The 57,201-nt window shown below is 69.8% G+C and carries 47 protein-coding genes, 1 tRNA gene and 3 pseudogenes (1 of these 51 only partly in view); 32 read left to right on the top strand and 19 right to left on the bottom strand.

The window, feature by feature from the left end; genetic code table 11:
* The 13 genes from rplF to ACFQ4O_RS00775 all read left to right on the top strand — a co-directional run.
* Positions 1-363: the 3' portion of a 50S ribosomal protein L6 gene (rplF, locus tag ACFQ4O_RS00835; protein ID WP_378773698.1), read on the top strand. It extends 171 nt beyond the left edge of the window; the window shows 363 of its 534 coding nt (coding positions 172-534); its start codon lies off the left edge, out of view; its stop codon occupies positions 361-363.
* Positions 364-375: 12 nt separating this feature from the next.
* Positions 376-735, top strand: a complete 360-nt coding sequence (gene rplR / locus ACFQ4O_RS00830; protein ID WP_378773697.1) for a 50S ribosomal protein L18 — start codon at positions 376-378, stop codon at positions 733-735.
* A gap of 27 nt (positions 736-762) precedes the next feature.
* Positions 763-1,332, top strand: coding sequence for a 30S ribosomal protein S5 (gene rpsE, locus ACFQ4O_RS00825; RefSeq protein WP_271204115.1), 570 nt, complete (start codon positions 763-765; stop codon positions 1,330-1,332).
* Between the two features lie 23 nt (positions 1,333-1,355).
* A complete protein-coding gene (gene rpmD, locus ACFQ4O_RS00820) occupies positions 1,356-1,574 on the top strand; it encodes a 50S ribosomal protein L30 (RefSeq protein WP_271204116.1) in 219 nt (72 codons plus the stop codon).
* Positions 1,574-2,059: a 50S ribosomal protein L15 gene (rplO, locus tag ACFQ4O_RS00815; protein ID WP_378773695.1), complete on the top strand. Its 486-nt coding sequence runs from the start codon at positions 1,574-1,576 to the stop codon at positions 2,057-2,059. Before rpmD ends, rplO begins: the two co-directional genes overlap by 1 nt.
* Before the next feature lie 105 nt (positions 2,060-2,164).
* Positions 2,165-3,502, top strand: coding sequence for a preprotein translocase subunit SecY (gene secY, locus ACFQ4O_RS00810; protein WP_378773693.1), 1,338 nt, complete (start codon positions 2,165-2,167; stop codon positions 3,500-3,502).
* Positions 3,499-4,098 (top strand): adenylate kinase, encoded by a 600-nt coding sequence (locus ACFQ4O_RS00805; protein ID WP_378773692.1) that lies wholly within the window; start codon positions 3,499-3,501, stop codon positions 4,096-4,098. Before secY ends, ACFQ4O_RS00805 begins: the two co-directional genes overlap by 4 nt.
* Before the next feature lie 202 nt (positions 4,099-4,300).
* Positions 4,301-4,669, top strand: coding sequence for a 30S ribosomal protein S13 (gene rpsM, locus ACFQ4O_RS00800; protein ID WP_378773691.1), 369 nt, complete (start codon positions 4,301-4,303; stop codon positions 4,667-4,669).
* Positions 4,670-4,859: 190 nt separating this feature from the next.
* Entirely contained in the window at positions 4,860-5,249 is a 390-nt protein-coding gene (gene rpsK / locus ACFQ4O_RS00795) for a 30S ribosomal protein S11 (RefSeq protein WP_020178186.1), read from the top strand.
* A gap of 63 nt (positions 5,250-5,312) precedes the next feature.
* Positions 5,313-6,386: a DNA-directed RNA polymerase subunit alpha gene (locus ACFQ4O_RS00790; RefSeq protein ID WP_378773689.1), complete on the top strand. Its 1,074-nt coding sequence runs from the start codon at positions 5,313-5,315 to the stop codon at positions 6,384-6,386.
* Between the two features lie 51 nt (positions 6,387-6,437).
* On the top strand, positions 6,438-6,860 hold the full coding sequence (gene rplQ / locus ACFQ4O_RS00785; RefSeq protein WP_378773688.1) for a 50S ribosomal protein L17: 423 nt from the start codon (positions 6,438-6,440) through the stop codon (positions 6,858-6,860).
* Between the two features lie 131 nt (positions 6,861-6,991).
* Positions 6,992-8,401, top strand: a complete 1,410-nt coding sequence (locus ACFQ4O_RS00780) for a DegQ family serine endoprotease (RefSeq protein ID WP_378773687.1) — start codon at positions 6,992-6,994, stop codon at positions 8,399-8,401.
* A gap of 178 nt (positions 8,402-8,579) precedes the next feature.
* Positions 8,580-9,893 (top strand): replication-associated recombination protein A, encoded by a 1,314-nt coding sequence (locus tag ACFQ4O_RS00775; RefSeq protein ID WP_378773686.1) that lies wholly within the window; start codon positions 8,580-8,582, stop codon positions 9,891-9,893.
* Positions 9,894-10,063: 170 nt separating this feature from the next.
* Here the strand turns inward: ACFQ4O_RS00775 and ACFQ4O_RS00770 are convergent, their stop codons facing one another.
* The 8 genes from ACFQ4O_RS00770 to ACFQ4O_RS00735 all read right to left on the bottom strand — a co-directional run bounded on the left by ACFQ4O_RS00770 (position 10,064) and on the right by ACFQ4O_RS00735 (position 26,845).
* Positions 10,064-10,300: a hypothetical protein gene (locus tag ACFQ4O_RS00770; protein ID WP_378773684.1), complete on the bottom strand. Its 237-nt coding sequence runs from the start codon at positions 10,298-10,300 to the stop codon at positions 10,064-10,066.
* Between the two features lie 173 nt (positions 10,301-10,473).
* On the bottom strand, positions 10,474-13,110 hold the full coding sequence (treY, locus tag ACFQ4O_RS00765; protein ID WP_378773683.1) for a malto-oligosyltrehalose synthase: 2,637 nt from the start codon (positions 13,108-13,110) through the stop codon (positions 10,474-10,476).
* Positions 13,107-15,188, bottom strand: coding sequence for a 4-alpha-glucanotransferase (gene malQ, locus ACFQ4O_RS00760; protein ID WP_378773681.1), 2,082 nt, complete (start codon positions 15,186-15,188; stop codon positions 13,107-13,109). Before malQ ends, treY begins: the two co-directional genes overlap by 4 nt.
* A gap of 1 nt (position 15,189) precedes the next feature.
* The gene (treZ, locus tag ACFQ4O_RS00755; RefSeq protein ID WP_378773680.1) at positions 15,190-16,941 is read right to left on the bottom strand and encodes a malto-oligosyltrehalose trehalohydrolase; all 1,752 of its coding nucleotides are present in this window, start codon (positions 16,939-16,941) and stop codon (positions 15,190-15,192) included.
* A gap of 4 nt (positions 16,942-16,945) precedes the next feature.
* The gene (gene glgX / locus ACFQ4O_RS00750; protein ID WP_378773679.1) at positions 16,946-19,084 is read right to left on the bottom strand and encodes a glycogen debranching protein GlgX; all 2,139 of its coding nucleotides are present in this window, start codon (positions 19,082-19,084) and stop codon (positions 16,946-16,948) included.
* Between the two features lie 266 nt (positions 19,085-19,350).
* Complete coding sequence (glgB, locus tag ACFQ4O_RS00745) at positions 19,351-21,537, bottom strand: 1,4-alpha-glucan branching protein GlgB (RefSeq protein ID WP_378773677.1); 2,187 nt, start codon at positions 21,535-21,537, stop codon at positions 19,351-19,353.
* Complete coding sequence (gene treS, locus ACFQ4O_RS00740) at positions 21,534-24,845, bottom strand: maltose alpha-D-glucosyltransferase (RefSeq protein WP_378773676.1); 3,312 nt, start codon at positions 24,843-24,845, stop codon at positions 21,534-21,536. The genes glgB and treS overlap by 4 nt, the downstream gene beginning before the upstream one ends.
* Positions 24,845-26,845, bottom strand: coding sequence for an alpha-1,4-glucan--maltose-1-phosphate maltosyltransferase (locus ACFQ4O_RS00735; protein WP_378773674.1), 2,001 nt, complete (start codon positions 26,843-26,845; stop codon positions 24,845-24,847). The genes treS and ACFQ4O_RS00735 overlap by 1 nt, the downstream gene beginning before the upstream one ends.
* Before the next feature lie 139 nt (positions 26,846-26,984).
* On the opposite strand from ACFQ4O_RS00735, the gene ACFQ4O_RS00730 reads away from it, so the two are divergent.
* The 6 genes from ACFQ4O_RS00730 to ACFQ4O_RS00705 all read left to right on the top strand — a co-directional run bounded on the left by ACFQ4O_RS00730 (position 26,985) and on the right by ACFQ4O_RS00705 (position 34,233).
* Positions 26,985-27,278, top strand: coding sequence for a DUF2934 domain-containing protein (locus tag ACFQ4O_RS00730; protein ID WP_378773672.1), 294 nt, complete (start codon positions 26,985-26,987; stop codon positions 27,276-27,278).
* 143 nt (positions 27,279-27,421) lie between these two features.
* Entirely contained in the window at positions 27,422-29,482 is a 2,061-nt protein-coding gene (glgX, locus tag ACFQ4O_RS00725; protein ID WP_378773671.1) for a glycogen debranching protein GlgX, read from the top strand.
* Between the two features lie 113 nt (positions 29,483-29,595).
* Positions 29,596-30,486, top strand: a complete 891-nt coding sequence (locus ACFQ4O_RS00720; protein WP_378773670.1) for a metallophosphoesterase — start codon at positions 29,596-29,598, stop codon at positions 30,484-30,486.
* A 175-nt stretch (positions 30,487-30,661) separates the two neighbouring features.
* Positions 30,662-31,873: an NAD(P)/FAD-dependent oxidoreductase gene (locus ACFQ4O_RS00715; protein WP_378773668.1), complete on the top strand. Its 1,212-nt coding sequence runs from the start codon at positions 30,662-30,664 to the stop codon at positions 31,871-31,873.
* Positions 31,874-32,084: 211 nt separating this feature from the next.
* Complete coding sequence (locus tag ACFQ4O_RS00710) at positions 32,085-32,843, top strand: hypothetical protein (RefSeq protein WP_378773667.1); 759 nt, start codon at positions 32,085-32,087, stop codon at positions 32,841-32,843.
* 994 nt (positions 32,844-33,837) lie between these two features.
* Positions 33,838-34,233: a hypothetical protein gene (locus ACFQ4O_RS00705; RefSeq protein ID WP_378773665.1), complete on the top strand. Its 396-nt coding sequence runs from the start codon at positions 33,838-33,840 to the stop codon at positions 34,231-34,233.
* A gap of 88 nt (positions 34,234-34,321) precedes the next feature.
* On the opposite strand, the gene ACFQ4O_RS00700 is transcribed toward ACFQ4O_RS00705, so the two are convergent.
* Together ACFQ4O_RS00700 and ACFQ4O_RS00695 are read right to left on the bottom strand one after the other, a co-directional pair.
* A tRNA-Gln gene (locus tag ACFQ4O_RS00700) sits at positions 34,322-34,395 on the bottom strand.
* A gap of 357 nt (positions 34,396-34,752) precedes the next feature.
* Positions 34,753-36,420, bottom strand: a complete 1,668-nt coding sequence (locus ACFQ4O_RS00695; RefSeq protein WP_378773664.1) for an L-lactate permease — start codon at positions 36,418-36,420, stop codon at positions 34,753-34,755.
* Positions 36,421-36,581: 161 nt separating this feature from the next.
* Between ACFQ4O_RS00695 and ACFQ4O_RS00690 the strand changes: the two genes are divergently transcribed.
* Genes ACFQ4O_RS00690 through ACFQ4O_RS00680 form a run of 3 tightly spaced genes read left to right on the top strand, consistent with a single transcriptional unit; the run spans position 36,582 to position 38,771 of the window.
* Positions 36,582-37,685, top strand: coding sequence for a Ppx/GppA phosphatase family protein (locus tag ACFQ4O_RS00690; protein ID WP_378773663.1), 1,104 nt, complete (start codon positions 36,582-36,584; stop codon positions 37,683-37,685).
* The gene (locus tag ACFQ4O_RS00685; RefSeq protein WP_378773662.1) at positions 37,682-38,449 is read left to right on the top strand and encodes an RlmE family RNA methyltransferase; all 768 of its coding nucleotides are present in this window, start codon (positions 37,682-37,684) and stop codon (positions 38,447-38,449) included. Before ACFQ4O_RS00690 ends, ACFQ4O_RS00685 begins: the two co-directional genes overlap by 4 nt.
* A gap of 58 nt (positions 38,450-38,507) precedes the next feature.
* Complete coding sequence (locus ACFQ4O_RS00680) at positions 38,508-38,771, top strand: hypothetical protein (protein ID WP_378773661.1); 264 nt, start codon at positions 38,508-38,510, stop codon at positions 38,769-38,771.
* 164 nt (positions 38,772-38,935) lie between these two features.
* Here ACFQ4O_RS00680 and ACFQ4O_RS00675 read toward each other — a convergent pair whose 3' ends face one another.
* The 5 genes and pseudogenes from ACFQ4O_RS00675 to ACFQ4O_RS00655 form a co-directional block, all read right to left on the bottom strand.
* Positions 38,936-39,796: a tetratricopeptide repeat protein gene (locus ACFQ4O_RS00675; RefSeq protein ID WP_378773659.1), complete on the bottom strand. Its 861-nt coding sequence runs from the start codon at positions 39,794-39,796 to the stop codon at positions 38,936-38,938.
* A 220-nt stretch (positions 39,797-40,016) separates the two neighbouring features.
* Positions 40,017-40,235 (bottom strand): annotated as a pseudogene (gene rpsU / locus ACFQ4O_RS00670) (30S ribosomal protein S21); the annotation flags it as partial.
* A 179-nt stretch (positions 40,236-40,414) separates the two neighbouring features.
* A complete protein-coding gene (locus ACFQ4O_RS00665; protein ID WP_378773657.1) occupies positions 40,415-41,491 on the bottom strand; it encodes a 5-(carboxyamino)imidazole ribonucleotide synthase in 1,077 nt (358 codons plus the stop codon).
* A 2-nt stretch (positions 41,492-41,493) separates the two neighbouring features.
* Positions 41,494-42,003 (bottom strand): 5-(carboxyamino)imidazole ribonucleotide mutase, encoded by a 510-nt coding sequence (gene purE, locus ACFQ4O_RS00660; RefSeq protein WP_378773655.1) that lies wholly within the window; start codon positions 42,001-42,003, stop codon positions 41,494-41,496.
* Positions 42,004-42,132: 129 nt separating this feature from the next.
* Positions 42,133-42,357 (bottom strand): YdcH family protein, encoded by a 225-nt coding sequence (locus ACFQ4O_RS00655; RefSeq protein WP_378773654.1) that lies wholly within the window; start codon positions 42,355-42,357, stop codon positions 42,133-42,135.
* A gap of 184 nt (positions 42,358-42,541) precedes the next feature.
* Here ACFQ4O_RS00655 and ACFQ4O_RS00650 point away from each other — a divergent pair, with 184 nt between their 5' ends.
* Together ACFQ4O_RS00650 and ACFQ4O_RS00645 are read left to right on the top strand one after the other, a co-directional pair.
* Complete coding sequence (locus tag ACFQ4O_RS00650; RefSeq protein ID WP_378773653.1) at positions 42,542-42,724, top strand: YdcH family protein; 183 nt, start codon at positions 42,542-42,544, stop codon at positions 42,722-42,724.
* 387 nt (positions 42,725-43,111) lie between these two features.
* Entirely contained in the window at positions 43,112-44,920 is a 1,809-nt protein-coding gene (locus tag ACFQ4O_RS00645) for an ABC transporter ATP-binding protein (protein ID WP_378773652.1), read from the top strand.
* Between the two features lie 449 nt (positions 44,921-45,369).
* Here ACFQ4O_RS00645 and ACFQ4O_RS00640 read toward each other — a convergent pair whose 3' ends face one another.
* Both ACFQ4O_RS00640 and ACFQ4O_RS00635 read right to left on the bottom strand, forming a co-directional pair.
* Positions 45,370-46,422, bottom strand: coding sequence for a DUF2218 domain-containing protein (locus tag ACFQ4O_RS00640; RefSeq protein ID WP_378773651.1), 1,053 nt, complete (start codon positions 46,420-46,422; stop codon positions 45,370-45,372).
* Positions 46,423-46,569: 147 nt separating this feature from the next.
* Positions 46,570-47,499: a polyprenyl synthetase family protein gene (locus ACFQ4O_RS00635; RefSeq protein WP_378773650.1), complete on the bottom strand. Its 930-nt coding sequence runs from the start codon at positions 47,497-47,499 to the stop codon at positions 46,570-46,572.
* 143 nt (positions 47,500-47,642) lie between these two features.
* Between ACFQ4O_RS00635 and mtgA the strand changes: the two genes are divergently transcribed.
* The 7 genes and pseudogenes from mtgA to ACFQ4O_RS00600 form a co-directional block, all read left to right on the top strand.
* The gene (mtgA, locus tag ACFQ4O_RS00630; protein WP_378773736.1) at positions 47,643-48,353 is read left to right on the top strand and encodes a monofunctional biosynthetic peptidoglycan transglycosylase; all 711 of its coding nucleotides are present in this window, start codon (positions 47,643-47,645) and stop codon (positions 48,351-48,353) included.
* A gap of 134 nt (positions 48,354-48,487) precedes the next feature.
* A complete protein-coding gene (rpmF, locus tag ACFQ4O_RS00625) occupies positions 48,488-48,670 on the top strand; it encodes a 50S ribosomal protein L32 (RefSeq protein WP_020186752.1) in 183 nt (60 codons plus the stop codon).
* Between the two features lie 268 nt (positions 48,671-48,938).
* Positions 48,939-49,538 (top strand): peptidoglycan-binding protein, encoded by a 600-nt coding sequence (locus ACFQ4O_RS00620; RefSeq protein WP_378773649.1) that lies wholly within the window; start codon positions 48,939-48,941, stop codon positions 49,536-49,538.
* A gap of 38 nt (positions 49,539-49,576) precedes the next feature.
* Entirely contained in the window at positions 49,577-51,367 is a 1,791-nt protein-coding gene (locus tag ACFQ4O_RS00615; protein WP_378773648.1) for a hypothetical protein, read from the top strand.
* 152 nt (positions 51,368-51,519) lie between these two features.
* Entirely contained in the window at positions 51,520-51,936 is a 417-nt protein-coding gene (locus tag ACFQ4O_RS00610) for a hypothetical protein (RefSeq protein WP_378773646.1), read from the top strand.
* Between the two features lie 118 nt (positions 51,937-52,054).
* Positions 52,055-53,522 (top strand): annotated as a pseudogene (locus ACFQ4O_RS00605) (acetyl-CoA carboxylase biotin carboxylase subunit); the annotation flags it as partial.
* 152 nt (positions 53,523-53,674) lie between these two features.
* Positions 53,675-54,073: pseudogene (locus tag ACFQ4O_RS00600) on the top strand (DUF2118 domain-containing protein); the annotation flags it as partial.
* 464 nt (positions 54,074-54,537) lie between these two features.
* Here the strand turns inward: ACFQ4O_RS00600 and ldtR are convergent.
* Complete coding sequence (gene ldtR / locus ACFQ4O_RS00595) at positions 54,538-55,050, bottom strand: transcriptional regulator LdtR (RefSeq protein WP_378773645.1); 513 nt, start codon at positions 55,048-55,050, stop codon at positions 54,538-54,540.
* 290 nt (positions 55,051-55,340) lie between these two features.
* On the bottom strand, positions 55,341-55,769 hold the full coding sequence (locus tag ACFQ4O_RS00590; protein WP_378773644.1) for a DUF6163 family protein: 429 nt from the start codon (positions 55,767-55,769) through the stop codon (positions 55,341-55,343).
* A 255-nt stretch (positions 55,770-56,024) separates the two neighbouring features.
* On the opposite strand from ACFQ4O_RS00590, the gene hemB reads away from it, so the two are divergent.
* Positions 56,025-57,071, top strand: a complete 1,047-nt coding sequence (gene hemB, locus ACFQ4O_RS00585) for a porphobilinogen synthase (protein ID WP_378773642.1) — start codon at positions 56,025-56,027, stop codon at positions 57,069-57,071.
* Positions 57,072-57,201: the final 130 nt, after the last annotated feature.

Genomic DNA, 57,201 nt, shown 5'->3' with positions numbered 1-57,201 from the left:
AGCAAGGGCGCCCGCTCCAAGTGGGGCATGTCGCGCACCATGGTGTCGAACCTCGTCGAGGGCGTCACCAAGGGCTTCGAGAAGAAGCTTGAGATCAGCGGCGTGGGTTACCGCGCGGCGGTGCAGGGCAAGGACCTGGTCCTCGCCCTCGGCTACAGCCACGACGTGAAGTACCCGATCCCCGAGGGGATCGAGATCAAGTGCGCCAAGCCGACCGAGATCCTGGTCTCGGGCATCGACAAGCAGCGCGTGGGTCAGGTCGCGGCCGAGATCCGCGAGTTCCGCGGCCCCGAGCCCTACAAGGGCAAGGGCGTCAAGTACGCCAACGAGTTCATCTTCCGCAAGGAAGGGAAGAAGAAGTAAGGGCCCGGAACCATGGCGAAAAATCTCGCGTCTGAAGCGCGCCGCAAGGCGCGTGTCCGCCGGAGCCTTCTCGCGGCCGCCAACGGTCGTCCGCGTCTGTCGGTGTTCCGGTCCTCCAAGCACATCTACGCCCAGATCATCGACGACGCCAAGGGCGTCACGCTGGCTGCGGCGTCGACCCTCGACAAGGGCCTGCGCGGCGAGCGCACCGGCGCCGACGTTGAGGCCGCGACCGCGGTCGGCAAGCTGGTGGCCGAGCGCGCCACGGCGGCCGGCGTCAAGGACGTCGTGTTCGACCGCGGCGCCTACATCTATCACGGTCGGGTCAAGGCCCTGGCCGAGGCCGCCCGCGAGGGCGGGCTCAACTTCTGACGCCCGCTCGGCTGGAGGATATTCGATATGGCTCGTGAGCCCCGAGACAACCGCAGGAACGATCGCGAGGAACGCGACAGCGAGTTCGTCGACAAGCTCGTTCACATCAACCGCGTCGCCAAGGTGGTGAAGGGCGGCCGTCGTTTCGGCTTCGCCGCTCTCGTCGTCGTGGGCGACCAGAAGGGCCGCGTCGGTTACGGTCACGGCAAGGCCCGTGAAGTGCCGGAGGCGATCCGCAAGGCCACCGAGTCGGCGAAGCGCGGTCTGATCCGCGTTCCGCTGCGCGAGGGCCGCACCCTGCATCACGACGTCGACGGCCGCCACGGCGCCGGCCGCGTCGTGCTGCGCGCCGCCCCGGCGGGCACCGGCATCATCGCCGGCGGCCCGATGCGCGCGGTGTTCGAGACGCTCGGCGTGCATGACGTGGTCGCCAAGTCGCTCGGCTCGTCGAACCCCTACAACATGGTTCGCGCCACCTTCGACGCCCTGAAGCACGAGGACAGCCCGCGTTCGGTCGCGGCGCGCCGCGGCCTCAAGGTCTCCACGCTGCAGTCCCGCCGTCGCGACGTCGACGCGGACGCCGTGGCCGAAGGCTGACGGCAGGACAGAGGAGCTCTACCATGGCAGACGCCGCTCAGAAGACATCCGGCAGCGTGACGGTGGTGCAGACCGGCTCGTCCACCCGCCGTCCGGCGGACCAGCACGCCACGCTGGTCGGCCTCGGGCTTGGCCGCATCGGCAAGCGCCGCACGCTGGAGGACACCGCCTCCGTTCGTGGCATGATCGCGAAGGTCGCGCATCTCGTGCGCGTCGAAGACGCCTCCGCGGGAGGGAAGTGATGGTCAAGCTTAACGATCTCCGGGACAATCCCGGCGCCACCAAGGACCGGATCCGCGTCGGACGCGGCATCGGCTCCGGCAAGGGCAAGACCGGCGGACGCGGCGTGAAGGGTCAGAAGTCCCGCACCGGCGTCGCGATCAAGGCGTTCGAGGGCGGCCAGATGCCGCTCTACCGTCGCCTGCCCAAGCGCGGCTTCCACAATCTGTTCTCGACCAACCTCAACGAGGTCAACCTCGGCCGCCTGCAGCAGGCGGTGGAGGCGGGCAAGCTCGACGCCGGCAAGCCGGTGACCGAGCAGGCCCTGATCGAGGCCGGCGTGCTGTCCAAGAAGAAGGACGGCGTGAAGGTTCTCGGCCGCGGCGAGCTCACCACCAAGCTCGACCTGGAGGTCTACGCGGTCTCCAAGTCGGTCGCGGACGTGATCGAGAAGCTCGGCGGCAAGGTGACGCTGCTCGCTCCCAAGGCGGATGCGGACGCGGCCTGACATCCTTATCTGAGGATTGCTCCCCCGCGCGGACGGGCCCTACTATCGTGGGGCGCCGTCCGCGCGGGTCTTGGCGTATAGCCAGACCAACAGACGAGGCGATCGATGGCGTCGGCGGCCGAGCAGCTTGCTGCGAACCTTAATTTCTCCGCCTTTTCGAAGGCGGACGAGCTCAAGAAGCGCATCTGGTTCACGCTCGGCGCGCTGCTGATCTACCGGCTCGGAACCTACATCCCGCTGCCGGGCATCAACCCTGCGGCGCTGGCCCAGGTGTTCCAGCAGCAGCAGACCGGCATCATCGGCCTGTTCAACATGTTCTCGGGCGGCGCGGTCGGCCGCATGGCGATCTTCGCGCTCGCCATCATGCCCTACATCTCGGCCTCCATCATCGTGCAGCTGATGACCACGGTCTCGCCGCACCTTGAGGCCCTCAAGAAGGAGGGCGAGCAGGGCCGCAAGATCATCAACCAGTACACCCGCTACGGCACGGTGCTGCTGGCGGTGGTGCAGGCCTACGGCATCGCGGTCGGCCTCGAAGGCCAGGCCAACGTCGTGGTCGATCCGGGCCTGTTCTTCCGCATCGCCACGGTGATCACGCTGACCGGCGGCACCATGTTCCTGATGTGGCTGGGCGAGCAGATCACCGCCCGCGGCATCGGCAACGGCATCTCGCTGATCATCTTCGCCGGCATCGTGGCGGAGCTTCCCGCCGCCGTCGCCGGCACGCTGGAGCTGAGCCGCACCGGCGCGCTCTCCAGCGCCATCATCCTCGGCGTCGCCGTGATGGCCGTCGCGGTCATCGCCTTCATCGTCTACATGGAGCGCGCCCAGCGCCGGCTGCTGATCCAGTATCCGAAGCGCCAAGTGTCCCAGAACCGCATGACGGGCGGCGAGAGCTCCCATCTGCCGCTGAAGCTGAACACCGCCGGCGTGATCCCGCCGATCTTCGCCTCGTCGCTGCTGCTGCTGCCGACCACGATCGCCAACTTCTCCGCGCAGGGCGCGGGGGCCGGCTGGCTGTCCGCGATCACCACGCACCTGGCCCATGGCCGGCCGCTGTACATGGTGCTCTATGTGGCGCTGATCGTGTTCTTCTGCTTCTTCTACACCGCGATCGTGTTCAATCCGACCGAGACCGCGGACAACCTGAAGAAGTACGGCGGCTTCATCCCCGGCATCCGCCCGGGCGAGCGCACCGCGGAATACATCGATTACGTGCTGACCCGCATCACGGTGGTCGGCGCGGCCTACATGGCGCTGGTCTGTCTCCTGCCCGAAATCCTGATCTCCTACGCGGCCGTGCCGTTCTACTTCGGCGGCACCTCGCTTCTGATCGTGGTTTCGGTCACCATGGACACGGTCGCGCAGGTTCAGGGGCACCTCTACGCCGCGCAGTATGAGGGCCTCATCAAGAAGGCCAAGCTCAGGGGGAAGCGTCGATGAGACTGATCCTGCTCGGACCGCCCGGCGCCGGAAAAGGTACCCAGTCGGAGCGTCTGGTGGAGGCGCATGGCATCGTCCAGCTCTCGACGGGCGACATGCTCCGGGCGGCGGTCGCCGCTGGCACGCCGGTCGGCCTCAAGGCCAAGGATCTGATGGCGCGCGGCGAGCTGGTGCCGGACGCGGTGGTGGTCCAGATCGTGGCCGACCGCATCGAAGAGCCGGACGCCCGCAGCGGCTTCATCCTCGACGGGTTCCCGCGCACGCTGGCCCAGGCCGAAGCGCTTGAGGCGATGCTGGAGCAGAAGGGCCTCAAGCTCGATTCGGTGATCGAGCTTTCGGTTGACGAGAACGCTCTGGTGGAGCGCGTGGAGCGTCGGGCCCGCGAGGCCGCGGCCGCCGGCAAGCCGACCCGCAGCGACGACGCCCCGGACGTGGTGCGCAAGCGCATCGCCGACTACAAGGCGGTGACCGCGCAGCTCAAGCCGTTCTACTCCGAGCGCGGCCTGTTCGCGGTCGTGGACGGCATGGCCCCGATCGAGCAGGTCACCGGCGCGATCGACGATATTCTGTCCCGTGTCGGCGCCCAGGCGGCCTGACCGGTCCGGATCGATCGCTAAAAAACACTTGACGCGTTGCGCCCCGCGCGCTACGCGCAACCCCTCACTGAGAACGAGCCGCGGAGCGAGGCGTTTTCACGCCCGCTCCGCGTGTCTGTTTCGATCCCCGCGCAAGGGCCGGCCTCCACTGGACGCGCGCTGACCTCTCTCCGGCATTGTCCGGACATATGGAGACATGAACGTGGCCCGTATCGCCGGCGTAAACATTCCGACCAACAAGCGCGTCGTCATCGCGCTTCAGTACATTCACGGCATCGGCGCCAAGAAGGCCGAGGAGATCTGCACCAAGGTGTCGATCCCGGCCGAGCGTCGCGTCAACCAGCTGACCGACGCCGAGGTGATCCAGATCCGCGAGACCATCGACCGCGACTATCTGGTCGAAGGCGATCTGCGCCGCGACGTGGCGATGAACATCAAGCGCCTGATGGACCTCGGCTGCTACCGCGGCCTGCGCCATCGCCGCGGCCTGCCGGTCCACGGCCAGCGCACGCACACCAACGCGCGCACCCGCAAGGGCAAGCCGAAGGCGATCGCCGGCAAGAAGAAGTGATTTTGAGCCGGGCCCCTTCGGGCGGCCCGGCGTCCGCTCTCGCTCGAGGGCGGTTCTGACTATCGCCCGGACCCTGGCGTCCGGGCGTGACGGTTTCGCAGGTATCCCGGTCTGGCGTCGCGCCGGCCGGGATGACGAATATCTCCCGAGCGCCTGGCAGAACGGGCGCGCCTGAAGGATGCAAAGCCACATGGCCAAGGAAGCCCAGCGCATTCGCCGTCGCGAACGCAAGAACATCGCGTCCGGCGTCGCGCATGTGAACGCCACGTTCAACAACACCATGATCACCATCACCGACGCGCAGGGCAACACCGTGTCCTGGTCGTCGGCCGGCGCGCAGGGCTTCAAGGGCTCGCGCAAGTCGACCCCCTACGCCGCGCAGGTCGCCGCCGAAGACGCCGCCAAGAAGGCCGCCGAGCACGGCATGCGCACCCTCGAGGTCGAAGTGCGCGGCCCCGGTTCGGGTCGTGAGTCGGCGCTGCGCGCGCTGCAGGCCGCCGGTTTCATGGTGACCTCGATCCGCGACGTGACGCCGATCCCGCACAACGGCTGCCGGCCGCGGAAGCGCCGGCGCGTCTGACGCGTTCTCGTCGCCTGCGCCCCGGCATCGTCGGGGCGCATGTTCGTTTCGGGCCGCGCCTCGATGGCGCGCCCCCGCGGGGAGAGCGGACCCCGCGGCAGACTGACGAAGGGTGCAGTCGTGATCCAGAAGAACTGGCAAGATCTGATCAAGCCGAACAAGCTTGAGGTCGCCGCGAGCGGCGACGGAAAGCGCATCGCGACCATGGTCGCCGAGCCGCTGGAGCGCGGCTTCGGTCTGACGCTCGGCAACGCGCTGCGCCGCATTCTGCTGTCCTCGCTCCAGGGCGCGGCCGTGACCTCGGTGCACATCGACGGCGTGCTGCACGAGTTCTCGTCCATCCCGGGCGTGCGTGAGGACGTGACCGACATCGTCCTCAACATCAAGGACGTCGCCATCAAGATGCAGGGCGAAGGCCCGAAGCGGATGGTGCTGCGCAAGCAGGGCCCCGGCCAGGTGGTCGCGGGCGACATCCAGGTGGTGGGCGACGTTCAGGTGCTGAACCCCGAACTGGCGCTCTGCACCCTCGACGAGGGCGCGGAGATCCGCATGGAGTTCACCGTCGACACCGGCAAGGGCTACGTCCCGGCGGACCGCAACCGCCCCGAGGACGCGCCGATCGGGCTCATCCCGGTCGACAGCCTGTATTCGCCGGTCAAGAAGGTCTCCTACCGGGTCGAGAACACCCGTGAGGGCCAGATCCTCGACTACGACAAGCTGACGCTGACCGTCGAGACCAACGGCTCGATCACGCCGGACGACGCGGTGGCCTACGCCGCCCGCATCCTGCAGGATCAGCTCGAGGTGTTCGTCAACTTCGAGGAGCCGAAGAAGGAGACCGCCCAGGCCGCCATCCCGGAGCTCGCCTTCAACCCGGCGCTGCTCAAGAAGGTGGACGAGCTGGAGCTGTCCGTCCGTTCGGCCAACTGCCTGAAGAACGACAACATCGTCTACATCGGCGACCTGATCCAGAAGACCGAGGCGGAGATGCTGCGCACGCCGAACTTTGGTCGCAAGTCGCTGAACGAGATCAAGGAGGTCCTCGCGCAGATGGGCCTTCACCTCGGGATGGAAGTCGGCGGCTGGCCGCCGGACAACATCGACGAGCTCGCCAAGCGTTTCGAAGAACACTACTGAGGGTTCGGCCTCGTCCGCCTTTCGGGGCGCGGGCCTGAAGGAGACTAAACCATGTCCATGCACGGCAAGCGGGGACGCCGCTTCAACCGGCTGCAGAGCCACCGCAAGGCGATGTTCGCCAATCTCGCGATCTCGCTCATCGAGCACGAGCAGATCGTCACCACCCTGCCCAAGGCCAAGGACCTGCGTCCTGTGGTCGAGAAGCTGGTGACTCTCGCCAAGCGCGGCGACCTGCACGCCCGCCGCCAGGCCATCGCCGAGCTGCGCCACGTCCCGACGGTGCAGAAGCTGTTCAGCGCCATCGGCCCGCGTTACGCGGAGCGCAACGGCGGCTACCTGCGCATTCTGAAGGCCGGCTTCCGCCACGGCGATAACGCCCCGGTCGCGGTCATCGAGTTCGTGGACCGCGACGTCAGCGCCAAGGGTGCCGGCGACCGCGCCCGCGCCGACGCCGAGGAGAGCGCCGCGGCCTGATCCGCGCGCGCGTCTGATAGCACTGAGGAAAGCGGCCGGCGACGGCCGCTTTTTTCGTTTCGCGCCGTCCTTCCGCCGCGCGCGGCGCGCTATGTCTTGGGCGATTCGTCGCCTTGAGACGGGAGTTCGCCATGAAGCCTGGCCGCGTCGCCGCAGCCGTCGCACTGACCATCGCCCTGATCGCGCCGCTGGGGCCTTCGCGCGCCGAGGAGCGACGGCCGCCGGACAGCGCCGCGGAAATGAAGCTGTCCTTCGCGCCCGTGGTGCGGCGGGTGACGCCGGCGGTGGTGAACATCTACGCCACCCGCACCGAGCGCCGCCGCTCGGCCTTTCTGGACGACCCGTTCTTCCGGCAGTTTTTCGGCGAGGGCAGGGGGCCGGGCCGCGAGCGGGTGCAGCGCTCGCTCGGCTCCGGCGCCATCGTCGGCGAGGATGGGCTCGTCGTCACCAACAACCACGTCATTGAGGGCATGACGGAGGTGAAGGTGGCGCTCTCCGACAAGCGGGAGTTCGAGGCGAAAATCCTGATCAAGGATCCGCGCACCGATCTCGCCGTGCTCAAGATCGGCGACGGGGCCGAGAAGTTCCCGACGCTCGGCTTCGCGGACTCGGATGCGCTGATGGTGGGCGATCTGGTGCTCGCGGTCGGCAACCCGTTCGGCGTCGGCCAGACGGTGACGTCGGGCATCGTGTCGGCGGTCGCGCGCACGCAGGTCGGCGTCAGCGACTACCAGTCCTTCATCCAGACCGACGCGGCCATCAATCCCGGCAACTCCGGCGGCGCGCTGGTGGACCTCGACGGCAGGCTTGTCGGCATCAACACGGCGATCTTCTCCCAGTCCGGCGGGTCGGTCGGCATCGGCTTCGCGATTCCCGCCAACATGGTGCGCGTGGTGCTGGCCTCGGCCCGCTCGGGCGCCAAGGCGGTGACGCGGCCGTGGTTCGGCGCTTCGCTGCAGCCGGTGACGCCGGAGATCGCCGACAGCCTCGGCCTGAAGCATCCCGGCGGCGCGTTGATCGCCAATGTCTCGGAGGGCTCGCCGGCGGCGGCCGCGGGGCTGAAGGCCGGCGACCTGATCGTGGCGGTCGACGGCCGGCCGGTCGACGACGTGGAGAGTTTTCACTACCGCTTCGCCACACGGCCGCTCGGCGGTCTGGCGGAGGTGACGGCCGCCCGCGACGGACGGGAGCGCGTTGTGAAAGTTGCGCTGCAGGCGGCGCCCGAGACGCCCGCGCGTGACGTGCGCCGCATCGCGGGCTACTCGCCCTTCGGCGGCGCATCGGTCGCCAACCTGTCGCCGGCGCTGGCGGAGGAACTGTCCATGGACGGCGCGGCGCGGGGCGTCGTGGTGCTGGAGGCCGAGGACGGATCGCCCGCCCAGCAGCTCGGCTTCCAGAAGGGCGACGTGGTGCGCGAGGTGAACGACGCCAAGGTTGCAAACTCGGCCGATCTCGCCCGGGTCGCCCGCGCCAGCCCGCGCTACTGGAAGGTGACGATCGAACGGGGCGGACGCACCTTCACCACCGTGTTCGGGGGTTGAGGCCCGTTCGGTCGCCGTCTGGGTCGTGGACGGGTGGACGCGCTCGCTGGTGTTCGAACCGCTAAAAATCGTGGATGCCCGTGCGCCGCTCGGGCATGACGGGTGTTTGGACCGCGCATTTTCCCAGACACCAGACGGGGTGTAAGACACCGGTTCGCGGACGGAGATCGCAAGCGTCATGACCAATCTGTTCGAGGCGGCGGGGCTCGAACGCGAGGCGCCGAGGCCGCTCGCTGATCGGCTGCGGCCGCAGGCGCTGGACGAGGTGATCGGGCAGGACCATCTGCTCGGCCCCGACGGCGCGCTCGGGCGCCTCGTGGCGGCGGGCTCGGTCGGCAGCCTGATCTTTTGGGGGCCGCCCGGCACCGGCAAGACCACCGTGGGCCGGCTGCTCGCCAAGGCGACCGATCTCGCCTTCGAGCCGATCTCGGCGATCTTCTCCGGCGTCGCGGACCTGAAGAAAGCGTTCGACGCCGCGCGCGGCCGCCGCGCCATGGGGCGTGGCACGCTCCTGTTCGTGGACGAGATCCACCGGTTCAACCGCGCCCAGCAGGACAGCTTCCTCCCGGTGATGGAGGACGGCACGGTGACGCTGGTGGGCGCCACCACCGAGAACCCGTCCTTCGCGCTGAACGCCGCGCTGCTGTCCCGCTCCCGGGTGCTGGTGTTCCGCTCGCTGGACGCGGAGGCGATCGGCCGGCTGCTGGACCGGGCCGAGGCGATCGAGGCCCGGCCGCTGCCGCTGGACGAGGAAGCGCGGCTGGCGCTGATCCGCATGGCGGACGGCGACGGCCGCGCGGCGCTGACGCTCGCCGAGGAGCTGTGGCGCGCCGCCCGGCCGGGAGAGGTGTTCGACGCCGCCCGCGCGCAGGACGTGGTGCAGCGCCGGGCGCCGATCTACGACAAGTCGGCGGACGGCCACTACAACCTGATCTCCGCGCTGCACAAGTCGGTGCGCGGCTCGGACCCGGACGCGGCGCTCTACTGGTTCGCGCGCATGCTGGACGGCGGCGAGGACCCGCTGTTCCTGGCGCGGCGGCTGATCCGCATGGCCTCCGAGGACATCGGTCTCGCCGATCCGCAGGCGCTGACGCTCGCGATCGCCGCCCGCGACGCCTATGAGCAACTGGGCTCGCCGGAGGGCGAACTGGCGCTCGCCGAATGCGTGGTCCATCTCGCGACCGCGCCCAAGTCCAACGCGGTCTACGTGGCCTATAAGCAGGCGCGCGCGGCGGCGAAGGAGCACGGCTCGCTGCTGCCGCCGAAGCACATCCTCAACGCGCCGACCAAGCTGATGAAGTCGGAAGGCTACGGCTCGGGCTACGCCTATGACCACGACGCGCCGGACGCGTTTTCGGGGCAGGATTACTTCCCCGAGGCCATGCGGCGGCGGCGGTTCTACGACCCGCCGGAGCGAGGCTTCGAGCGCGAGTTGCGCAAGCGGCTCGACTACTGGAACAGGCTGCGGGCGGAGCGGGCCGGCGAGGACTGAGCGCGGGCAGGTTTTGCGCGGTTCAGGGAGTGGCGACGCTTCGTCCGTCCATGTCGCGCGGTCGGGCGCTTGAAGGTGGCCTGCCGGGCGGAGGCTTGTGCGGTCCAGTCGTGGATGCCCGAGACAGGCTCGGGCATGACGGTGACGCGGGTTGCGACGGCTCGCGCGCGTCAGGCGCCGCGCGCGAAGGCCACCACGTTGCCGCCGTGTTCCAGGCCGGCGTCCTGGGTGGCGTGGTGGCGGTCGACGGAGCTCTCCACCCGCGCGCGCAGGTCGCGCACCGTCACGAGCAGGTCGAGCCCGAGCCCGAGCGGCGCGCACATCAGCGTCGCAGCGTAGACGTCGAGCGCCTGGGTAAGAAGGTCCGCCTCGTGTTCCGAAACGGACAGAGCAAGCTTTCCGGTCATGCGCAGCACCCCGAGATCGTCGGTCGCAACCCGTGGCCCACGTTTTCGAAAATGAAACGTGCAGGCGCACAGGCGAGTTCGGAGCCCCCCGGCTCCGGTCGCCTTTTAAACGAGCGACGATCCGATTGAACCACGTTGGGTGAGAATTGACATAATCCTAACGGCGCGCGACCTCAGTCGAAGCTGGTGAGCAGGACGACGGAAAGCTCAAGCGCATCAGCGATTTCCGTCGATCGCGCCAGCGTCACGGGCATGCCGGTCATGCGGTTTCGCCAGCTCTTCGACGTCAGGTGAGGCGGAATCGACACGGTCGTCCCGTCGAGATTCGCGCGATCAAGCGCGAGCGAGGGGGCCGGCTGAAGCCGATCGGCGACGCAGCGCAGCCCGATCACCACCGCCGCGTCGTCGCCGTGCTCGCGGGCGAAGGCGATGACATCGCCCTCAAGTGGCCCCTCGACGGCGAGTGGCGTGTAGGCGCCCAGCGCGAACAGATCCGGACGGGCGCGGCGCGCGTCGAGGGCCGCGGCGGCCAGCGCCTGCTTCACCGCGCCGTCCCGCCAATGGTCGGCCGCCTGCGCCACGGTCTCGCGGCGCTCCAGCGCGGCGGCGCGGGCGGCGTAGTCCACGGGGCGCCGGTTGTCGGGGTCCACCAGCGTCAGGTCCCAGAACTCGGTGCCCTGATAGGTGTCCGGCACGCCGGGAACGGTGAGCTTCAGCAGCATCTGCAGCAGGCCGTTGGCCGCGCCCGCCGGGCCGATCCGGTCGGCGAAGGCGGCGATCTCGCGCCGGAGCGTGGCGTCGGCGCCGGTGAGGACGCCGTTCAGCAGAGCGCGCGCGGCCTCCTCGTAAGGCTCGTTCGGCGCGCTCCAGTCGGTGGCGAGCTTGGCCTCGCGCAGCGCCTTCTCCTGCCAGCCGGCGAGGCGTTCGGCGTAAACCTTGCAGCCTTCCGCGTCGTCGGGGGACAGGTCGTGCGGCCAGGCCCCCACCAGTGTCTGGTAAAGGATGGCCTCGTCGCCGGGGGAGGGCGCGGCCTCCGCGCGCAACGGCGCGGCCAGCTCCCGCCAGCGGGTGACGGCGGCGATCCAGTCGTCGGGGATTTCGCTCAAGACCGCGAGCCGGGCGCGCACGTCCTCGCCGCGCTTGTGGTCGTGAGTCGAGGTGGTGAGCATGGCGGCGGGGAACGCCTCGCCCCGCGCCGTGGTCTTGGCATGGAAGCGCTCCACGTCCATGGAGAAAGTGGCGACGTCGAAGCCCACGTCGGTGCGCGAGGTCAGCTTGCCGTGGCGGTAGAAGGCGGTGTCCTCCACCGCCTTGGCGGCGACCGGGGCGGACAGCTGCTGGAAGCGGCGGATCGCCTTGTCGCGCAGCAGGCGCTCGCTCTCGGGCGCGTCGGCGTCGCCGCCGAGCCAGCCGTCGAGCAGATCCAGCACTGCGACATCGGCGGGCAGGATGCTCTCTCGCGCCTTGGCGAGCGCCCGGCCGAACAGCGCCGCGTCGGCCTCGCCCCGGCCCTCCGCCGCGTTGGCGTAGGTGCGATAGGCCGGGAAATGCGCCAGCAGCTCCACCAGCGCGCGGCGGATGGCGGCGCGGGAGGTGTCGCGGGTGTCGTAGTCGAGCCGCGCCACCTGATGCAGCGCCTGCGCCGCCTGATCGAGCTGGGCGGAGAACGAGCGGTCGAGGATCTCCCGGCGGGCGATCTCCTCCTCCGCGTGGAAGTCCTCCGGCCGGCCACTCAGCTCGGCCCAGAACGCGCCGAGCAGCGGCTCGCCGGCGGGCGCGTGCAGCAGCGCGCTGACGTCGTCCATGAAGTCGTAGCCGCTGGCGCCGTCCGCGGCCCAGTCGCGGGACAGCTCCTCGCCGGGACCGAGGATCTTCTCCACCACCAGATAGGCGCGCTGGTCCTTGAGGGCGCCGGGGCGCTCGCCCTGGGCGGCGTCGAGATGCTCGCGCAGCCGCCGGCAGTAGCCGCCGGGGTCCATAAGCCCGTCCACATGGTCGATGCGGAAGCCGTCGATCAGGCCCTCGCCATAGAGCTTCAGCAGCAGCTCGTGGGTCGCCTCGAACACGGCCGGGTCGGCCATGCGCAGGCCCGCGAGCTCGTTCACGTCGAAGAAGCGGCGCCAGTTGATCTCGTCGCCGGCCACCAGCCAGTGCGCGAGCCGCCAGTTCTGGCGCTCCAGCAGCGCGTGCAGCCGCTCACGGCCCTCGTCGGTCGCCGTGTCGTAGGCCTCGAGCCCGAGACCCTCGATCTCGTAGCGGTCTTCGGGGCGCAGCGGGAACAGGTTGTCGTGGTAGCGCAGGGTGAGCGCGCCGCGCTTGCCGTCGCGGGTGATCTCAAGCGCGCCGCCGCGCAGCGCCTCGCCATAAGTCTCGCCGAGCGAGGGCAGCAGGATCTTGTCCTTCAGCGCGGGGTCTGCGGGCTCCCAGTCGATGTCGAAGAAATGGGCGAAGCGGCTGCCCCGGCCGTGGGCCAGCATGTCCTGCCACCAGGCGTTGTCGGAGCCGACCGCCATGTGGTTCGGCACGATGTCCACGATCAGGCCGAGCCCCTCGGCGCGCAGCGCCGCGACCAGCGCGCGCAGGCCGTCCTCGCCGCCAAGCTCGGGGTTGACCGCGGTCGGGTCGACCACGTCGTAGCCGTGCATGGAGCCGGCGCGGGCGGTCAGGATCGGGGAGGAGTAGAGATGGCTGATCCCGAGCCGCTTGAGATAGCCGACCAGCGGAATGGCGTCGGCGAAGGGGAAGTCCTTGTGGAACTGCAGGCGCATCGTCGCCCGCGGGGGGCTGGCGGGCGTCGGGGCGTCGGTCAAGAGCTGCGTCTCCGGTTCAGCGCGTCGAGGCGGGCCGCGGGGGAGGGCTTCGCCAGGGCGTCGGGGGCGGGTTCGGGCAGGCGTCGGCGCCAGTTCGGGTGCTCGGTGGTGGTGCCGGGAAGATTCGGCTGCTCCAGCTGGCCGAGCGCGTCCTCGAGCGGCAGCAGCGCCAGTTTCGAGGGCGTGGCGGCGAGGAAGCGCACGGCGGCGTCCACCGCCGGGTCGGTGTCGTCCGGGGCGGGCGAGGGGCCGTCGGCCACGCCCGCGGTGACGAAGGCGCCCCAGATGCGCTCGCGATCGTCGGCGCGCTCCACCTGCTCGCGCGCGGCGTCCTCGCCAATGGGCGCGCCGAAGGCCTCGCCGCGCAGGTCGATATCCGCGCCGCTCCACCAGCCGGCGGTGGTGGGCAGGTCGTGGGTCGCGGTCATGGCCAGCGCATCGGCGGGGTAATAGTCCGGGGGATAGAAGCGCTCCGCGTCGCGCTCGAAGCGCAGCACGCGCATGCCGGCGACGCCGGCCGCGGCGAGCCGCTCCCGGAACCCTTCCGGCACGGTGCCGAGGTCTTCGCCCACCACGACGGCGGCGTTGCGCACCGACTCCAGCGCCAGCAGCCGCATCATGTCCTCGACCGGATAGGCGAGATAGGCGCCGTGCGCCGCAGTCTCGCCCTCGGGCGAGAGCCACAGCCGCGTCAGGCCCATGGCGTGGTCGATGCGCACGCCGCCGGCGTAGCGCATGGAGGCGCGCAGGGTCGCGAGATAGGGCGCGAAGCCGCCGGCCTTGAGCGCCATGGGCGAGAAGGTGGCGAGGCCCCAGGACTGGCCGTCGGCGTTGAACAGGTCCGGCGGGCAGCCGACCGACAGGCCGACCAGCACGTCCCGCTGGCGACCCCAGGCGTGGCTGCCGCCGGGGTCCATGCCGACCGCGAGATCGGAGATCAGGCCGATCGCCATACCGGCGTCCTTCGCCGCACCTTGAGCCGCCGCGAAGGAGCGCGCCGCGAGCCATTGCAGGAACACGTGGAACGTCACCTCGTCCGCATGCGCGGCGGCGAAGGCGTCGACCTCGGCGCTCGCCGGATCGCGGAACGGCGCCGGCCAGTCGCGCCAGCTCCATTGGGAGGCGTCGGCGCGGAAGCGCGCGCCGTGCACCGTCTCGAACCGGGCGTGCTCCTCCAGCAGCGCGCCGCCGTCGGCGCGGAAGGCGGCGAAATCGAGCGCGAGCCGGCTCGAGGCCTCCGGGAGGTCAAAGGCGCGGAAGCCGTCATAGAGCGCGCGGAAGGTGGCGAGCTTCGCGGCGGCCGCCTCCGGCCAATCGATCAGCGCGGCCCGCTCGTGCAGGGCGCGGGCGGTCGCGACGCCGGCCGCTTCGGCCGCGGCGGCCGAGCGCTCCTCGCCGAACACGAAGTCCGGATCGGCGTGGAGCGGGTTCAGAAACAGCCGGCTCGACGGCGAGTAGGGGCCGAAATGGTGCGGGTCGGCGGTGAAGCCCGCATGGAGCGGCGACAGAGCGAGCGCGTCCGCGCCGGCCCGGCCGGCGGCGTTGGCGAGCTGCGCCACGCCGCCGAAATCGCCGATGCCGCCGTCGCCCGCGCGGGTGAGGCCGTAGACCTGCGCCGCGAGGCCCCAGAGACGGGAGCCGCCGGCCACGTCGCCGATGCCGAGGCCGGAGCGCGGGGCGACCGCAACCACGATCTCGGCCTCCGCCGTCTCCAGCAGATGGTAGCCTGGCTCCAGAATGGCGCGCATGCGGGCAAGCCCCGGTCCGGCCTCCTCCAGCGTCACATCGAAATCCGCGCCGTCCTCACGCCGCAGGCGGGCGCGGCCGGGGGCGGCGCGCAGGGTGAAGGCCTCGCCAACCGTCGCCGTGACCATAGGCGTCGGCGCCGCGCCGTCCGCGTCCACCCGGTCGTGGGCCTCCTTCGCCTCCGCGAGCGTGTCGCAGCCGAGGCCGAGCGCCTTCAGGATGCGCCGCAGCGTATCGGCCTCGACCGCGTGGGTGCGGCCCCACTGGTCGCGCCATTCCGGCGACAGCCCCGCGCGGCGGGCGAGGGCGATGACGGCGTCGTCGTGGTCCAACTCAGGCGCGCTCCAGAAGGACGATCGTGGTCAGGCCGGGCAGCGTGCCGGCCCGCAGGGCGTCGGCCGCGCCGGGCGCGGTCTCGTAAAGGATAGGTCCGGCGATCTCGGGCGCCGCCACGGCGTCGTTCACGAGATTGAGCGCGAGCGTCAGCCGGGCGCCGTCGCCGAGCCGCCAGCGCGCCACCGCAGCGGCCGGGCCGACCGCCTCGGCGCCCTCGCTGACCGCGCCCGCGATGCGGGGCCCGATCTCGGCGGCGCGAAGGGCGAGCAGGCGGGTGATCAGCGCGGTCCGCGCTTCCGCCCGCTCGGGATGCGGCTTGGGGATCGAGCGCTCGAAGGTCTTGATGGCGTTCGGGTCCGGGATCTCGGCGCCGGCGAAGGCGGCGAACTTGGCGAACTCCTTGCGGCGGCCCTTGCGCACCGCTTCGGCCAGCTCGCCCTCATGGTCGGTGAAGAACAGGAACGGCGTCTCGCTCGCGGTCTCCTCGCCCATGAACAGCATGGGGATCTGAGGGATCAGCAGCAGCGCGGCGGTGGCCGCCTCGATCGCCTCCGGGGCCGCGAGCGTGGTCAGCCGGTCGCCGAAGGCGCGGTTGCCGATCTGGTCGTGGTTCTGCAGGAAGCTGATGAAGGCGGTGGGCGGCAGGTGGCCGCTCGGGCTGCCCCGGCGCCGGCCGTCGAGATGGGGCGAGGGCTCGCCCTGATAGACGAAGCCTTCCGACAGCGCGCGGGCGAGCTTCGCGCCCACATCCTCGGCGTAGTCTTCGTAATAGCCTTCCCGCTCGCCGGTGAGCGCCACATGGACGACATGGTGGAAGTCGTCGTTCCACTGGGCGTCCACCTCGCCGGCGAGATGGGACGGCTGGTTGTGCTCGTTTTCGAGCACCAGATGGACATGCCGGCCCGGCTCCACGGACGCGCGGACGGCGGCCGCCATCTCGTCGATCCAGTCCTGCTCGGAGATGGCGTGCACCGCGTCGAGCCGCAGCCCGTCGAAGCGGTATTCGAGCAGCCAGAACAGCGTGTTCTCGGTGAAGTAGCCGCGCACCTCCGGGATGCGGAAGTCGATCGCGCCGCCCCAGGGCGTCTGCAGATCCTCCCGGAAGAAGCCGGGATTGGCGGCGGGAATGTAGTTCCCGTCCGGCCCGAAGTGATTGTAGACCACGTCGAGGAAGATCATCAGCCCGAGCCCGTGGGCGCGATCGACGAGACGCTTGAGCTGCTCCGGCGTGCCATAGGCCGCGTCGGGGGCGTAGGGCAGCACGCCGTCATAGCCCCAGTTGCGGACGCCGGGGAAGTCGGCGATCGGCATCAGCTGCACGGCGGTGACGCCCAGCGCTTTCAGCCGCGGCAGCGCCTCGGCCACGCCGTCGAAGCCGCCGAAACAGCCCACATGCAGCTCGTAGATCACCGCCTGGTCCCAGGGGCGGCCGGTCCAGCCGGGGGTCTCCCAGTCATAGGCCGCAGGATCGACCACCACGCTCCAGCCATGGACGTCGCCGTCCTGAAACCGCGAGGCGGGATCGGGAACCGCAAGACCGTCGTCGAGGCGGAAGCGGTAGCGCGCGCCCACAGGCACGGCGCGCGACGTCTCGAACCAGCCGTCGTCCGATCGGGTCAGGGGTAAGGGCTCCGCGCCATCCACCTCCAGCGCCACCGCCTGCTGGGCCGGGGCCCAGAAGCGGAAGCGGGTCGCTTCGGGCGTGAACTGGGCGCCAAAGGGCAGGTCGCGCGCGAAGGCTTGCGGCAAGAGCTTACTCTCCGATGGGATCGTCTACGGGGCCGGGCGCGCGCCGCACGGCGCCGGCGGGAAGCATGCTGAGCGCCAGAACGGCGCTGCGGGACTGCACCGTCACCAGACCGCCGTGGAACGAGCGGCGCGGCGCGGTCGGGCGGGCGGTGTCCAGCAGCACGTCGGCCGCGGGGCAGGGGTGGGGAAGGGTGAAGACGCGATCGTCGGCGGTGGGATTCAGCATGAAGATCAGGATGGGAGCGACGCCGTCGTCCCGCCGGTAGGCGCGACGCAGTGTCAACGTCCTTTCGCCGCCGTCGTTCCATGCCCCAGCGCTGAGCGGCTGCCCGTCTTCGCCGAACCACGCGATGTCCAGCACGCCGGGGGCGATCTCCTCCCGGCCGTGCAGGAAATGCTTGGCGCGCAGCACCGGCAGCTCGGCGCGCAGGGCGATCAGGCGGGCGAGAAACGCGGTCATCGCCTCGCCCTCGGGCGTGCCGGCGAGCGACCAGTCGACCCAGGAGATGGCGGTGTCCTGGGCGTAGGCGTTGTTGTTGCCCTGCTGGGTGCGGCCGAACTCGTCGCCCGCCAGCAGCATGGGCGTGCCTTGCGCGAACATCAGCGTCGCGAGCAGCGCCCGCGCCACCCGGCCCCGGATCTCCAGCACCTCCGGGTCGTCGGTCGGGCCTTCCACGCCCCAGTTGCAGGAGCAGTTCTCGCCGTGGCCGTCGCGGTTGTCCTCGCCGTTGGCGTGGTTGTGCTTCTGCTCGTAGGCGGTGGCGTCGGCCAGCGTGAAGCCGTCATGGCTCGCCACGAAGTTGACCGAGGCCCACGGCTTGCGCGAGCGGCGGTCGAACAGGTCGGACGAGCCCGCGAGCCTTGCGGCGAGTTCCGGCCGCTGGCCGCCGTCGCCGCGCCAGAACCGGCGGAAGCTGTCGCGGGCGCGGTCGTTCCACTCCGCGAAGCCGGGCGGGTGCTGGCCAAGCTGGTAGCCGCCGGGGCCGATGTCCCACGGCTCGGAGATCAGCTTCACCCGCTGCAGCACCGGGTCCTGCCGCACCGCGTCGAAGAAGCCCGAGCCCGGATCGAAGCCGTGGTCCTCGCGCCCGAGCGTCACGCCGAGGTCGAAGCGGAACCCGTCCACATGGAAGTGCTCGACCCAGTAGCGTAAGGAGTCCATCACCATCTGCAGCACGCGGGGGTGGCTGAGATTGACGGTGTTGCCGGTGCCGGTGTCGTTGACGCAGCGGCGCAGGTCGTTCCGGATCAGCCGGTAGTAGCTGAGATTGTCGAGGCCCCGGAGCGAGAAAGTCGGCCCTTCCTCGCTGCCCTCCGCGGTGTGGTTGTAGACCACGTCGAGGATAACCTCGATGCCCGCCGCGTGCAGGCGCCGGATCGCGACCTTGATTTCGTTCAGCGAGCCGTCGGAGAGGTAGCGCTGCTCGGGCGCGAAGAAGCCCAGCGTGTTGTAGCCCCAGTAGTTGCGAAGGCCCTTCTCCACCAGCACCCGGTCCTGCACGAAGGCGTGGATCGGCAGCAGCTCCACCGCCGTGATCCCGAGGCGGCGGTAATGGTCCAGCATGCGCGGGCTCGCCAGCGCCGCGAAGGTGCCGCGCTCGTGGGGCAGCACGTCTTCCCGCTGCATGGTGAGGCCGCGCAGATGCGCCTCGTAGATCACGGTCTCGGACCACGGCGTGTTCGGCGGCCGGTCGTCGCCCCAGTTGAACGCGCCGTCCACCACCACGGCCTTGGGCATGCCCGGCGCGCTGTCGCGCCGGTCGTAGGACAGGTCGCCGCGTGCGGAATGCAGCCGGTAGCCGTAGAGCGCGTCCGACCAGCGCACGTCGCCCCAGATCTGGCGGGCGTACGGGTCGAGCAGCAGCTTGTTGGGGTTGAAGCGGTGACCGTGCTGGGGGTCGTAGGGGCCGTAGGCGCGGAAGCCGTAGAGCAGCCCTGCGCGGGCGCCCGCCAGATAGCCGTGGAACACTTCGTCGGTCTGTTCCGGCAGCGCCATGCGGGCGATCTCGCGCCGGCCGGACGGATCGAACAGGCAGAGATCGACGCGCTCCGCATGGGCGGAGAACACGGCGAAGTTCACGCCGAGCCCGTCCCAGGTGGCGCCGAGCGGATAGGGCGAACCGGCGTCGAGCCTCTGGGTCATGCACGCGCCTCCGGATGCGGATTCATCAAAGACGCTCCACGCTCATGACGCCCCACGTTCTGATGTTTAAAGCGCGAACGGCGCCGGTGTGACTACCGCCCCGCCGCGCACGACAGCTGCGCGCGCACGCGCCTCGGCGAGGCCATTCGGAGAATGCAGCGACTTTTCGCCTATGTCTCCGCTCCGGACCCGGAACGCGCCATTCGCCGCAGCGGCGGCCACGGCGACGGGCGCCGCCATGGCCGGTCCCGAACGGCCCGGAGCCGTCACCCGGCGCTGAGCACGACCACGCCCAGCGGCGGCAGCGTCAGGTCGAGCGCGTGCGGCTCGCCGTGGCTTGAGGCCTCCACCGCCGTCACGCCCCCGGCGTTGCCGATGTTGGAGCCGCCGTAGATGCTGGAATCCGTGTTGACGATCTCGCGCCACAGGCCGCCGACCGGCACGCCGACGCGGTAGCCGTGGCGGGGCACCGGCGTCATGTTGGCGACCACGAGCGCCGGGGCCTCTCCCTCCGCAACGCGCAGGAAGGCGAACACGGAGTTGGCCCGGTCGTCGCCCACGATCCAGCGGAAGCCCTCCGGCGCGCAGTCGAGCCGGTGCAGCGCCGGATGGGCGGCATAGGCGCGGTTCAGGTCGCGGATCAGCCGCTGCACGCCCGCGTGGCCGGGATCGTCCAGCGCCCGCCAGTCCACCTGCCCGTCATGGTTCCACTCGGAGGCCTGCGCCACCTCGCCGCCCATGAACAGCAGCTTCTTGCCGGGATGGGTCCACATCAGGCCGTAGAGCGCCCGCAGGTTGGCGAGCTTCTGCCACTGGTCGCCCGGCATCTTGCCGAGCAGCGAGCCCTTGCCGTGCACCACCTCATCGTGGCTCAGCGGCAGCACGAACTTCTCGGAAAAGGCGTAGACCAGCCCGAAGGTGATCCCGTCATGGTTGTACTGACGGTAGATCGGGTTCTGCTCCACGTAATGCAGCGTGTCGTGCATCCAGCCCATGTTCCACTTGTAGTGGAAGCCGAGCCCGTTCTCGCCGGTCGGCCTCGTCACGCCGGGCCACGCGGTGGATTCCTCCGCGATCATGATGGCGCCCGGCGTGCGCTCCCGCACCACCGCGTTCAGATGCTGGAGGAACTGCACAGCCTCCAGATTCTCGCGGCCGCCATACTGGTTCGGCACCCACTCGTCCGCCTTGCGGGAGTAGTCGCGGTAGAGCATGGACGCCACCGCGTCGACGCGCAGGCCGTCCACGTGGAAGGTCTCCAGCCAGTGCAGCGCGCTGGCGATGAGGAAGTTCTGCACCTCCCGCCGGCCGAAGTTGTAGATCGCCGTGTTCCAGTCGATGTGGAAGCCTTCGCGCGGATCGGCGTGCTCGTAGAGCGCGGTGCCGTCGAAGCGGTAGAGGCCATGGACGTCGGTGGGGAAATGGGCCGGCACCCAGTCCAGCACCACGCCGACGCCGGCGGCGTGGGCCGCGTCCACGAAGCGGGCGAAGTCCTCCGGCGCGCCGTAGCGGGCGGTAGGGGCGAACAGGCCGAGCGGCTGGTAGCCCCACGAGCCGCCGAACGGATGCTCGCTGATCGGCAGCAGTTCGAGATGGGTGAAGCCCAGATCCTTGACGTAGGGGATCAGCGTGTCGGCGGCGAAGGCCCAGTCCACCGCGCGGCCGTCCGGCGTCATCCATGAGCCGAGATGGACCTCGTAGAAGCTGAGCGGCTTGTCCGGCGCCTGCCGGTCGGCGCGGGCGTCCATCCAGTCGCCGTCGGTCCAGGCGTAAGGCTCAGGCGAGGCCACCACCGAGCCGGTGGCGGGCGCGAGCTCGAAGGCGCGGCCGACCGGGTCCGCCTTGTCCGGCAGGCGGGCGCCGTCCGGTCCGATCAGTGCGAACTTGTAGCGCTCGCCCGGCCCGATGCGGGGCACGAACAGCTCCCACACGCCGGAGGGCAGCCGCTGGCGCATAGGGTGGCGGCGCGCGTCCCAGGCGTTAAAGTCGCCGATCACCGCCACGCGGCGGGCGTTGGGCGCCCAGACCGCGAAGCGCACGCCTGCCACGCCGTCGACGGTGGTCGCATTGGCGCCGAGCGCGGAAGCAAGTTCGAAATGGCGGGATTCGCCGAAGAGATGCAGGTCGAGATCGCCCAGCAGCAGGCCGAAGGAATAGGGGTCCTCGGTCTCCTGCGTCACGCCGCCGGGCCAGGTGATCCGCAGCAGATACGGATCGACGCCGCGGGCCTCGCCCTCGAACACGCCGGTCCCGTCGATCTCCTGAAGCGTCGCGACCGCCGCGCCGCCGTCGCGGGCCACCGCCTCCACCCGCTCCGCGCCGGGAAGAACGGCGCGGATGACGATGGCGGCGCCGCCGTCGTGGCGGCCGAGCACGGCGAAGGGATCGCCGTGGGTTCCGTGCGCGAGGGCCTCAAGCGCGGAGCGGTCGAGCGTCGTGGAGGCGAGCGTCATGACGGGTCTCCTTCGGGCGCGAGGCGCTCGACGATGGCGGCGAGGCCGCCGAGCGGCACGTCGATCCAGGTGGGTCGATTCGCGGCCTCGTAGCCGATTTCATAAGCCGCCTTCTCGATCAGGAACATGTCGAGCAGATCGGCCGACAGCGCGCCGCCGGCGGCCGCGAGCGCCTGACGGTAGGCGGCGAGGAACGATTCCGCAGCGTCCGAGCGGAAGCGCTCCACGAAGTCGTCGCGACGGTCTCCGGTGACATGGGCCGAGGCCTGCACGTTCCGCCCCACCATAGCGGCGGCGTAATCGAACGAGCGCAGCACGCCCGCCACGTCCCGGAGCGGGCTCGCCTTGGCGCGCCGTTCCTCCAGCGGCCGGGCGGGCTCGCCCTCAAAGTCGATGAACACCACGTCGTCGCCTGCGACCAGGATCTGGCCGAGATGCAGGTCGCCGTGGATGCGGCTGACGGTGGAGCCGACGCCGCTCGCCGCCAGCCGGTCAATGGCGGCGACGACCGCCTCCCGCCGGGAGACGATGAGACGCGCGCGGGACGCGTCCGCCTCGTTCGCCCAGTCGGAGCGGGCGTTCAGCGCCTGAATGGCCCCGTCGAGCAGGGCGATCGCGCGCGCCTTCCAGCTCTCCACGTCTTCGGCGGTGGCCGGCGCCGGCGCGAAGGCCGGATCGTCGGACGGGCGCGCCAGCACCGCGTGCAGCTCGCCGAGCCGCGAACCGAGCGTGGCGCCGAAGGTGGAGAACTCCTGGAAGCGGTGATCGTCGCTCATGGCGCCGCCGCCCTGTCCGCCGAAGTCGTCCAGCGCGCGGGAGAGGTGGTCGAGCGTCCAGGTCCAGGCGTCGCCCTGGTTGCGCACATAGCCCTGGATGATGGCGAGCGTCGCCTGCTCGCCCTCGGGCGTCACGCGCACCATCTCGCCGAGGAACGGCGCGGCGTTGGCGTAGCCCTGCGCGGTGAGGTGGCGGCCCATCTCGGCTTCCGGGTGGCGGCCCGGCGCGATCTTGCGCAGCACCTTGATCATCATCAGATCGCCGGCGATCAGCGAGGAGTTCGATTGCTCCGCCGACAGCCAGATGATCTCCGCGTCGTCGGGCAGCGCGGGGATCTCCACCCCCTCCGCCGGCTGGAACCGGATCTCCCCGCTCGCCGTCTCGATCCGCCTGCTCTCCTTCAGCGCGGCGGCGATGGCGAAGGCGAAGCTCGGCAGCGCGAAGGCGTCGGTGAGCAGATGCACCTCGCGGCCCTTGCGCACGCGGGCGAGCGCCAGCCGGTTCGGCAGGGAGGACAGCGTCTCGTCCTCCGCCACCACCGCGAGCGGCAGCAGCCAGCGGGTGGGCTCGGGCCCGCCGGTGACCTCGACCTCGATCAGGCCGATGTCCTGCCCTTGCGCGCTGAGGCGGCTCAGCGCCTTGATGCGCGGCAGGATCTGCTTCTGGTCCTTGCCGGAGAACCAGCGGCGCTTGGCGAGATAGGCCGGAAGCACCGCCGTCTCCAGCGTCTTGCGCGCCTCCGTCTGCATGGCGTCGTCCACGCCCGCGCGCAGCACCAGCGTCTCGTAATCCGGCAGCGGCTCGGGCGCGGGCGTGTGCCAGGCCGGCGCCGCCTGGGCTGCGGTGAGCGTGAACCAGTAGAAGCCGTAAGGCGACAGCGTGAGCAGATAGGTGAGCTGGCCGATGGGCGGGAACACCGAGCCCGCCGTCATCTCCACCGGCACGCGGCCCTCGAACTCGGAGAGGTCGAGCTCCACCGCCTGCGGGCTGCGGCCCATGTTGGCGACGCACAGGATCGTCTCGCCTTCATGCTCGCGCAGATAGGCCAGCACGCGCCGGTTCTGCGGGAACAGGAAGCGGATGGTCCCACGGCCGAAGGCCGGGTGCTGCCGCCGCGTCGCCAGCATGCGGCGCGTCCAGTTCAGCAGCGAATGGGGATCGCGCGCCTGCGACTCCACGTTCACGGCGAAGTAGCCGTAGAGCGGGTCCATGATCGGCGGCAGCACCAGCGAGGCGAAATCGGCGCGGGAGAAGCCGCCGTTGCGGTCGATGGACCACTGCATCGGCGTGCGCACGCCGTCCCGATCACCGAGATGGATGTTGTCGCCCATGCCAATCTCGTCGCCGTAATAGATCACCGGCGTGCCGGGCATGGAGAGCAGCAGCGAGTTCATCAGCTCCACCCGGCGGCGGTCGCGCTCCATCAGCGGCGCGAGGCGGCGGCGGATGCCGAGATTGATGCGCGCGCGCCGGTCGGCCGCGTAGGTGGACCAGAGGTAGTCGCGCTCCTTGTCGGTCACCATCTCGAGCGTCAGCTCGTCATGGTTGCGCAGGAAGATGGCCCACTGGCAGTTGTCCGGGATCGCCGGCGTCTGCCGCATGATGTCGGTGATCGGGAAGCGGTCCTCCTTCGCGATCGCCATGTACATGCGCGGCATCAGCGGGAAGTGGAACGCCATGTGGCATTCGTCGCCGTCGCCGAAATAGTCCTTGGTGTCCTCCGGCCACATGTTGGCTTCCGCCAGCAGGAAGCGGTCGGGATAGGTGCGGTCCAGCTCGGCGCGGATCTCGCGCAGGATGCCGTGGGTCTCGGGCAGGTTCTCGTTCGAGGTGCCGTCGCGCTCGATCAGATAAGGCACCGCGTCGAGCCGCAGGCCGTCGATGCCGAGATCGAGCCAGAACTTCATCACCGCGAAGACTTCGCGCAGCACCTCCGGGTTGTCGAAGTTCAGGTCCGGCTGGTGGCTGTAGAAACGGTGCCAGAAATACTGGCCCGCCACCGGGTCCCAGGTCCAGTTTGAGCGTTCGGTGTCGAGGAAGATGATGCGGGTGCCGGAATAGAGCGTGTCGTCGTCCGACCAGACGTAGAAGTTCCGCTCCGGGGAGCCCTTGGGCGCGTTGCGGGCGCGCTGGAACCACGGATGCTGGTCGGAGGTGTGGTTGATGACCAGCTCCGACACCACCTTGAGGCCGCGCTTGTGGGCCTCCTCGACGAAACGGCGCACGTCTTCCAGCGTGCCGTAGTCCGGCGACACGTCCTTGTATTCGGCGATGTCGTAGCCGTCGTCGAGCCGGGGGCTCGGATAGAACGGCAGCAGCCAGACCACGTTGACGCCGAGATCGGCGATGTAGTCGAGCTTCGAGAGCAGACCGCCGAAATCACCGATGCCGTCGCCGTTGGAGTCCGAGAAGGACTTTACGTGCAGCTGGTAGATGATGGCGTCCTTGTACCACTGCGGGTCGACGCCGTCGCGCGACACCACGGTTCCGCCGGGGGCGGCGGTCTCGATGCTGGGCGAGGGGGCGTTCATCAGGCTTCTCCCGAAAGTCTCGTCAGGCGCCACACATGGAACGGCAGATCGTTCGGATCGAGGCGGATCCGGTGGTTCTTGCCGGTCAGCGTGAAGCGGTTGCCGCGCATCAGGTCTTCGACCGCGAGCGTCTCATGGTCGCCGAGCCCGAACTCCCACAACGGAACCTCGTACTCCGCGTCCTTCGCCGCGTGGGGGTCGAAATTGACGAAGACCACCACCATGTCCTCGACCCGGCCGGAGTCGTCGTCGGCGAGGCGAGGCTTGCCGTAATAGAGAACATGCTCGTCGAAGGCGTTGTAGAACCGCACGCCGAGATGGGTCTGAAGCGCCGGGTTCTCCTTCCGGATGCGGTTCAGCCGCGTGATCTCCGGAATGATGTTGCCGGGCTGCGCCCAGTTGCGGATGCGGATCTCGTACTTCTCGCTGTCGAGATACTCTTCCTTGCCCGGCAGGGCCGCGCTCTCGCAAAGCTCGAACCCGTTGTACATGCCCCAGAGCCCCGACAGCGTGGTCGCGAGCGCCGCGCGGATGAGGAAGCCCGCGCGGCCCGAGGTCTGCAGGAAATACGGATTGATGTCCGGCGTGTTGACGAAGAAGTGCGGCCGGAAGAAGTCCTTTGGCGCGGTGGTCGTCAGCTCGGTCAGGTAATCGGCGATCTCGCCCTTGTGGTTGCGCCAGGTGAAGTAGGTGTAGGACTGGCCGTAGCCGACCTTGGCCAGCCGATACATCACCTTCGGCCGCGTGAACGCCTCCGACAGGAAGATCGCGCCCGGATGCTTCGCCTTCACCTCGGCGATCATCCATTCCCAGAACGGCAGCGGCTTGGTGTGCGGGTTGTCGACACGGAAGGTCGTGACGCCTTCCGACGCCCAGAACAGCACCACGTCCCGGAGCGCCGCCCACAGGCCCGGAACCGCGTCCGGGCCGTAGAAGTCCACATTGACGATGTCCTGGTACTTCTTCGGCGGGTTCTCGGCGTATTTCATGGAGCCGTCCGGCCGCCATTTGAACCAGCCCGGATGCTGCTTCAGCCAGGGGTGGTCCGGCGAGCACTGGATGGCGAAGTCGAGCGCCAGCTCCAGCCCGTGCTCCTTCGCGGCGGCGACCAGCGCGCGAAAGTCCTCCAGCGAGCCCAGCGCCGGGTGCAGCGCGTCGTGGCCGCCCTCCGCCGAACCGATGGCGTAGGGGCTGCCCACGTCGTCGGGGCCTGGGGTGAGCGTGTTGTTGCGCCCCTTGCGGTTGCTGGCGCCGATCGGATGGATCGGCGGGAAGTAGAGCACGTCGAAGCCCATGTCGCGGATCATGGGCAGGCGGCGGATCACGTCGCGGAACGTGCCGTGGCGGGTGGGATCGCCGCTTTCAGAGCGCGGGAACAGCTCGTACCAGCTGGCGAAGGCGGCCTGCACCCGGTCCACGGTGACGCCGAACGGGCCCGAGCGCGTCGCGAACGCCCGGTGCTCGGCGGCGTCGACCGCGGCGCGGGTGTCGGGCGCGAGCAGGCCGGCGACCCGCGCCGCCACGTCCGTCTCCTCGCGCAGCGTCAGCACGATGGCGCCGAGCGCCCGCGCCGCGCCCGCGGGAGCGGAGGCCGCGATCTGCTCCAGCAGGATCAGGCCCTCCTCGGTCTCCAGCCGCACGTCGAGCCCCGCCTCGCGCTTCTTGCCGAGATCGCGCCGGAAGGTGCCGAAATCGTCCCACCACGCCTCGACCGCGAACTCGTGCGCGCCGACCGCGTCCGGCGTGAAGCCGCCGCGCCAGCGGTCGTTCACAAGCTCGGTCAGCGGCTCGCGCCGCCACTCGCCGCCGACCGGCCGCCAGAGCACGGACGCGCCCAACACCTCGTGACCGTCGGCGAAGACATCCGCCTCGACGATGACCCGGTGTCCGACTACCGTCTTCACGGGAAACCGGCCGCCATCCACGCTTGGGCTCACCGCTTCGATCGCGATGCGCGGGCTGTCGGCGGCCTGGACGGCGTCGGGGGAGGGGATGGTCATGCGTCTCTCTCCTCGGCGGGCGCTGTGTGGCGTTGAAGGGAGGGACGGTTCGCTGAACGCGACGTCCCGCATGCTGAGCATAGGTCGGTCGGCGTCGCCGCCCGACAACCCCGAACCCCCTCGATTAGGGAGGTCTTCGATGAACGACCGCGAAGCCCGCATCCGCGATCTCGCCTACAGCATCTGGGAAGAGGCGGGTCGTCCGCAGGGGCAGGAGGATCGGCACTGGGACGAGGCGCAGCGGCGCTACGCCGCGGCGCCGCCGGCAGAAACGCCCCTGTCCGACGAGGCGGCGGCCAGGGCGCGGAGAGCGGCGAGCCGCGCCCGCAAGCGCGCCAGGCTCGCCGCCGAGGCGGCCAAAGCCGCCACAGAGGCGCCGCCGCCCGAGCCCGCCCCCAAGCCGAAGACGAAACGGCCCAAGCCCAAGGCGTGAGGCTCTTGGGATCGGATTGTCACGCAGTTGCGAAGTGAACGTGTGATTATCCGGAACGCGCGCGCCCCAGCGTCGTTGTTGTCCCCGTGACGGGACACGAGCGGGCGGCGCGCCGCCCGCTCACACAAGGGCGAGCGAAGCCTATGAGCGACATCAAGACCGGCCGCCGGATCGAGGCGGGACGGCCCACCATTCTTGGCGCAACCCCGGACGGCGAGGGCGTGAACTTCGCGCTGTTCTCGGCCTATGCCGAACGGGTGGAGCTCTGTCTGTTCGATGACAAGGGCAACGAGGTCGAGCGCATCGACCTGCCCGAATACACCGACGAGGTGTGGCACGGTTATGCGCCGGGCCTGAAGCCGGGCCAGCTCTACGGCTACCGCGTGCACGGCCCCTACCGTCCCGAGGAGGGCCATCGCTTCAACCCGAACAAGCTGCTGGTGGACCCTTACGCCCGCTCGATCGTGGGCACGGTGGACTGGAATCCGGCGGTGTTCGGCTACGACCTCGATGCGGAGGAGAAGGATCTGTCCTTCTCGACGCTCGACAGCGCGCCCTTCATGCCGAAATGCGAGGTGCTGGACTCGAATTTCGACTGGAGCGGCGACGCGCGGCCGAACGTGCCGTGGGACCGCACGGTGTTCTATGAAACCCACGTGCGCGGCTACACCATGCTGCACCCGGCCGTGCCGCAGGACCTGCGCGGCACCTTCGACGGTTTGGCGCAGAAGGACGTCATCGCCCACATCAAGTCGCTCGGCGTCACCTCGGTGGAGCTGCTGCCGATCCACTCCTTCCTCGACGACGACTATCTGCTCGACAAGGGCCTAAAGAACTTCTGGGGCTACAACACCCTCGGCTTCTTCGCGCCCATGGGCCGCTACATGGGCAAGGCCGGGCTCGCGAGCTTCAAGCAGATGGTGCGGGCGTTCCACGACGCCGGCCTCGAGGTGATCCTCGACGTCGTGTACAACCACACCGCGGAAGGCAACGAGCTCGGGTCGACCCTCAGTTTCAAGGGCATCGACAACCTGTCCTACTATCGTACCCTGCCGGACAACCACCGCTACTACATCAACGACACCGGCACCGGGAACACGGTGAACACCAGCCATCCGCGCGTGCTGCAGATGGTGACGGACAGCCTGCGCTACTGGGTCAAGGAATGCCATGTGGACGGCTTCCGCTTCGATCTCGGCACCATTCTCGGCCGCGAGCCGGAAGGCTTCGACCAGCGCGGCGGCTTCTTCGACGCGGTGGGTCAGGACCCGGTGCTGCGCGGCGTGAAGCTGGTGGGCGAGCCGTGGGACATCGGCCCCGGCGGCTATCAGGTCGGCGGCTTCCCCCCCGGCTGGGCGGAGTGGAACGACAAGTATCGCGATCAGGTGCGCGACTACTGGAAGCAGGGCGCCGGCCATCTCGGCGATTTCGCCGCCCGCGTCACCGGATCGGGCGACGTCTACGACCAGCGCGGCCGGCGTCCATGGGCCGGCGTCAACTTCATCACCGCCCATGACGGCTTCACGCTGCACGATCTCGTCTCGTACAACGAGAAGCACAACGAGGCGAACGGCGAGGACAACAAGGACGGCCATTCCGACAACCGCAGCTTCAACTACGGCGTCGAGGGCGAAACCGACGACGCCGGCGTCACCGCCGTGCGCGAGCGTCAGAAGCGCAACATGATGGCGACGCTGCTGCTCTCCCACGGCACGCCCATGATCCTGGCGGGCGACGAGTTCGGCCGCACCCAGGGCGGCAACAACAACGGCTACTGCCAGGACAGCGAGATCTCCTGGGTGCATTGGGAGCTTGGGGAGCAGGACCAGATCCTGCTCGACTTCACCAAGCGCCTGCTGAAGCTCCGGGCCGAGAAGCCGATCCTGCGCCGGGCCAACTTCCGCGACGGCATGGGCGTCACCTGGATCAACCCGGTCGGCGGCGAGCAGACGCCGGAGCAGTGGGCCGACGAGGGCGCCGACTGCATCGGCCTGCATCTCACCACCGCCGACGGCGAAGAGGCCATTCTGGTGTTCAACAGCCATGACGGGCCGGTGCCCTTCGTGCTGCCGGAGCGGGAGGGCGGCAAGCCCTGGACCGTGACGCTCGACACCGAACGCCCGGCGGACGAGAACGCCCGCGAAGCGCAGGGCGGCGCGGAGCCGATTGAGGTGCAGGGCCGTTCGCTGCTGCTGCTCACCTGAAGCCGCAATTGCGACGCATCCCGTAGCTAAAGGCCTTGCGACGGTCGCGCTCCCCGCGCGACCGTCGTTTTCGTGTTTCGATCACGGTTCCAACGCTGCCGGACGCGCCCATCATGCCGCTGATCTCCCGCCGCGCGCTCATCGGTTCGGCCGGCGCAGGCTTCCTGCTCGCCACCGGCGGCGGCGCCTATGCCGGGCTGGTCGAGCCCACGATGATGCTGAACGTCACCGAATACGCGCTCACGCCGCCCCGCTGGCCGGCCGATCTGCGGCTGACGGCGGCGGTGATCTCGGACGTGCACGTGTGCGAGCCCTACGTGCCCATGAGCCGGGTGAAGCGCATCGTGGAGACGGTGAACGCGCTGAAGCCGGACATCATCTTCCACCTCGGCGACCACGAATCGACCCACCGCTTCGTCACCGGCCGGGTGCCGCCGCAGGAATGGGCGGCGGCTTACGCCGACCTCGCCGCCTCGCTCGGCCTGTTCACCGTGCTCGGCAATCACGACTGGTGGAACAACGCCCGCAGCATCCGCCGCGCGCTGGACGACGCCCGCGTGCGCGTGATGCAGAACGAGGCGGAGCTGGTCAGCCTGAACGGTTGCCGCTTCTGGGTCGCGGGGCTCGGCGACCAGATCGCCCACTGGATCAAGCCCGGACATTTCCGCGGCGAGGACGACCTGCCGGGCACGCTGGCCAAGGTCACCACCGACGACCCCGTGCTGCTGCTGGCGCACGAGCCGGACATCTTCGTCAAGGTGCCGGACCGGGTGTCGCTCACCTTCTCGGGCCACACCCACGGCGGGCAGGTGTATATACCCGGCTGGACCAATCCGTTCATCCCCTCTGCCTATCGCGACCGCTTCCGGTACGGCCACATCGAGGAGGACGGCCGCCACATGCTGGTGTCCGGCGGCTTCGGCATGAGCGGCCTCCCCATCCGCTTCGGCGTGCCGCCGGAGGTGCTGCTGGTGCGGCTCGGCGGCGAGGCCGGCGTGGTCTGAGGTCGCCGACGCAGAGAGGAGCGTCGTCAACTCGCGCGTGTCTCGGCCGTCGCCGCGGCCTGTGACGCTGACCGTTCGCGCGGTCGGCGGTTTCGCCTCCCGCCCGATCTTCCCCGCGCCGTCGGGCGCTCCATCTGGGACGACACGCAATCGCCCCCCAGGAGCTCCCGTCCCCATGAGCCGTTCCAAGCGCGACCTCCGATCGGGCGTTCCCCTCTGGCTGCGCCGCGAGGCGGCGTCGCCCGCCAAGCCGCTTGAGCGCAACGAGACCGCCGACGTGCTGGTGGTCGGCGGCGGCGTATCCGGCGCGCTGGTGGCGGACGCCGCGCTGCAGGCGGGCCTGACCGTGATCGCGATCGACCGCCGCGACTTCGTCAAGGGCTCCACGCCCGCGAGCACGGCGCTGCTCCAGTTCGAGATCGACGAGCCGCTGCTCGCGCTGGGCGAGGCGATCGGCGAGGCGGACGCCGCGCGCGCCTACTGGCGGAGCGCCTCGGCGGTGGCCCATCTCACAGGCCGCATCGCCGATCTCGGCCTCGCCTGCGGGCTGAAGCCGCGCGACACGGTGTATCTCCCCGGCAATGTGCTCGACGCCCGGGCGCTGGCGAAAGAGGCGACGGCGCGGGCGCGCATCGGCCTCCGGTCGCGCTACGCCGAGGCTGACGAGATCAAGGCGCTCACCGGGATCGAGGCCGAGGGCGGCATCGTGTCGGCCGGCTGCGCCGAACTCGATCCGGTGCGGCTGACGCGGGGGCTCTGGCGCTCGGCGCTGGCGCGCGGCGCCCGCCTGTTCGCGCCGGTGGAGGCGACCGACGTGGAGGAGAGCCGGTCGGGCGTGACGGTCGCGACCGTCGGCGGACAGGAGATCGCGGCCCGATGGGTCGTGTTCGCCACCGGCTACGAGCTGATGCCCTTCGTGCCCATGGAGGGCCATTCGGTGCTCTCCACATGGGCCATGGCGACGGCGCCCCAGCCCGAAAAGCTGTGGCCGAGCCGCGCGCTGATCTGGGAGGCGGCCGACCCCTATCTCTACATGCGCACCACGCCCGACGGACGGATCATCGCGGGCGGCGAGGACGAACCGATCGACGACGACGACAAACGCGACGCGCTGACGGCGAAGAAGGTGGCCGCGATCGGCCGGAAACTGAAGGCGAAGCTGCCGGATCTCGCGGTCGAGCCGGAGTTCTCCTGGGCGGGCTTCTTCGGCGAAAGCGACACCGGCCTCCCCACCATCGGAACGCCGCCCGGTTTCAGGCGCGCCTTCGCCGTTATGGGCTACGGCGGCAACGGCATCACCTTCAGCGCGGTGGCGGCCCAGCTGATCCAGCGCGCCATGATCGGCCTGCGCGACCCCGACGCCGACCTGTTCGCGTTCAAGGGCTGAGGGGCGCAGGCCGGCATCGGAGCGGCGCAAGGACGCCGGCCGGCGCGATCCACGGTGGAGCGAACGGCGTTGGCGTCTGCGCCTCGACTCTCCGGCCAGCGATGCGGCGCGATCAACTGCCAGTGGCCGAGGGGGAACTGGCGAAGGTCGACGCCGGCGACCGTGTCCTCACGGTGCTCATAGAACGACCCGCCGCCAAGGAGCCGCAGGCATGACCGACGCTCAGGATCGCAAGGCCGCCCGCCTCGCAGCCGCTCAGGCCGCCGCCGATGCCCTCGGCGCCCGCGTGGAGGCCAAGGCCGCGGCGTCCCGCGTCAGCCGGGAGCAGGCGGAGGCGCAGCGCCAGCAGGCCGCCCGGAAGCTCCGCAGGGCGATGGAGGACCGCCCCTCGCACCGCAACGCACAGGACCGCGGCGCGCCCGGCACCCGCCGCCAGGGCCAGGACAGCGGCCTGCAGTCCATGTCCTCGCGCGGTCTGATCTGGGGGGAGGTGGCGGAGGCGGCCGCGGAGATCGAGGCGGTGTTCCACATGCAGACGGCGGGCCTCATGTGCCGCGCCGCCGACTACAGCGCGACGCCGGGCCGCTCGATGGCGTCGCGGGTCGACCGTCACGCCATGGCGTACGCCCGTCGCTACAAGCCTTGGGCGGACGAGCTGTCCGCGGCGTGGAAGGCGGGGGGAAAGCCGGCGCTCGCCATCGTCATCGCGCTTGTCATCGACGACATGACGCTGCGGCAGGCGGAGCAGGACTTCCGGATGCGCCGGACGACGATCCAGCACATCGTGCGCCGGTCGCTGCTGCGCTACGCGGAGATGATGCACCGCGTCCCCGAGGGCTCGGTGGCGGCGCTCGACCGCCAGCACCCGGAGGAGGCGCGCGCGGCCGGGGTCCGGCGTGCTACTGAGGTGGCATGCTCAGGTTCCTGTCGACCGTTGAAGACGTCTTCGAGATCGGCCTCCGGGGGCTGATCGTCGTTCCTGGCGTCCCGGATGGGGATGGCTGGGGCGTCAAAGCCGGCGCCCGCGTCAGGCTCAAGCGGCCTGATGGGTCAAGCCTCAATGCTGAGGCGGTGCTCGTGATTGGATCTGGCTCGCATCCGAGCCATGGCGTACCGCTCTTGCTTCGACGGCTGACCTTATCCGACGTGCCACAGGCACGGAGCTTTGGGTCGCCGATGAAAGTTCAGATGGGCGTTTTGATGCCGCTTGACGTCGTCCGCGCTACCTGCCATAAACGCTTAACAGCGGTTTCCGCGTCTGAAGCCCGTCCGGTTTTCCGAGGCGGGTTTTTTCGTGCCCGGAGGCCCGCGATGACGATCACCATCACGCTCCCCACCGACGCGGACGACGCCAAGGGCTGGGCTCGCGTCATCGCTCAGGCCGGAGAGGCGCTGAAGCACGCAGGGGCGCGGTGACCGGCCGCAGGGCCTCCGACGCCAAGAGGCGAGCAGAGCAGCCATGGCGCGCCTGGTACAAGACCGCGCGGTGGGAGAGGCTACGGGAGCAGCGCCTAACGATCGAGCCGACCTGCCGCATGTGCCGGGCTCGAAACCGGGTGACGATCGCCACGGTGGTCGACCACATCCCCCGCACCGGAGAGCCGAGGCCCTGTTCTGGGACGCAACCAACCTGCAGAGCCTCTGCGCAGCGCACCACGACAGCGTGAAGCAGGCGGAGGGGCGCAGGGGCTACGTCATCGGGACGACGGTCGAGGGGAGACCTCTGGACCCCAGGCACCCGTGGAACCGGGCAGGGAAGCCAGCTTCGACGAGGTGATGGGCGCCGCGAGGGGGAGCAGGCGGCCAAGTACCGGGCGGCCTTGGCGGCTCTCGCGAAGGGGTAGGGACACCCCCCCGGTCCGATCTCTGGAGCCCATAGGGGCCTGGAACGCATGGGGCCCTTCCTTCGCACCGAGAGCAGTTTCAGACCAAAAAGTTGGGGCAGACCTTCGGTCTGAGCGCGCATGAACGTGACGCCGATCGAGGGCACTGGCGACATTGTCGTCGAGCCTGACTGGACGCAGACCTTCAACGACCCGTTGGAGATCGCGTCGGCTCGGGAGCATTGGCGGGGCATCACGACAGAGCTTCAAGATCGCAACCTGCTGGCGCCGTCCAACGCTCACCCGAACCGCCGGGTCCAGCCTGCTGCCGTGCGGCCCACTGGTGGCCGCCTGCGCGTCCATGACGGCCTCTCCGAAGATGGAAATCATGGCTGGGTCTGCCGCCCCGACATAGCCGCCGGCAAGAAGGCGGTCGCGGAGCGCTTCAAGATCGCGCGCCTTCGCCATCACGGCCTCCCTGCGGGGAGGGCGGAACGGCATGGGAACAACGCGGAGGGGTATGCCGACTTTTGGTGACCCCAAATCCGCGCCATGTTCCGGTTTTTCCCTCGTTTCCACGAAGACGGAAAACGCCGAAAGCGCCTGAGATATGAGGAAGAGAGTTTGGCTGGGGGACCTGGATTCGAACCAGGACTAGCGGAGTCAGAGTCCGCGGTTCTACCGTTAAACTATCCCCCAGCAGGGGAGGGGCCCGAATGGGGGCTCCCGCTCGCAGGCGGCGCGGGCGCGGTTCGCTTGCGAGAGCGCTCCTTTAGCGAGTCCTGCCGGGCAGGGCAAGAGGGCGCTGCGATTTCTCCGGCGCGGCGCGGTGGAAAAACGACGGGCTGCGACGCGCGGCCGTCGGGATGTCGGCGCCGGAGGCGGCGCTCGGGAGCAGGGCGGCCGGACCGGTGACGCGACGACGGCGCGGGAGGGCGCCGCTAAGGCAGGCGGCGGCGCGGCGCGTCGGAAGGCGCGGGATAGGACAGGCGAGAAAGAGGACAGGCGACGGGGAGGGCGCGGCGTTGGCCGCGTCCTCCGTTGGCGGGGCGAGGCTCAGGGCGCGCCGATCACCATGTGGGTGAAGGGCGGGACATAGGCCTGCGCCATCACAAGCAGGCCCATCAGCGAGGCCAGCACCAGCGAGTGCAGGAACACGTAGCGCAGGATGTCGCCTTCGTGGCCGTACCAGCGGGTGGCGGTGGAGGCGACCACGATGGACTGGGCGTCGATCATCTTGCCCATGACGCCGCCGGAGGAGTTGGCGGCGGCCATCAGCGTGGGCGACAGGCCGAGCTGCTCGGCGGAGATGCGCTGCAGCGAGCCGAACAGCACGTTGGACGAGGTGTCCGAGCCGGTGAGCGCCACGCCGAGCCAGCCGAGCATGGCCCCGAAGAACGGGTAAAGCCAGCCGGTCTGGGCGAAGGCGAGGCCGAGCGTGGCGTCCACGCCCGAGTAGCGGGTGACGAAGCCGAGCGCCAGCATGGCGGCGATGGTGAGCAGCGAGAACCGCACCAGCACCAGCGTGCGCCAGTAGGTCTTCAGCATGGCGAGCGGCGAGAAGCCCATGACGAAGCCGGCGATGACCGCCGACAGGAAGATGCCGCTGCCGGTTGCCGACAGCCAGTTGAGGTTGTAGACGGCGGGCTCAGGCTTGGGCGCGGCCACCACCGGCGGCACGCGCTGGATCAGCTGGTCCACCGTCGCCACCGGGAACTTCACGATCGACAGGCTGTCGAGGAAGGCCTTCACCTGCGGCACGCCCCAGCAGAACACCACCACCGACAGGATCAGCCACGGGATCCACGCCCGCACCACCAGCCCGGTCGGATGGCGCTGGAAGGCGGGTTCGGCGGGCGCGCCCGCGAGCGCGCCGGCCGGCGCCGAGCCGTCGGCGGAGGTCCAGGCCACCGCCGGCCGCCACACCCGCAGAAACAGCGTCAGCGCCACGATGGAGGCGATGGCCGCCACCACGTCCACGAGCCACGGCCCGTGATAGTTGGAGACGAGGAACTGGGGGACGGCGAAGGTCACGCCCGCGACCAGAATCGCCGGCCAGATCTGCGCCATGCCCCGGAAGCCCGCGAAGGCCGCGATCAGCCAGAACGGCACCAGAATGGAGAAGAACGGCAGCTGCCGGCCGATCATCGCGGAGAGATCGAGCAGCGGCAAGCCGGTGACGGCGGCGAGCGCGATCACCGGCGTGCCGAGCGCGCCGTAGGCGACCGGCGCGGTGTTGGCGATCAGCGACAGGCCGGAGGCGGCGAGCGGGGAGAAGCCGAGCCCGATCAGGATGGCGCCCGTGACCGCGACCGGCGTGCCGAAGCCGGCGGCGCCCTCGAAGAACGCGCCGAAGGAGAAGGCGATCAGCAGCAGCTGCAGCCGCCGGTCGCCGGTGATTCCGGCGATCGAATCCTGCAGGACCTTGAAGTAGCCCTTCTCGTTGGTGAGCTGGTACAGGAAGATGATGTTGAGAATGATCCAGCCGATGGGCAGCAGGCCGTAGGCCGCGCCGTAGAGCGCCGTCATGCCGGCTTTGTCCACGGGCATGCCGTGCGCGAACACGGCGATCAGCAGCGCCGCGACGAGGCCGGCGATGGCGGCGGTGTGCGCCTTCATGTGCAGCACGCCGATTCCGGCGAGCAGCACCACGATGGGAATCGCCGCCACCAGCGTGGACACGACGGCGTTCCCGAACGGATCGTAGACTTGAGACCACATCATTCGCTTGCATCCTCCCGACGCCGGCTCTGAGGCGGCCGGCTGTTTTGTGGATGGTAGGATGATGACCTCACGTTCGCGCGAGGTATAGGGAGGGGGCTGAAAGTTCTCGCCCTCGGCGCGCTTCTTGCCGGGGCGCGTCCGGCTGTTACATTCGGAGCGCCATGGACATCGCGGATCGCCCGGCCCCCACTCGCACGCCTCATCCGGTCGCCGCCGCCGAAGGGCGCGCCGTCGCGCCCGAGCCGCCACGCGCGCCGCCCCCGCTCTACGCCGCGCTCGATCTCGGCACCAACAACTGCCGCCTGCTGGTGGCGCGGCCCGACCGGGACGGCGGCTTCCGCGTGGTGGATTCGTTCTCCCGCATCGTGCGGCTGGGGGAGGGGCTGGCGCACACCGGCCGGCTCGGCGAGGTCGCGATCATGCGGGCGGTGTCCGCGCTCGCCGTGTGCCGGGACAAGATGGCCGCCCGGGGCGTGACCCGCGCCCGGCTGATCGCGACCGAGGCCTGCCGCCAGGCCGAGAACGGCGCCGACTTCCTGACCCGCGTGCGCGATGAGACCGGGCTCGACCTCGAGGTCATCGACCGGGCGACCGAGGCGCGGCTCGCCGCGGCGGGCTGCGCGTCGCTGGCGGATCCGTCGGCCGGCGGCGTGATCCTGTTCGACATCGGCGGCGGCTCGTCGGAGGTGGTGTGGCTGGAGCGCAAGGGCGGCGGCGGCCCCGGCGCGCTCGCCATGCGGGCCTGGGTGTCGCTGCCGGTCGGCGTGGTGACGCTCGCCGAGCGCTATGGCGGCCGCAAGGTCACCACCCAGTCGTTCGAGGACATGGTGGCCGAGGTCGGCTCCATGCTCGAATCGTTTCCGGAGCGGGAGACGCTGGCGGCTTCGCTCGCGGACGTCCACCTGCTCGGCACCTCGGGCACGGTGACGACCATCGCCGGGGTGCATCTCGGCCTGCCGCGCTACGAGCGCCGGCTGGTGGACGGGCAGTGGATGGCGACCACCGACGTCACCCGCGTGGTGGAGTCGCTGAAGGAAATGTCCTACGACCAGCGCTGCCAGAACCCGTGCATCGGGCCGGACCGCGCGGATCTCGTGCTGGCCGGCTGCGCCGTTCTGGAGGCCATCCGGCGCGCTTTTCCCGTGGCGCGGCTGCGGGTCGCGGATCGGGGACTGCGCGAGGGCATTCTGGTGGAGATGATGCGCGAAGACGGCGTCTGGCGGCGGGGCCGCGGCTCTCGCCGGCGCGGGGGACGTCGCCCGTGAGCGCAAGCGGCGGGTCCAAGGGGCCCGGCAAAGGCGGCGGCAAGGGCTCGTCCGGCCGCGGCGGCGCGCGCAGCCTCGGCGTGCGGGTGCACACCGCGCGCAAGCGCAGCCACGCCTCCACCCTGTGGCTGGAGCGCCAGCTCAACGATCCCTACGTGCAGGCCGCCAAGCGCGAGGGCTACCGCTCCCGCGCGGCCTTCAAGCTGATCGAGATCGACGAACGGCACCGGCTGCTGAAGCCCGGCCAGAAGGTAGTCGATCTGGGCGCCGCCCCCGGCGGCTGGAGCCAGATCGCCGCCCGCAAGATCGGCTCCGAGGACGGCCGCGGCCGCATCGTCGCCATCGACCTGCTGGAGATGGAGCCCGTCCCCGGCGTCGACTTCATGGTGCTCGACTTCCTCGCCGACGAGGCGCCGGACGTGCTCAAGGCCAAGCTCGGCGGCAAGGCCGATCTGGTGCTGTCGGACATGGCGGCCAACACGGTCGGCCACCACAAGACCGACCATCTGCGCATCATCGCGCTGGTGGAGGCGGCGGCCCTGTTCGCGGCCGAGGTGCTGGCGCCGGGCGGGGCGTTCCTCGCCAAGGTGTTTCAGGGCGGCACCGAGGGTGAGCTTCTGACGCAGCTGAAGCGCGACTTCACCAAGGTCATCCACGTGAAGCCGCCGTCGAGCCGCAAGGATTCGTCCGAGCTCTACGTCCTGGCGACCGGCTTCCGCGGCGAAACCCGCCGGGAGACCGAGGCCGGGCCCGACGAGGACTGACGGGCGGGGCCCTGGGGCGTGTCCGGACGTCGCGGGACGCAAGGCGTAAGTCGCCGTCATGCCCGAGCTTGTCTCGGGCATCCACGATTTTACGCGGGCGCAAACGTCGACGTTCAAATCGTGGATGCCCGAGACAAGCTCGGGCATGACGGTTGAGGCGGTTTTTACGCTGACGGTTCACGCCTGCTCGGGAACAACTGAAGCGTTTCGCCTCCCACACGTCATGCCCGCGCCTTCGCGCGGGTATCCACGATTTTACGCGGGCGCAAACATCGACGTTCAAATCGTGGATGCCCGAGACAAGCTCGGGCATGACGGTTGAGGCGGTTTTTACGCTGACGGTTCATGCCCGCTCGGGAATAGCTGGTGGCGCTTCGCATCCCCCACGTCATGCCCGCGCGTTCGCGCGGGTATCCATGACTTTCAACGCGCCAGACGCTTTCGCATTCGAATCGCGGAGGCCCGCGACCCGGTTGAGCGGGCCGGTCAGCCCTCGCTGTAGACCGCGCCCGGCTTGCCGCCCACGCGCTTGAAGCCTTCGCTGGCGCGGGTGTCGTTGCGGTTGATCTGCATCGCCTGCGCGAAGGAGGCGCGGGCCTTCATCAGCTCGTTCTTGCGCTCGAACACGAGGCCGCGGCCGATCCAGACGTCGATGTATCGCGGGTTCAGCGTGCGCGCGGTGTCGAAGTCGTCCAGCGCCGCTTCCGGGTCGTTCTGGGCCAGATAGCTCATGCCGCGCCCCACATAGGGCTCCGGCGCGGTCACCGCGATCGCGGTCGACTTGGTGAAGTCGTCGATGGCCTCGTCGTGCCGCCCCTGCGCCTGATGGATCAGGCCGCGATTGTGCCAGGCCTGGGCGTTGTTGCGGTCGAGCTGGATGGCGCGGTCGAAATCGCCCAGCGCCAGATCCACCTGGCCCTGTCCGCGATAGAGGTTGCCGCGGCCCACATAGGCGGAGCTGTAGGACGGATCGACCTCGATGGCGCGGTTGTAGTCCGCCAGCGCCTCGCCGGAACGGTTCATGGAGCGGTAGGCCAGCGCGCGGTTGGCGTAGGCTTTGGCCATGCCGGCGTTGATGCGGATCGCCTGGCTGAAGTCGCCGACGGCCTTGTCGTACTGGCCGAGCCGGGCGTAAGCGGAGCCGCGCATGTTCCACGCCTCGGCGTCGCCGGGATTGGCCTCCACCACCTGGGTCAGCGAGCCCAGATCCGACTGGCGGGCCGCATAGGCCTCGGGCTCCAGCGTGGCGGCGGACGGGTTGACGGATTCGCAGCCGGCGAGCGCCAGCGCGACCATCGCCGCGAGCGCGCCGAACGAAACGCGAGTCTGAACAACCGAATTCCGCATGGGTCCCACCATCCTGCCGCCGCCCGCCGAAAGGTTGTCAGACACAGGCGGATTGCGGCGAGATTGCGGTCGGGAAAAGCGCGGCCATGGCTTGACGCCGCGCAGCCGCCCCCCAACGCACAAAAACGCCCGCCGGTGTGTCCCCGCGGGCGCCTCGTATCAACCTGTGCGAGCGACGCGCGAGGCGCGCCGCCGAAGACGAATCGCGATCAGCGAATCACTTCTTCTTCATGGGAAGCAGACCCTCGCGCTGGGCGCGCTTGCGGGCCAGCTTGCGGGCGCGGCGGACGGCCTCGGCCTTCTCGCGCGCCTTCTTCTCGGACGGCTTCTCGTAGTGCCCGCGGAGCTTCATTTCGCGGAAGATGCCTTCGCGCTGCATCTTCTTCTTAAGAGCCTTGAGGGCCTGGTCGACATTGTTGTCGCGAACGAGAACCTGCACGTGAACGCCTCGATTTGCGTTTATCTCTGGGCGGACCGTCGCCCGAAGACGTCGGCTGAAAACAAAAAAGCCGGTCGCCCGCTGGACTGCGCGCGCCGCCATCGTGGGGCAGCGTTTACCAGAGCGGGCGGCCCTTGTCCACGGGCGCCCGGCCGATAAGGCGGCCGCGCCCGAGGGGATCAGCGCACGCGGGTGACGTGGCCCATCTTGCGGCCGGGCTTGGGCTCGCCTTTGCCATAGAGGTGGACGGCCGCGCCCGGCTCCGCCAGCAGATCGCGCCAGCGGTTGGCCTCGGCGCCCAGCAGATTGGTCATCTCCACCCGCCCGCGCGTGGCGGTGGAGCCCAGCGGCCAGCCGGCGATGGCGCGCACATGCTGCTCGAACTGGCTCGTCTGCGCGCCCTCGATGGTCCAGTGGCCGGAGTTGTGCACCCGGGGCGCGATCTCGTTCACCACCACCTTCTCGCCGGTCGGCCCGGCGACGAGGAACATCTCGACCGCGAACACGCCCACATACTGGAAGGCGTCGGCGATCTTGCGCGCGATCGCGATCGCGGAGGCCGCTGTCTCGGGCCGGATGTCGGCGGGCACGTGCGAGGATCGCAGGATGTGATTCTCGTGCCGGTTCTCCACCACGTCGTAGGCGGCGAAGGCGCCGTCGCGACCGCGCGCGGCCACCACCGACACCTCGGCCCGGAACGGCACGAAGGCTTCGAGAATCGCCGGCTGGCCGTTCATCATGGCGAGCGCCTGGTCGAGCCCGAGCCCTTCGCGCACCAGAACCTGGCCCTTGCCGTCGTAGCCGAATCGGCGGGTCTTCAGCACCGAGGGGCGGCCGATGGCGCCGACGGCGGCGGCCATGCTGGCGCGGTCGTCCACCGGCGCGAAGGCCGGCGTCGGCAGGCCGAGGTCGCGCACGAAGGCCTTCTCGGTCAGCCGGTCCTGCGTCACCGACAGGGCGCGGGCGTCCGGAAACAGCGGCCGATGGGCGGAGATCAGCCGGGCGGTCGCCGCCGGCACGTTCTCGAACTCGTAGGTCACCACGTCGACCGACTCGGCGAACAGCGCCAGCGCCGCCTCGTCGTCATAGGCCGCGAGGGTGCGCTCGGCCGCCACGTCGAAGGCGGGGCTGTCGGCGTCCGGAGCGTAGACGTGGACGCGCAGGCCGAGCGGCGCCGCGGCGAGGGCGATCATGCGGCCGAGCTGGCCGCCGCCGAGAATGCCGATGGTGGCGCCGGGGGCGAGGGGCGTCGTCATCGTCACAGGTCTCCTGAGGGGGCCTCGGCCACGGATCCGGTCTGCGCCGCGCGCCAGTCGTCGAGGCGTCCGGCGAGCGCCGGATCGTTGAGCGCCAGAACGGAGGCCGCGAGCAGCGCGGCGTTCACCGCCCCGGCGCGGCCGATGGCGAGCGTGCCCACCGGCACGCCGGCGGGCATCTGCACGATCGACAGCAGGCTGTCGAGGCCGGACAGGGCCTGGGATTGCACCGGCACGCCGAACACGGGCAGCGGCGTCATGGAGGCGACCATGCCCGGCAGGTGCGCGGCGCCGCCGGCGCCGGCGATCACCACCTTGAACCCGTCGTCGCGCGCGGCCTTTGCGAAGGCCACCAGCCGGTCCGGCGTGCGATGGGCCGAGACGATGCGCGCCTCATGGGCGACGCCGAGCTTGGTCAGCGTCTCTGCGGCGTGCGTCATGGTGCTCCAGTCCGACTGGCTGCCCATGACGATGGCGACGGGCGCCGGCTCGGCGCGGCGTTCCGCGACCATCGTGTCTCCTGCATCAAGCTGGGGTGGGATCAAGAGGCCGAACGATAGGCGCCGGGGCCGTCCGGCGCAAGCCGACGCGGCCTGCGCCATCGGTCGCAAACAGCGGGCGTTCGCCCGCGCGGCGCCGGTTCAGGCGATGATGTCGGGGGTGAGCTGGTCTTCCAGATAGGACATGCGGTCTTTCAGGCCGAGCTTGCGCTTCTTCAGCCGCTGGATCTGCAGCCGGTCGCCGGCGCCTAGGCGCTCCAGCGCCTCGATGGCGGTGTCGAGATCGCGGTGCTCTTCCTTCAGCCTGGCGAGTTCGTCCTGCGCGGCCTGTTCGTCGGCCCGCGCGTCGTTGTCCTGTATCGCCATGCCCGCCCGTCCAAACGCCACCCGTCGCCCAAGGCCGCGGAGTATCGCCGCCGGCCGGCGCGCGGGCAAGTGGCCCCCCGACTCGCGTCACTGTGATCCAAAAATGACGCTCAAGACCATTCGACAGGCCGGGGAACTCGTGACATGCTGATGACGTCGAGATCAGACGAGGGAGACGTGCTTTATGTCCATCGAGTCGCATCTTGTGGAACTGGAGAAGAAGCACAAAGCGATAGAGCGCGAGATCGAGCTCGAGCTCGCTCACGCAAACACCGACGACGTGAAGCTGTCGTCGCTCAAGCGCAAGAAATTGCAGATCAAGGATGAGATCGTGCGACTGGCCAAACCCGGCCACACCGTGCACTGATCAGACGACCGATCCTCTTTGAGGGCGATCTTGCGCCGTCGGCCGACAGGTCGGCGGCGTTTCTATTTCTACTGTGGCTTTTTGATCTCGACGTCTTCAAAAGCGCGTCCCGGCGCTTGCTTGGGCGGCGTCCTCCGTTTAACTACGTATCTCCCGGCTCACCCCAAGGACATGGAGGGACACGCATGACGCTGACCGTCGCGACCACGCCCTCCGGTTCCGCGCGCCGCTAGGCCCGCTTTTCACGCGGACCGCCGCGCGACAGCCGTTCTTTCCAGACTGTTCATGCGCGCGCCGTCCCGAACGGCGAACTGCGGCTTTGCGCCGCCGCGCTGTTTCTGACCATGCTTTTGGGGCCGGACCGCCGTTGCGCGGCCGGAAACCGACATGTCCTTCCGCACCGTTTCGTTTCGCGACGCTCCGTTCGCGAAGGTCGTCCGCTTCGTCCTGTCGCACTGGGCCCGCCAGCCGGCGCGCGTCGCGACGGTCGCTGGCGCGATCGCGCTCGCGACCGTCGCCGACCTCGCCATTCCGCTGTTCGCCGGCCGGCTGATCGACGCCCTCGCGGCCGCCGAGCGGGATGCGGCGCTCCACGCCGCGCTCTGGGCCTTCGGCGTAATCGTGGCGCTGTCGGGGGCGATCGCCGTGTTCCGCGGCGTCGCCTTCATGACCGTGATTCCCATGACGCAGATCATCATGCGCGAAGCCTCCGCCGAGGCCTTCGCGCGGGTGCAGCGGCTCTCCACCGACTGGCACGCCAACAGCTTCGCCGGCTCGACCGTGCGCAAGGTGTCCCGCGGCATGTGGGCCATCGACCAGTTCGACGATCTGGCGCTGATCGCGCTGATGCCGTCGCTGCTGGTGCTGGTGGGGGCGACCGCCGTGCTCGGCGCGCACTGGCCGATCATGGGGCTCGTCACCTTCGTCGGATCGGCGCTCTACATCGCCCTGACCGTCAGCATCTCGCTGTTCTGGGTCGCTCCGGCGGCGCAGCTGTCCAACGCCTGGGACACCCGGCTCGGCGGCGTGATGGCGGACGCCGTGACCTGCAACGCCGTGGTGAAGGCCTTCGGCGCGGAGGCGCGCGAGGATCGCCGGCTCGGCTGGACGCTCGGCAAATGGAGCCGGCGCACCACCCGCATGTGGAGGCGCGGCACCTGGAATGGCATCATCCAGAATCTGGTGCTGATGCTGCTGCGCGCGGCGACGCTCGGCGTCGGCGTGTGGCTGTGGTGGGAGGGGCGGGCGACCGCCGGCGACACCGCCTTCGTGCTCACCATGTTCGCCGTCATCCACGGGTACCTGCGGGACGTGGGGATGCATGTGGCCGACCTGCAGCGGGCGGTGAACGACCTGCAGGAGCTGGTCGAACTGCACGACGTGCCGATCGGCGTCGAGGACCGTCCGGGCGCAGGCGCGATCACGGTCGAGCGTGGCCGCATCGCCTTCGAGAACGTGACGTTCCACTACGCCGCCCACCCGACGCCGCTCTACCGCGACCTGTCGGTGGTGATCGACGCGGGCGAGCGGGTGGGTCTCGTCGGCCGCTCCGGATCGGGCAAGACCACCTTCATCAAGCTGGTGCAGCGGCTCTACGACGCCACCGGCGGCCGCATCACCATCGACGGGCAGGACGTGAGCGGGGCGGCGCAGGCGAGCCTCCGGTCCCGGATCGCGATCGTGCCGCAGGAGCCCACGCTGTTCCACCGCTCGCTCGCGGAGAACATCGCCTACGCCCGGCCCGATGCGACCATGGCCGAGATCGAGCAGGCGGCGCGGCTCGCCAACGCGCACGACTTCATCCTGGCGCTGCCCAAGGGCTACGCCACGCTGGTGGGTGAGCGCGGCGTGAAGCTCTCCGGCGGCGAGCGCCAGCGCGTCGCCATCGCCCGCGCCTTTCTGGCGGACGCGCCGATCCTGATCCTGGACGAGGCGACATCGAGCCTTGATTCGGAATCGGAGGCCGCGATCCAGGAGGCCATCGAGCGGCTGATGGTCGGTCGCACCACCATCGTCGTGGCGCACCGCCTGTCCACCGTGCGCGCCATGGACCGCATCCTGGTGTTCGACCGCGGGCGCATCATCGAGCAGGGCGCCCATAACGATCTGGTGGCGCGCGACGGCGGCGCCTATCGCCGCCTGTTCGAGCGGCAGGCCGGCGAAGCCGTCCGCGAGGCGGAGGTCATCCCGGTGTGAGGGGGGGCGCTTAAGTGGGCGGCTGAAAGGGCCGCCCACTTCTCTTGTCCCGGCCTCCGAGCCGGGACCCAGAAACGTCAACGTTCCGAGAATCGAGCGCTCCGGCCGGCGCGTCTCAATCGGGAAGCTCAGCGGTTCTGGGTCCCGGCTCAAGGCCGGGACAAGGAAGGGGGCGCGGCGAGCGTGGCGGTTGGGCGTCCACGGCTTGTGAGCTCAAAACAGTCGAGCGGCGGCGAAGGTCGCTCCCTTCTCTTGTCCCGGCCTTGAGCCGGGAACCAGAAACGTCAACGTGGGAGAATCAAGCGCTCCGGCCGTCGCATCTCGATCGGAAAGCTCAGCGGTTCTGGGTCCCGGCTCAAGGCCGGGACAAGGAAGGGGGCGTGGCGTTCTGTTGGTCGTGACCGGGCCATAGGGCCGGCTTACGGGCCCGCTCCTGGCGGCTCCGCGCTTCAGTCGGTGCGGCCGCGGCGCCAGTAGGCGACCACGTGCTGGCGGTCTTTCGGCAGGCCCCGTTCGCCGCGCAGATGCTCGCGCAGCGTCTGAGCGGTCGCGGATTCGGAGGCGGCCCAGACGTAAGGGCTCGCCGCGTCGGCCGGAATCGCGGCGGCGCGGACGGCCTCCGTCAGCGTCGGGGCGCCGGCGGCGCGGCTGAGCCAGCGGATCGTGATTCCTTCGGGGCTTGCGAGCGTCTGGCGTTCGCCGTCGTCGTCGATCTCCAGCAGCGCCTCGCCGCGCGCATTGGGGGGCAGGTTTTCCAGCATGCGTCCGATGGCGGGCAGCGCGGTCTCGTCGCCCGCCAGCAGCAGCCAGTCGTTCGCGGGCGGCATGCCGCCGCCGCCGGGGCCCACCACGCCGATCAGGTCGCCGAGCGCGGCCGAGACCGCCCAGGCGCCGCCCGGCCCCGGATCGGCATGGACGACCGCGTCCACCTCGAGCGTGCGGGCGGCCCGGTCGTAGCGGCGGATGGTGTAGACCCGGAGCGCCGGCTTCGGCCGGTCCTCGGGCCAGACGATCTTGCCGTCCGGCCCCACCCGCGGCGTCGGCGCGCTCCCGCCCTGCGGGATCACGAGGCGCACGTGGAACGACGCGTCCGTCATGAAGCGGTCGATGTCGGGGCCGGTCAGCGTCAGGCGGCGCATGTGGGGCGTGAGGTCGATGGCGGAGACCACCGTCAGCCGCCGGTAGTTCGGCGGGGTGTCGATCTCCACGCCGTCGCCGCGCCAGACAATGTCGACCTTCTCGCCCTCGGCGAACTCCTCCAGATGCGACGTCGCGCTCATCTTGAGGAGATAGAGGTTCTCCAGATTGTCGGCTTCGAGCCGGGCGATGGTCGCGCGGCCGGCGCGGCGCAGCTGGACCCAACCGATCGACAGCGTGACGTCCCACCGGTCCGCGTCCCGTCGCACCTCGGCGCCGTGCTCCAGCAGGTGGTCGCACAGGGGATCGAGCACCGCCACGGGATCGGCCAGTTCGAACTCGGCTTCGGCGACCAGTCGGCCCATGGCGCGTCTCCGCAGGGCGGCGCCGGCCGCCGCTGAACGCCGGTGGCTTCGCCGATAAGACGCGGCGCCGTCAAGAGCGATGCGCCAGATCGTATTTATAATGATTTCAACGTTTTGATGCGACGCGCATGGTCTGGTCTCACGCCTTTAGCTGCTGCGCCTGGCGACGAAGCGCGCGGCCGCCTGCAGCTCCTCGGCGCGGGGCCCGAACGGCTCCAGCGCCTCGACGGCGGCCTCCACCAGCGGCGCGAGCCGCGCCCGCGCCCCGTCCGGCCCGAGCAGCGCCACCAGCGTCGCCTTGCCGGCTTCGGCGTCCTTGCCGGTGGCCTTGCCGACCGCGGCCTCCGAGCCTTCGGCGTCGAGCAGATCGTCCGCCACCTGAAACGCCGCGCCGAGCGCCGTGGCGTAGGCGCTGAGCGCCGCGCGCTCGGAAGGCGTGGCGCCGGCAAGCTCCGCCGCCATGGCGATCGGGGCCGCGATCAGGGCGCCGGTCTTCATAGACTGCATGCGCAGCACCGCGTCCTCATCCTGCGGGCGCCGGTCGCCGTCGGAGAAGCGGCCTTCGGCGGCGAGGTCCAGCATCTGGCCGCCGACCATGCCGCCGAGCCCGGCCGCGCGGGCTAGCGTCGCCACCAGCGCGATGCGGACGGCGGCGTCCGGGTGGGTGGCGGCGTCGGCGAGAAGGTCGAAGGCGAGCGTCAGCAGCGCGTCGCCGGCGAGGATGGCGGTCGCCTCGTCGAAGGCGCGGTGCGTCGTCGGCCGCCCCCGGCGCAGGTCGTCGTCGTCCATGGAGGGCAGGTCGTCGTGGATGAGGCTGTAGCCGTGGACGCACTCCACCGCGAGGCCGGCGCGCAGCGCGCGCACCGGATCCACCCCGAGCAGCGCGCCGGTCATCACCGCCAGCGCCGGGCGCAGGCGCTTGCCGCCGCCGAGCATGGCGTAGCGCATGGCGTCCAGCAGCCGGGCGGGGCGGGCGATCTCGCCGGGGCCGGGCTCGCCGCCGAGCACGCCGTCCAGCGCGGTTTCGACGGCGGCGGCCACGGCCGACAGCCGGGCTTCGAGGGAGGGCGCGTCCATGCTCTGGTCTCCTGACGGGACACGCTGGCCGTGCCCGAGGCGCTCGCGCCCGTCAAGTCGGCGTCATCGGGCTCCGGCCGCGTGGCGTTCGCCGCGAAGCCTCTGCTAAGGTGCCGGCCGTGACCGAGACAGCGGACGCGCCCATGTCGTCTTCCTTCGGCGGGCCGTCGTCGCGCGCGGGCCGCTTCGGCCTTGCGCGCGCGCTGCTGTGGCTGCTCGCGGCGCTGGTCGCCGCGCCGCTCGCGCTGACGGTGGTCTACGCCGTCGTTCCGCCGCCCTCCACCCTGATGCTGACGCGCTGGCTCACGCTGCAACCCGTCGTCCGGACCTGGGTTCCGCTCGACCAGATCTCGCCGCAGCTGCCGCGCGCCGTGATCGTCTCCGAAGACGCGCTGTTCTGCCGGCACCACGGCGTGGACTGGGGGGCGGTGCGGCTGGTGCTGGACCAGGGCGGGGAGAACGGCCCGGCCCGGGGCGCCTCCACCATCACCATGCAGGTGGCGAAGAACCTGTTCCTCTGGCAGGGCGCGCCGCACCTGCGCAAGCCGCTGGAGATCGCGCTCGCGCACTGGATCGAGCTGGTCTGGTCCAAGCGGCGGATCATGGAGGTCTATCTCAACATCGCCGAATGGGGGCCGGACGGCGTGTTCGGCGCCGAGGCCGGCGCGCGCCGCGCGTTCCGCAAGGGGGCCGGGACGCTGTCGGCGCGCGAGTCGGCGGTGATGGCGGCGGCGCTGCCGAATCCGGTGACGCGCGACGCCCGCAAGCCCAGCCGCCGCGCCGCGGCCCATGCGGGCGTCATCCTGCGGCGCATGCGCGGGGCCGGGAGTCTCACCGGCTGCCTCGCCGGATGACGCCGTTCCCGAATTGCGCTGGCTTTTTCGGGGCGATGCCTCTATAAGCCCGCGCTTGATGGAGGGCGGCGACGTTCTCCCAAACCCTTTTGCGCGCGCGTGAGCGCTGCGGCCCGATCCGACGGAGTTTTGACATGGCCGTTCCGAAGCGAAAGACCTCCCCGATGAAGCGCGGCCACCGCCGTTCGGCCGACGCGCTCAAGGCCCCGACCTATGTCGAGGACAAGGACTCCGGCGAGCTGCGCCGTCCGCACCATGTCGATCTGAAGACCGGCATGTATCGCGGCCGCCAGATCCTGACGCCGAAGGAGGCGTGATCCGCCCGGTCGCCTGAGGCGGCCGCGGATCATCACAGAGACACAGCGTCCCATCAGGGCGTGAACGACGACGGGCCGGTCCTTTCGAGGGCCGGCCCGTCGTCGTTCACGCCCTTTCGTTTTTCGGACGCATGCCGATAACGTCCATACAAGGAATTTTATCCTTGATATGGGTTCTAAAGCCTGTCATCCTGCCTGTGTTCAGGAATATGAGTTCGTCGTCGCGCTTCGCGGTTTCCCGCGACGGGCGGGCGAGGAGGCGGGTGTGATGACGACGCTTGAGATCCAGCGGCGGCTGAAGGCGCATGGGTTCGATCCCGGCCCGCTCGACGGGCGGTCCGGGCCGCGCACCGAGACCGCGCTCCGCGTGTTTCAGGGCGCGCGCGGTCTCGTCGTGGATGGGGTGGTCGGGCCGAAGACCCGCGCCGCGCTCGCCGCCGAGGCCGCCGACGCTTTTCACACTCCAAGCCCCACGCTCGACGCGCGTTCCGAGCGCAACCTCGTCGGCGTCCATCCCGATCTGGCGCGGGTCGTCCGCCGCGCGGCGGCGCTCGCCGGCGTCGCCTTCGCGGTGACGGAGGGCGCCCGGACGCTCGCCCGCCAGCGAAAGCTGGTGGCGGCCGGCGCGAGCCAGACGCTGCGCTCCCGGCACATTCCCGGCGGCGGGGCCAACGTGGCCCATGCGGTCGATCTGGCCGCCAAGGTCGGCGGCGCGATCCGCTGGGACTGGCCGCTCTACGAGCGCCTCGCCGCGGCCATGAAGCAGGCGGCCCAGGACGAGGCGGTCCCGATCGAATGGGGCGGCGACTGGCCGAGCTTCCGCGACGGCCCCCACTTCCAGCTGCCCTGGGCCCGCTACCCGGGCTGACCACGCCTCACCGGCGCCCCTGAGCTTTCACCGCCGTTTTGTCCAAGCCCGCATGCGCGTCGATCGCGCGTCCGAGCCTGCCCAAACGTGCGGCGAAGTCACCGGGCCGACGCTCTGATGCGGCGGCTCATGTCACGTCCTCACTGTTATGGAAACGGATCATGCCCAGTCCCTCCGATCCGCTGCTGCGCGGCAACAATCTGTCCGACGTGGACAGCGCCGCCACGTCCCGCGCCAATCTCGGCCTCGGCGCCGTCGACAACACCTCGGACGCCGGCAAGCCGGTTTCGACGGCGCAGGCCGCCGCTCTGGCGGCCAAGCTCAACACGAACGGCGATGGCTCCCTGCTCGCCGTCACGCCGACCGGCGGGACCGCGACCACGCTCGCAGCCGTCGCCGCGCTCGCCACGAACAGCGTGCAGCGTATCGCCTGGGATCCCGCGAAGGTGGTCTCGGGCGCCCGGCTCCGCATCAAACCGGGAACCTATCTCGTCACGGCGCCGATCACGTTCTCCAACGTGGTGGACTGTGTGATCGAGTGGGAGCCGGGCGCGATCCTGAGGGACAACGGCCGGACGGTGACCGGAGCGAACGGGAACGCCACGCGGCTGCCTTATGGCGTCACCTTCGACGCGTCCTGCTCCAAGATCCGGTGGATCGGACAGGGGCAACTGCGGACCGGAAGCGGATTCGGCGGCTCGTCCGCCGGGTTCTTCTCCGCGACGAACTGGCAGGAGCGTCGGCCGGTCCTGTGGTTCGACGGCTGCAAAAGCGTGACGTTCCAGAGCAGGATCGATGGCGATCCGGGCCCTGGCTACTATGAGCAGTCTGTCTACGACGCCATCCAGGCCGAGCTCGAGGTGGATCGCGCCCCGCTGTCGTTGGACGAGAAGGCGGGGATCAACGCCCGCTCGTTCATGGTCGCCTTCACCGCCTGCCGCGACGTCAGCGTCGACATCCTGTCCTTTGGTCCGAGCAGCAAGCGCGAGCCGATCTTCATCGGCGCCGGGACCGAGAGCTTTCACTATCAGGCGTATGACGACACCAACGTCGTCGGCACGGGCTCTCAGGCGACGTGGGCGTCCATGCTCAAGGCGATCGGCGCGCGGCGCGGCGACATCGGTCCGATTTCGGGCGTGACGGTCAGCACCAGTTCGCTCGTCGACGTCATCGGCTCCGACATCGTGGTTCACGACATCCGGATGGACTGTCCGGGAAAGCTCGTCGATGTGAGCCATGAGCACGGTTCGCGCAATCAGGCGATGCACAACATCGTGGTGCGGGAGTGCTCCAACGGGCATGCGGACGGGGTGGTCTTCACATCCGTGACCGGCAATTCCGACGTGGCTGACATTACAAGAGCGCCCATCACGGGCGTTCGTATCGTCAACTGCAAGGGCGGCGTTCGACTTGGCAACATCAAGGACGCGACTGTTCTCAATCACGAGTATATCGACCGGCCTGCAAACGACATTTCGCTGAGCGGACACCAGCCGCAGCGCATCGATTATGTCAATTGCGTCTGGCGTTACACGGGCGCCGCGGGCTCGAACCGAGACTTCACCACGAGCGATCGGGTCCGGTTCATCGGCTGTCGATGGTTCGTGGGCGCCGGAGACGCCAATCCGTTGAGCTTCCGCTCCAACGCGCTGGCGGGGTCGCCCGCGGGCTCGATGGAGTTCCACAGCTGCGCGCTGGACAGTTCGATCACGCACAAGATCACCTGCGACGCCTCCTTCTTCTCCACGGACGTCGCAGGGGTGACGATCACCAAGGGCGGCTTCACGCCGACGCTGAAGAACTATCTGCCGACGCCGACCCTGCTGTGATGGGCGCCCGCGCGGTCGTCCCGCGCGGGCCTGTCTCTCCCCGACCCGCACGGGTCGGGGAGAGATTTTTTGACGGGCCACAGCGCGGGGCGCGCAAGGCGCGTTCGGCCATCGGCTTCATGGTTTCAGACCCTTTGGAAAGGCGGCGTCCCATGGACCTGCTCAACGACATCTGGCGGGGGTTGCGCCCGCATTTCATCGAATCCGTCGTCGTCTTCGGCGCCGCCATGTTCGCGTTCTTGGCGGCCCGCGCGCTGGAGGCGCTCAACGCTGCCCGAGACAGGGATCTGGCGCTCAGCCTGTACCGGACGATCGAGAACGGGCTGAAGGCGATCATCGCCCGACGCGCGTTGGAGGGGGCGCCGGTGGGGGCGGAGGACGCGGCGGCGATCGTGCGGGAGACGGTGGACTTCGCCAAGGCCAACAACGTCCGCGCGGTGCGCAAGCTGAAGCAGACCGATGCGGCGCTGCGGGAGAAGGCGCTGGCCCGCCTGCCCGAGGCCCGCGCCGCCATTCTCGCGGCGGTGAAGACGGCGGCGGACCGGGGCGCGGGCGGGGCTTCCGCCTGACGGGAGGGGGAGGGCTCTCGTCGCGGTCGTCGTCCTTCGGTTTAATGGACGCGCTGCGCTGCGGCGCCTAAAAGCGTTCGTGAGTTCACGCCCCTGCGGTTTCGGGAGCCCTCCCTCGATGTTCAAGAAAATTCTCATCGCCAACCGCGGCGAGATCGTCTGTCGCGTCATTAAGACCGCCCGACGCATGGGGATCGCGACGGTCGCCGTCTATTCGGACGCCGACAAGGACGCGCTGCATGTGGAGATGGCGGACGAGGCCGTGCACATCGGCCCCGCGCCGGCCGCTCAGTCCTATCTGGTGATCGAGAAGATCATCGCCGCCTGCAAGCAGACCGGCGCCGAGGCGGTGCATCCGGGCTACGGCTTCCTGTCCGAGCGCGCCGCCTTCGCCGAGGCGCTGGCGGCGGAGGGCATCGTCTTCATCGGCCCGAACCCCAGGGCGATCGAGGCCATGGGCGACAAGATCGAATCGAAGAAGGCGGCGGCCGCGGCCAACGTCTCCACCGTTCCCGGCAATCTCGGCGTGATCGAGACGCCCGAGGACGCGGTGAAGGTGGCCGAGGAGATCGGCTTCCCCGTCATGATCAAGGCCTCCGCCGGCGGCGGCGGCAAGGGCATGCGCATCGCCTATTCCGCGAAGGACGTGGCGGAAGGCTTCCGGGCGTCGAAGTCCGAGGCCAAGTCCTCCTTCGGCGACGACCGCGTCTTCATCGAGAAGTTCATCGTCAACCCGCGCCACATCGAAATTCAGGTGCTGGGCGACAAGCACGGCAACGTGGTCTATCTCGGCGAGCGCGAGTGCTCGATCCAGCGCCGCAACCAGAAGGTGGTGGAAGAGGCTCCGTCCCCGCTGCTGGACGAGGCCACCCGCCGCGCCATGGGCGAGCAGTCGGTCGCGCTGGCGAAAGCCGTGGGCTACGATTCCGCTGGCACGGTGGAGTTCGTCGCCGGGCAGGACAAGTCGTTCTACTTCCTCGAGATGAACACCCGCCTGCAGGTGGAGCACCCGGTCACGGAGCTCGTCACCGGCATCGACCTCGTGGAGCAGATGATCCGCGTCGCCGCCGGCGAGAAGCTGTCGATCACCCAGGACGACGTGACGCTCACCGGCTGGGCGGTGGAAAGCCGCATCTACGCCGAAGACCCGTACCGCAACTTCCTGCCGTCCATCGGCCGCCTGCAGACCTATCGTCCGCCGGTGGAGAAGACGGAAGGCGGCGTCACGGTGCGCAACGACACCGGCGTCACCGAGGGCGGCGAGATCTCGCTGCACTACGATCCGATGATCGCGAAGCTCATCACCCACGCGCCGGACCGGCTCGCCGCCATCCGCGCGCAGGGCGAGGCGCTGGACGCCTTCGCCATCGACGGCATCCAGCACAACATCCCGTTCCTCACCGCGCTGATGGAGCATCCGCGCTGGCAGGAGGGCCGGCTCTCCACCGGCTTCATCTCCGAGGAGTTCCCGGACGGCTTCGCGCCGGCGAAGCCTGACGGCGAGGTGGCGCGCACGCTGGTGGCGGTCGCGGCCCAGATCGACTGGCTCACCATGGAGCGTCGCCGCGCCATTTCGCACCAGCTGCGCCGGGGCGCGGCCACCAAGGAGCTGCTGCGCACCATCCTGCTGGACGGCCAGCCGACCCGCGCCGAGACCCGCGCCGACGGCGACGCCGTTTCGGTGCGCGTGCTGGGCTAGGACGGCGCGGAGGCCGCGACGCTGCGCGTCAGCACCGACTGGCGTCCCGGCGAGCCGGTGTGGCGCGGCGAGATCGACGGCCGCCCGGTGTCGGTGCAGGTGCGCAAGCATCCGCCGGCGGGCTGGGACCTCGCCCATCGCGGCGTCTCGGTGCGGGCCCGCATCCACGGCGCCCGCATCGCCGAACTGCTCGCCATGATGCCCGAGCGGGCGGTTGCGGACACCTCGAAGCAGCTGCTCTGCCCGATGCCCGGCCTCGTGGTGTCGATCGCGGTGGAGGAGGGCCAGGAGGTCAAGGCCGGCGAGACGCTGGCCGTGGTCGAGGCCATGAAGATGGAGAACGTGCTGCGCGCCGAGCGCGACGGCGTGGTCTCCAAGATCAACGCCAAGCCCGGCGACAGCCTGGCGGTGGACGCGATCATCCTCGAATTCGAGTGAGCGACGGCCGGCGACGCGTCCCTGGGTCGTGAGGCCGCGGGGACGTCGTCGAAGCGCGCGCCACACGCTCGCCGTCATGCCCGAGCTTGGTCATCGGGCATCCACGACTGCGGACTGCGAGCGGCCCGAAGTCGTGGATACCCGCGCGAAGGCGCGGGCATGACGAGGCGATAGACGGACAATGCCGGTGCTAAAACGACGAAGGGCACGGTCGCGCGGGTCGTGAGGCCTCGGGGACGTCCGGGAAAGCGTTCTATGCACGTCCGTCATGCCCGAGCTTGCCTCGGGCATCCACGACTTCGGACTGCGAGCGGCCTGAAGTCGTGGATACCCGCGCGAAGGCGCGGGCATGACGGTCGGTTGAACGTCCCAGACACATTTTGAAACGACGAAGGGCGCGGCCGTAGCGGTCGCGCCCTTCGTCTGTTTCGACAGGATGAGAAGTTCTGGGCCTTGGCCCGCCGTCAGAGGCGGAAGCGGATCTGGTCGGTCCAGAAGCGCTCGAGGCGGACCAGCGCCACGTTCAGGGTGCGGAAGTCCTCCGCGTTCACGCCGCCCACCTGCTCGATGGTGCGGATGTGCTTGGCGTAAAGCTCCTCCACGATGTTGTGGATCTCGCGGCCCTGCTCGGTCAGGCTGATGCGCACCGAGCGGCGGTCCATGCGGGAGCGCTGGTGGTGCAGGAAGCCCATCTCCACCAGCTTCTTCAGATTGTACGAGACGTTGGAGCCGAGATAGTAGCCGCGGGTGCGCAGCTCGCCGGCGGTCAGCTCGCTGTCGCCGATGTTGTACAGCAGCAGCGCCTGCACGCTGTTGATGTCGGAACGGCCGCGGCGGTCGAACTCGTCCTTGATGACGTCGAGCAGGCGGCGGTGCAGCCGCTCCACCAGCGTCAGCGCCTCGAGATAAAGCGGGCGGACCTCGACCTGGCGAGGATCGGCGGCGGGCTTGTCCGTGCTGCGCGCAACGTTCTTCATGTCTGACGCCTTCCCGTATGCCATTTGATCTTGGAACGTCGTCCTGTCTCGCGTTCCTTGATCTGGAAAGTAGGTCGGGGGTGATGAAAATGCGTTTAAGTGACGTGCTGAAAATTCTATTTAGTTTTCAGGCTCAATGAAAGGTTGCTGGGCTTCGTCAACGAGTGGTTACGCTTGACTGCGTAAATCGATGTTCATTTGTCCTGATGAAAACCGAATTCACCTCCCGTTCATCGTAAAACGACTGTAAGCGGAGGGGCGGGATGGCTCGGGCGGCGCGGGGAGGGCGCTCAGCCGTCCTCGCGCTTGGCCTTGAGCGACAGCGCCAGATAGGCCGCCATGGCGAGCGCCCAGACCGGCGTGACGCCGATGTTCAGCGCCCCGTGGGGCGAGAGGGCGGAGAACATGAGCTGGGCGGAGGCGGCGCAGAGCCAGATCACCACGCCCCAGGCGGCGCCCAGCCACAGGCCGACGGCGGCCACCGGATCGGCGACCGCGAAGAACACCGCGCCGATGCGCTGCAGCAGCGGCCCGTCCGGAAACGGCGTCGGCCCGAGCCCGAGCAGCAGCGCCCAGTGATAGAGCCCCTTCGCCAGCTCCAGCACCGCGAGCACGCGCAGGAACCGCGTCAGCCGCCATGTCCAGGGCCGCGTGAAGCGGTCGCCCCGCAGGCGGTTGTCGCGCAGGGCGATCGGGGCGAGGTCGTCCGGATCGCTCACGCCGGGCGGGTCCGGAGGCGGGCGGGGGCGGTCGTCCGTGGGGGCATGGGCGGTTCCTGTCGGGCGGGCCGTCCGCTTGTCGCCCGTTCGCGCGCGAAGCGCAAACCGGCGGGCCCCTTCGATCGTCCCATGACGAATTCATGGCCCTCGCATGCCCTGCGGCTCTCTCCGGCGCCGGGCGGAGGTGCTATAGGGGCGGCAGGACAGCTGCCGCCCGCGCCGCAAGACGGGCGAAACGGGAAGAAGGCGCCGGACATGCACGAGACGATCGGAAAACTGCGCGAGCGCGGGCTGGACGTGCGGCTGGAGGACGGCGCGCTCGCGCTCACCCGCCGCCCGCGCCGGCGCCGCGCCGCCGACTGGTCCCGCCGGCTGACGCGCGAGACCGCGGTCACGGTCGACGACCTGATCTGGCCGATCTTCCTGATCGAGGGCGAGAACCGGCGCGAGCCGGTGGCGGCCATGCCGGGGGTGGAGCGCCTGTCGGTGGACGAGGCGGTCCGGGCGGCGGAGGAGGCGGCCGGTCTCGGCATCCCGGCGCTGGCGCTGTTTCCCTACACCGAGCCGGACCTCCGGGATCCGCTCGGCTCCGAGGCGCTGAACCCTGAGAACCTCACCTGCCGGGCGCTGCGGGCCATCAAGCGCGCGGTCCCGACCATCGGCCTCGTGACCGATGTCGCGCTCGATCCCTACACCAGCCACGGCCATGACGGGCTGCTCGACGGCGAGCGGGTGCTGAACGACGCCACCGTCGCCGTGCTCGCGCGCCAGGCGCTGACCCAGGCGGAGGCGGGCGCCGACGTGATCGCGCCCTCCGACATGATGGACGGCCGCGTGGGCGCCATCCGGCAGGCGCTGGACGCCGAGGGGCGCTCGGACGTTCAGATCATGTCCTATGCGGCGAAATACGCCTCTGCGTTCTACGGCCCGTTCCGCGACGCCATCGGCACGCGCAAGACGCTGGTGGGCGACAAGCGCACCTACCAGATGGACCCGGCCAACGGCGACGAGGCGCTGCGCGAGGCGGAGCTCGACGTGATCGAGGGCGCCGACATGCTGATGGTGAAGCCGGGCCTGCCCTATCTCGACGTGGTGTGGCGGCTGAAGGAGCGGTTCCGGCTGCCGACCTTCGCCTACCAGGTGTCCGGCGAGTACGCGATGATCCAGGCCGCCGCCCGCAACGGCTGGATCGACGGCGAGGCGGCCATGCTCGAAAGCCTGCTGGCCTTCAAGCGCGCCGGCGCCGACGGCGTGCTCACCTACTTCGCGCCCACGGTGGCGCGCCGCCTCAAGGGGCTCTAAATCCGTCGGCCGCCTAGGCGTAAGCGCGGTGCGGGAAGCCCTCCCACGCCGTCATGCCCGCGCCTTCGCCCTCTTCGTCATGCCCGCGCCTTCGCGCGGGTATCTTCCGTGTTTGCGGTCAAGCTTTTGG

Origin of the sequence: Methylopila musalis (assembly GCF_042679725.1) — a bacterium.
GTDB lineage: Bacteria > Pseudomonadota > Alphaproteobacteria > Rhizobiales > Methylopilaceae > Methylopila > Methylopila musalis.
This window is presented reverse-complemented; position numbering and strand designations above follow the sequence as displayed.

Bases quoted from the DNA above. Each gene is read 5' to 3' on its own strand.
- rplR (WP_378773697.1), top strand. From the start codon at position 376: ATGGCGAAAAATCTCGCGTCTGAAGCGCGCCGCAAGGCGCGTGTCCGC.
- rpsE (WP_271204115.1), top strand. From the start codon at position 763: ATGGCTCGTGAGCCCCGAGACAACCGCAGGAACGATCGCGAGGAACGC.
- rpmD (WP_271204116.1), top strand. From the start codon at position 1,356: ATGGCAGACGCCGCTCAGAAGACATCCGGCAGCGTGACGGTGGTGCAG.
- rplO (WP_378773695.1), top strand. From the start codon at position 1,574: ATGGTCAAGCTTAACGATCTCCGGGACAATCCCGGCGCCACCAAGGAC.
- secY (WP_378773693.1), top strand. From the start codon at position 2,165: ATGGCGTCGGCGGCCGAGCAGCTTGCTGCGAACCTTAATTTCTCCGCC.
- ACFQ4O_RS00805 (WP_378773692.1), top strand. From the start codon at position 3,499: ATGAGACTGATCCTGCTCGGACCGCCCGGCGCCGGAAAAGGTACCCAG.
- rpsK (WP_020178186.1), top strand. From the start codon at position 4,860: ATGGCCAAGGAAGCCCAGCGCATTCGCCGTCGCGAACGCAAGAACATC.
- ACFQ4O_RS00790 (WP_378773689.1), top strand. From the start codon at position 5,313: ATGGCGCGCCCCCGCGGGGAGAGCGGACCCCGCGGCAGACTGACGAAG.
- rplQ (WP_378773688.1), top strand. From the start codon at position 6,438: ATGTCCATGCACGGCAAGCGGGGACGCCGCTTCAACCGGCTGCAGAGC.
- ACFQ4O_RS00780 (WP_378773687.1), top strand. From the start codon at position 6,992: ATGAAGCCTGGCCGCGTCGCCGCAGCCGTCGCACTGACCATCGCCCTG.
- ACFQ4O_RS00775 (WP_378773686.1), top strand. From the start codon at position 8,580: ATGACCAATCTGTTCGAGGCGGCGGGGCTCGAACGCGAGGCGCCGAGG.
- ACFQ4O_RS00770 (WP_378773684.1), bottom strand. From the start codon at position 10,300: ATGACCGGAAAGCTTGCTCTGTCCGTTTCGGAACACGAGGCGGACCTT.
- glgX (WP_378773679.1), bottom strand. From the start codon at position 19,084: ATGACCCAGAGGCTCGACGCCGGTTCGCCCTATCCGCTCGGCGCCACC.
- glgB (WP_378773677.1), bottom strand. From the start codon at position 21,537: ATGACGCTCGCCTCCACGACGCTCGACCGCTCCGCGCTTGAGGCCCTC.
- treS (WP_378773676.1), bottom strand. From the start codon at position 24,845: ATGAACGCCCCCTCGCCCAGCATCGAGACCGCCGCCCCCGGCGGAACC.
- ACFQ4O_RS00735 (WP_378773674.1), bottom strand. From the start codon at position 26,845: ATGACCATCCCCTCCCCCGACGCCGTCCAGGCCGCCGACAGCCCGCGC.
- ACFQ4O_RS00730 (WP_378773672.1), top strand. From the start codon at position 26,985: ATGAACGACCGCGAAGCCCGCATCCGCGATCTCGCCTACAGCATCTGG.
- glgX (WP_378773671.1), top strand. From the start codon at position 27,422: ATGAGCGACATCAAGACCGGCCGCCGGATCGAGGCGGGACGGCCCACC.
- ACFQ4O_RS00720 (WP_378773670.1), top strand. From the start codon at position 29,596: ATGCCGCTGATCTCCCGCCGCGCGCTCATCGGTTCGGCCGGCGCAGGC.
- ACFQ4O_RS00715 (WP_378773668.1), top strand. From the start codon at position 30,662: ATGAGCCGTTCCAAGCGCGACCTCCGATCGGGCGTTCCCCTCTGGCTG.
- ACFQ4O_RS00710 (WP_378773667.1), top strand. From the start codon at position 32,085: ATGACCGACGCTCAGGATCGCAAGGCCGCCCGCCTCGCAGCCGCTCAG.
- ACFQ4O_RS00705 (WP_378773665.1), top strand. From the start codon at position 33,838: ATGAACGTGACGCCGATCGAGGGCACTGGCGACATTGTCGTCGAGCCT.
- ACFQ4O_RS00695 (WP_378773664.1), bottom strand. From the start codon at position 36,420: ATGATGTGGTCTCAAGTCTACGATCCGTTCGGGAACGCCGTCGTGTCC.
- ACFQ4O_RS00690 (WP_378773663.1), top strand. From the start codon at position 36,582: ATGGACATCGCGGATCGCCCGGCCCCCACTCGCACGCCTCATCCGGTC.
- ACFQ4O_RS00680 (WP_378773661.1), top strand. From the start codon at position 38,508: ATGCCCGAGCTTGTCTCGGGCATCCACGATTTTACGCGGGCGCAAACG.
- ACFQ4O_RS00675 (WP_378773659.1), bottom strand. From the start codon at position 39,796: ATGCGGAATTCGGTTGTTCAGACTCGCGTTTCGTTCGGCGCGCTCGCG.
- ACFQ4O_RS00665 (WP_378773657.1), bottom strand. From the start codon at position 41,491: ATGACGACGCCCCTCGCCCCCGGCGCCACCATCGGCATTCTCGGCGGC.
- purE (WP_378773655.1), bottom strand. From the start codon at position 42,003: ATGGTCGCGGAACGCCGCGCCGAGCCGGCGCCCGTCGCCATCGTCATG.
- ACFQ4O_RS00655 (WP_378773654.1), bottom strand. From the start codon at position 42,357: ATGGCGATACAGGACAACGACGCGCGGGCCGACGAACAGGCCGCGCAG.
- ACFQ4O_RS00650 (WP_378773653.1), top strand. From the start codon at position 42,542: ATGTCCATCGAGTCGCATCTTGTGGAACTGGAGAAGAAGCACAAAGCG.
- ACFQ4O_RS00645 (WP_378773652.1), top strand. From the start codon at position 43,112: ATGTCCTTCCGCACCGTTTCGTTTCGCGACGCTCCGTTCGCGAAGGTC.
- ACFQ4O_RS00640 (WP_378773651.1), bottom strand. From the start codon at position 46,422: ATGGGCCGACTGGTCGCCGAAGCCGAGTTCGAACTGGCCGATCCCGTG.
- ACFQ4O_RS00635 (WP_378773650.1), bottom strand. From the start codon at position 47,499: ATGGACGCGCCCTCCCTCGAAGCCCGGCTGTCGGCCGTGGCCGCCGCC.
- mtgA (WP_378773736.1), top strand. From the start codon at position 47,643: ATGTCGTCTTCCTTCGGCGGGCCGTCGTCGCGCGCGGGCCGCTTCGGC.
- rpmF (WP_020186752.1), top strand. From the start codon at position 48,488: ATGGCCGTTCCGAAGCGAAAGACCTCCCCGATGAAGCGCGGCCACCGC.
- ACFQ4O_RS00620 (WP_378773649.1), top strand. From the start codon at position 48,939: ATGACGACGCTTGAGATCCAGCGGCGGCTGAAGGCGCATGGGTTCGAT.
- ACFQ4O_RS00610 (WP_378773646.1), top strand. From the start codon at position 51,520: ATGGACCTGCTCAACGACATCTGGCGGGGGTTGCGCCCGCATTTCATC.
- ldtR (WP_378773645.1), bottom strand. From the start codon at position 55,050: ATGAAGAACGTTGCGCGCAGCACGGACAAGCCCGCCGCCGATCCTCGC.
- hemB (WP_378773642.1), top strand. From the start codon at position 56,025: ATGCACGAGACGATCGGAAAACTGCGCGAGCGCGGGCTGGACGTGCGG.